Below are 57,671 nucleotides of genomic sequence, written 5' to 3' on the forward strand. Positions count from 1 at the left end.
GACCAGACCCTCAAGAAGCAGTACATCTCGATCACCGACCGTCGCAACAAGATCGCCCATGACGCGGACCTGCTGGACGGCGACCTCAAGCGGCGCCGCCCGATCTCCGACGCCGACGTGACGGACGCGATCGACTGGATCGAGCGGATCGCACTCGCCATCGCCAAGGTTCTCGGCTGACCTCTGGGATGGGTGAGGGCTCTGTGGACTACTGTCCGTGCCCTCGGCGTCTCAAGAGCCGGGCGGCGTCCCGTACAGGGGAAGGCCCGAAGTGGGCAGGTCGCCGCCGAGGTCGTCGGGCAGCGGGACCGGTTCGCCGTACTTTCCGTGGACGACGCCCTTGTACTCGCCTTCTCCCGGACGGGTGAACAGGGACCACGTGCCCGTGCGCGGGTCGATCTGCAACAGGCGGGCGACACGTGCCGCCGCGTACCACGCGGTCTTCTCGTTGATCCCTCTCAGCCGCTCGCTGGGCGAGATGACCTCTACCGCGAGGGCGATCGTGTCCGGCTCCAGGAGCCAGCCGTCGTCCTCCTTGAAGGCGCGGGGACCGATGGTCAGGTCCGGGGTCGCGTAGTCGTCCGGATCGTCGGGCATCGGGACGGACACGTTCTCGTACGACTCGTACGCGGCGGCAAGGCTCGGACGGATGGCGTCGCGCAGGTCGATGACGGTCCCGGCGTGCTTGCCGCTCGGGCTCGGGGACATCATGAGAATGCCCCCGATGATCTCCACGCGCATGCCGGTGGCCTGCTCGATCTGCTCGGCGGCGTCGCGCAGGTGTCCGCGGCGGACGGGGATGGGGTGGTGGGCCGGGTCCGACACGGTGTCGCCTCCTTGCCTGCGGGGAGTGGGTGCGGGGCCCGGGTGTACACGGGGCTCGGCACTCGCACGGCGCGTTTCACCTTACGGCAGCCCTCGTACGGCCAGCGGTTCCGCAGCGGGCAAGCGGAGGGGTGGGCCTTCGTCCAGGGCGAGGACGACCGTCAGGCCGCCGGTGGCGTGGCGAGCCGTCCGCACGCTGCGGACGGCGCGCCAGGCACCCCAGACGCGGATCTGTTGGCCGGGGCTGACCGTGACCGCCGCGATCTCCCTCGTTGACGGGGTGGGGAGGAGGTCGGGGGCTTTCAGCTCCGACCAGACCGTCTTGCCGATGCCGCCCGCGCGTGCGGTGACGCCCCAGCGGTGGCTGAGCGCGTCCACGAGCCGTAGCCCCCGGCCGCGTTCGTCGTCCGCCCCGGGCTCCCTGAGTTCCGGCCGGCCGGATCCGGCGTCGCTCACCTCCAGGCGCAGCAGCCCGTCCGTCGAGGAGTGTGCGATCCGTACGCCGACCTGGCGGTCACTGGGTGCGGGTGCTCGGAGGGCGTTGGTCACGAGTTCGGAGAGGACGAGTTCGGCGGTGTGGAGGAGGTCGTCCCCCGCGCCCCAGTCCCCGAGTAGGGCGTGCAGTGCCGCGCGGGCCCTTGCCGCGCTGCGGGGTCGGCGTGAGAGACGGAACACAACTTCGCTGAGTGAGGTCACAGCAGTCCCCTGAGGGTTGATGGCTGTTGATCAAGTCGCCTTGCATTCAGCGGGGTACGACCCCGTCCGCTGAGCGTGCCTCGCCGGGTGCGATCCGTGCAATATTGAATGCCGCAGAATCGCGAGATTCACTCAATCGGGAAGATTTGCGGTTCCAAGCGCGGCGCTCTGGTAGGGAGTTGCCTATGCCGAACGTGAAACCCTCCACCGTGCTCGGTCGCCAGCTCGGCGACGAACTCCGGCGCCTGCGTGAGGCGGCGGGTCTCACTACCGCCGCTGCGGCGAAGGCCCTCGACTGCACCGGTGGCAAGATCAGCCGGATCGAGAACGGTCATGTGCCGGTCCGGACACCAGATCTCGTAGCGCTCATGGACGCCTACGGGGTGACCGATGCCGAGACCCGGGATCGGCTGGGCGCCCTGGCCCAGAGGGCCAATCGTCGCCGCCGTGAGGGCTGGTGGCATCAGTACGGATCGGTTCTCGCTGACGCCTACCGTGACTACATCGAGATGGAAGACATCTGCGACAGCATCAGGACCTTTCAAGCCCAGCTGGTGCCGGGGCTTCTCCAGACCGCGGCATACGGGCGAGCGGTCACCGTCGCCTCACGTGCTTGGCACAGTGCCGAGGAGGTCGAACAGTTCGTTGAGGTGCGCCTTGCTCGACAGGAGAGGCTGGCCGGCGAGCGGCAGTTGGAGCTCTGGGCCATCCTTGCCGAAGGAGTGCTCCGCCAACAGGTGGGCGGACCGACAGTGATGCGTGATCAGCTGGAACACCTGGCGGAGATGGGGGAACGGCCCAACATCACCGTCCAGGTTCTGCCGTTCTCGCGTGGGGCGCACTCAGGTATGTTCGGCCCGTACCTGCTGATGAGCTTTCCACGGGTTGCGGCGCAAAACCTGGTGCTGACGGAGACCCCGACGGGCAACATCTGGATGGAACAGGAATCCGAAGTCGCCCGGTATCGCGAGCTCTTCGATGACGCTCGTACCTCCGCGTTGCCGCCCACGGAATCGCTCGGGTTGATCCGTCGCATCGCCAAGGAGCACAGACCATGATCCAGGCCCCCTCCCCCATGCCCGACCTCACGGCAGCGTCGTGGCGCGTCAGTAGCTACAGCGGTGGCCAAGGTGAGTGCGTCGAGGTCGCCGACAACGTCCCCGGCATCGTCCCCGTCCGCGACAGCAAGCGGCCCAACGGGCCTGTGATCGGGTTCGGGGCCGGCGCCTGGCAGGCGTTCGTCACGCAGGTGCGCTGACCGGGCGGCCCGGGGACAGGAGCCGGGCGGTCACGTCGTGGGCGCGGGGCTGGCTCCGCGCGGCCCCGGCCCGGCGTTCACGGCGGTCAGCGCCGCTTGCGTTTCCCGCCGGCGCGGTTGGCGGGCTTCTTCCTGCCGGGGGGGCGGGTCGTGCCGCTGGTGTGGAAGGCCCGCCAGGCTCGACGGGCCTGTTCGGCGGTGGCGCGGTCGGGGTGGTGTGAGAGCTGCTGCGCCAGGAAGGCGGCTGTGTACGGGTCCGCCGCCGTGAAGGCGGTGAGCAGGGCCGGGCCGCCGCCCGGCCAGGCTGCCGCGGCCTTGTCGAAGGCGGCGTGGACCTCGGCATACAGTTCAGGCTCCTCCTCGTTCCGAGCCGCCGTCACGCGGTGATCGAGGGATGCGGCGCTCCGTACGGCTTCGAGCGCGTCGAGCAGGTACACCGCGCGGGCCGACAGCGGAACGGCTGAGGGGTCGGGCGCCTGGCCGCGTGCGTGCAGGGTGTGCTCGGCCCAGCCGCCCAGGGCCGGGTCGGCCAGCAGGGCGTACAGGGCCTCGTCGGGTACGGCCGTCGCGTCGAGAGTGGCGAGCAGCGCTCGCCGCCTGGCGGGCTCGTCCTCGGGGCAGGCGGCGGAGATCGCCGCGAACAGAGGGGTCCATCCGTCGGTGCGCTGCGCGGCCAGCCAGTCGCCGACGGCCGGCCGGGCGGCCCGCTTCGGCCACCACTGGGCTGCCGCGACGAGCCGTTCCGCGTCCCAGGCGAGCATCTGCTCCCGAGTGGGGAAGACATCGGCGGCTTCGCCTTCGAGGCCCACGAGGAGGGTGTCCCGCAGCAGGGCGGAGCCGAGAGGGGTGAGGCTGACGGCGTCTCCGGTGCGCTCGGTGATACCCAGGGCGGCCAGGTGGTCCATCAGGCGCACAAGGCGGGCAGCGGACGGGATCAGATCCGTACGGTCGGACGCGGTGAGTGCCGGGAGTCCCAGGACCGCGGACAGGACCTGGGGGTCGGGCAGTTCGTAGTCTCCGGTGGCCGCGACGGACATGTCGGGGTCGCTCTCATGGCCCGGCGGCACGAACCACATGTCGTTCAGGGCAGCCACGCGAGCCACGGACTGCGCCATCCCCGCTTGCTCGCACAGGAGGTAGAGGGTGATCAGGTGCTCACCGTCGTACTCCCCTGCGGTCTCCTCCTCGGCCAACTGCGCCAGTAGGGCGCCGAGCAGGTTCAGGGCCAGTCCGGTCAGCTCGGCGGGGCCACCCTCACGCCAGGCCTCGGCCGATGGCCCCACGCTCAGCGCGCCGCTCTGCTCCCGCACCAGGAAGCCGCTCGCCAGCGCCAGTTCGCGCGTTCGCTCGTCCGCGCCCTGCGGATCGGCGGCGGCTTGCGCCAGGAGCTGGGGCAACGGGGCGGAACGCAGCAGCGCGGCCTGTTCCTCCGGGGAGGCCGGCAACGGGGCCGGGGGCAGCGGCGTAAAGGCGTCGCCAAACATCTCCAGGTGCTGGCCGGCCATGGCTTCGACGAGGGCGAGGAGAGGGGCGGGAGCGCTGCCGCCGCTCGGTGCCAGGTGCGCGAAGGGGCCGCGTAGCAGCCTGTCGAGCCCGGCTGCGGTCCAGCGATCGGCGAGCACACCCGCCTGCTCGTCGTACCAGTCGTCCCTCTCGTCGTCCGGCTTGCCTACCGGGGCATCGGCGACCAGCAGGCCCTCGCCGGGGCGGGGTCGCACCTGCTGGGCCAGCGCCACGGCCTCCAGCCGTGCGGCGAGCAGCGGACGGGCCTGCCGGGAGCGTTCCGCGCACAGCGCCTCCACGTATGCCGCTTCGGCGAGCGGTCCGTTCGGAGAGGAGGAGGCGGAGGAGGCGAAGCCGAGCGCGGCGTGCCGCTCGGCATACGGGCGCGCGGCGAACGCCTCCAGCCAGTCGCGCACAGCCCGGGGATCGGTGGCGTCCACGCCCGCGGCGCGCAGCAGGTTTCCGTACAGCCGCGGCCAGGTGAGGCGGCGGGGGCTCGTCATCGCCTGGGTGAAGCCATCGGCCAGCTCGTGCACCCGGGTCACGAGGTTGGCCTGCCGCTTGGCATTGAGGCGGCCGGCCTCGTGTGTGTGGTCGATCAGCGCGACCAGAGCGGCCACGAAGCCCGGCAGCTCTTCCTCGGTGGCGCTGACGTACAGCGGAAGCAGGATGTGCAGCAGTTCCTCGGCCAGCTCCTCGGTGGGCTCGGGCAGGCCGGTCCGGCGGCGTGCTTCGCCCAGCGCGAGCAGACCAAGGACGGCCTCGGCCGCCCGCGCGTCCAGCGGGGCGCCTCGCTCTTCGGCCCGGGCGAGGAACGAGTCCAGATCAAGGAGAAGTGGCGTGGCGGTGGTCATCCCGGCAGCCTAGCGACGCGGCCCAGCCGCCCGTTCCCATAGTTGGGATCCGGGACGGCGAACGGGACGCGACGTGCGAAAGCACATGTACGCCATCGATGGCATGCACACCGCCACCGCCGCTCAGCTCGCCCGGCCCTGTCACCGTGCTCACCTCCACGCCGATGGCCCTGACGGCGCTGTGCGGCGGTCGGGCCACCGTCATCGAGGTCTGACCCACGCGTCCTAGCCGGCCGCGGTGAGGGTGGCGGCCAGTAGGCGGGCGCTCGCGGGGGCGCCGCGACCCGGTTCACCGTAGGCAGCGTGAGCGTGGTCCAGGGTCGACATGAGGCTCGGGGCGCGGTCGGTGGGGGCGCGATCGAGGAGGGTGGTGCCCGTTTCGGCTTCCTGGGTGGGGGCGTAGCCGGCCGTGCGGAGGGCTGACAGCGTCTCCTCCGGCGGGGCCGTGGAGATCAGGACGGTGGGGGCGATCCGGCGCAGCCGGAGTTTGGTCAGGCCGCGGGACTGGGCCACCTCGGCGATCAGGGCGGTGTCGTCCGAGCGGATGCAGCAGGCGGAGCGGACGACCTTGAGTTGTCCGTGGGTGCGAGCGGTGTCCTTGATCGTGTAGGCCAATGGTTGGGGCAGGGGGGTGCCGCGCTCGCTCGCGGTGGTGAGGCGGTCGAGGAGTTCGTCCGCGCTCCAGCCGGCGTCCAGGGCCCGGCGGATGGAGGTTGCCGTGATGCGCCAGACCACCGCGTGGCCCTCGGACTCGATGTCGCCGACCGCGGAGAGCAGGTCGGCGAGGGCGGGCGCGGGCGCCCCGGTGACGGTGGCGGTCAGGTCGCTCTGGAACCGGGCCGTGTCGCTGGGCTCGGGCAGCGCCGCGTACAGCTCCTCGCGGAGGGTGGCCACCGCCTTCGCCAGGGCGGGGCGGAGGGAGAGGTCCTCGCCCAGGCCCTCCGAGCCGCGGGCGGTCGGGTCCGTGCCCGCGCCGGGTACTGCCGGGTAGTGATGGGCGGCTCCCGCCTCCAGCAGTCGACACAGGGCCCGCCCGACGGGGGTGAGCGCGCCGTGGGCCACCACGCCGAGCAGGGCCGCCTCTGTCAGGGTGGCCGCCATGCGGTCGAGGACTCCGTCCAGGCCGGTCAGCTCCCCCGTGGTGTCCGCGACCAGGTGAGCGCGCAGGGCGGGCTGGAACCATGCGGCCAGGGACAGCAGTTCGGTGTATCCGCGCGCGTTCGCGGTCAGCCCGTGTCCGTCGGGGAGAACGGCGAGCGCTCGCAGGACCCCGGTGCGGAGGGTCACGGCGTCCTCGTCCTGTGGGCTGATGAGCGCGACCGGGGTCTCATCGGGGTCCGGCCAGTGGGTGAGAATTGCGGGGACCACAGCCCAGGCTGCCAGCAGCGGCAGCAGTTTGGCCGCGGGCGGAGCGGCGGCCCAGGCGTCGTAGCGGTCGCTCGGCAACAGCTGGGCCGAGGGCTTGGGGGCCTTGGGGTTCCGGCGGCCGCGGGAAGTGGGGGCCGGTTCGTCGTCCTGAGGTGCGGCCAGTCCGGCGTTCACCGCGAGGTCCAGCCACAGCCGGGTGTCTGCCTCATCGGCCCCGGCCGCCTTGGCCAGCCGCCGGGTGTCCCGTACGGCGATCCCGCCCACCTTGCGGATCGCGACCGGCTGGGCGGCCAGCGCCCGCAGGACCAGTTCGGCCCGCCAGGCGGCCGCCGCGGCGGCCGTGCCGCCCTCACCCTCCCAGCCGGACGGCAGCGGCGCGGTGGCGGTGAACGGCTCCGGCTCCAGCCGGGGGCTGGGCGCCGCGCCCTCATCGCGGAGCGCACGGGCGACCTCGTACGGAAGTTCCACCAGGTCGAGGCCGGAGGGGATCAGGAGTCCGCGCCCGGCCAGCCAGTCGGTGCCCTCGTCGCCGCTGCCGCCCTCCCGGAAGACGTACTTGGCGTCCGGGCCCGCGTACTGCGACCCGTACCGGCCGACGAAGCAGTGGGTCCGCAGCAGCGGCGGGCCGGGTACCAGGTGGTCCAGCAGCTCCAGCGCCCGGACCGGGGCGTCCGCCACCAGTGCCCGCACCCGGGCGGGATCGGCGAGCAGAGCGGTGATCAGCCCCTGGGCCTGGTCGCGCGTACGGGCAGCCCCCTCGCCGAAGAGGTTTGCGGCGATCCGCTTGACCTCGGGGGCGTTGTAGGCGCTGGTCAGCAGCCGGTCGGCCGTACGCCCGTATCCGTCGAACCCGGCGGCGCGGACGTGCAGCAGTGGTGGGAGCGCCAGTTGGCCCTTGGGTGCGGGGAGCAGCAGCGCGCGCTCCCGCAGTCGGGTGAGTGCGTGTTCCGCCTGCTGCCGCTTCTCCCCCGGCTCGAACCAGGACAGTACGTCCCGCTCGGGCACCAATCGGTCCGCGGGTTCCACCGGGGGAACGGGCTTGCGCTGTTGCCAGGGATACCGGGGTCCATCCTCGGCGTCGCCACCGGCGGCGGGGCCGTGCCGCTCCAGGGCAAGGGCGGCGATGGAAGCGAGCAATTCCAGTTCTCCGGCGGTGCCCGCCATCAGGCCTTGGCCCACCGACTCGTCGGTGAGCAGGTGTTCGGCGAGCTCGCGGAAGGTGGTGATCCGCCGGTACCCGGCGGCGAGCGGCAGATCCCGCTCCTCCAGCAACGCGGTCAGCCGCTGAGGATCCAGGGTCCCCAGCCATTTCACAAGGGCGGTACGCGCATTCACCCGGCCAGGCTAGCGCCGTCCGGTCACCCCGCGGGGGTGAACCGGCCCCATCACCTCGCCGCCGCGCAGACGGGCTTCGATGTCCGGAAGATTCTGAGCATGCGGTCGATGTCTCCCGCCACTGGGCGCCCGGGGCAGGTACATCACCATGACCGCCCTGACGGATTCCCTGGCTACCGCCAGGCACGGACAAGGTCCTCCGGACCCCAATGCGCCGCAAGAGGCAGATCGTCCTCAACACCACAGCGGGATACTGCCACCAGCGCCGTGTCCGGCTCGGCACCGGGCACGGCGAGCATGTCCCGTACCAGGGCGTCGTACTCACGTCGGCCGAACGGCTGCGACTCCAGCCACTTCACCGAGCCGATGAAGTGAACCTGCCCTGCCACGGGTTCGCGGTCGGCTCCGATCAGGTCGATCTCGGGGTTGTTCTGCCGGTTCCACCAGCCGCCGACCGCCTCCGTCTGCGGCCACATCTCATCGGGCAGTAGCCGCAGCAGCGACTCGCGGACGACCGGCTCGACGGCCCGGCCCCGCCAGGTCGTCCACGACCGCTCGATGCGTTCCAGCGCCAGATCACCGCGACCGCGCTCGATGAGCGGGATCCCGCGTTGCAGGAAAGCCAGCCAGAACCGCAGGTACGGATCAGCGATGCGATAGCGCTTGTTCTTGCTGTCCGCCTTGACCGAGAGCGGCAGGTCAGCGGCCAGGACTCGCTTGGCCAGCAGCGTGTTCAGCAGCGGAGACAGCGTGCCCGAAGGCAGCGCGCCGGCACCACCGGCCTGCGCGGCGATGGTGGAGAAGGTCCGCTCGCCGCTGCCGACCGCTTCCAGGATCGCGCGCGAGTGGGACGCCTCGGGGAACTCCCCCAGCAGCGACAGCTCGCCCGCCACCAACAGCGGGGCAAGCGGGTTGGACACAGCCTCGCGCAGAAAGTCTCGGCGTCCCATCCCCGGCCGCCAGGACTGAACGATCTCCGGGAACCCACCGGTGATCAGCAGCGCGTCCACCGCTTCCGCCGCGTCAAGGCCGGTCATCGCCTGCACATCGGCCAGATGCAGCGGCTGCACGGTCATCTTGGCCGCCCGGCCGAAGAACGGGCGGCCATATGACTGCAGCGCCTCCATCACCGACATGTCACTGCCGACCAGGATCAACAGGACGGGCTTGGCGGACAGGTGCCGGTCCCAGACCGTCTGCAACGCCCCCTCGAACTCACCGTCCTGTGCGACCAGCCACGGAACCTCGTCGACCACCGCGATGCTCGGCGCGTCGTCCGGAATCGCGATTGCGAGGGAACGCAGCGCCTGGTTCCAGTCGGCGGCTTGCAGCCCGGCCACCAGCTCAGCTCCGGGAAGAGGGGAATGCGCCAGCGTCGCGGTGAAGTCCGCCCGCTCCGCCACCGCATTGCGTCCCCGGGTCGCCTGGAAGACCACATACGGAAGCCCGGAACGGTCGCAGAACTCCTGGACCAGGCGAGACTTGCCCACCCGGCGCCGGCCCGTCACGGTTACAGCCTGACCACGCGTGGCCCCCGTACCGCTGACCACCAGCCCCAGCTGCCGAGTCAACTGATCCAGGTCGGCAGACCTGCCCTTGAACTCCATCGGCGGCCATCCCTAGCATTGATCAAACGTAGATTCGATATTACGTAGATTGAGCCTTACTTAAATCCTAGTTCGCTTCCGGCGCTCTCGCCGGCAATCCCGCCGAGACGGAGGGGAAGGGATCGGCTCGCCGGCGCATCAGTCACCGAGGCCCACACCCCTCAGATTCTGTGACATTCGGCGCATTTCTGAATCGTGGGACATGTGGGGGCAGCAAGCCTGACAAATCATCAGCTAGGTGCCTGACCTGGGCAAACACCTGGGTACAATCCGGCCTCCGGAGCCGTGTGCGCAGGTTCGAATCCTGCCGGGGCACTTCGCAGGAAGTGCCCAAAGACCCTGCCATCAGCGAGTTCGCTGAGACGGGGTCTTCGCGTATGCGCGGCCAACTGCCGCCCTGCGGAATGGTCATGGACAGGATCTCGGTCCGTCGCCGCAGGTCTGGCCGGGAAGCACCGAAGGGCCCCCGGCAGGCCCAGGGGCCTCGCAGTGACCCACCGACAGGTCGGACAGCAGGTGGTCCGCGAAGGCGGGCAGGCCGGCGAACGGATGGCGTCCTGCGGCGCTCGGCAGCTCCCGCGCCTCAGCAGGGCGGTCAGTCCCTACTCGTCGAGGGTGCCGAGCCATTGCGCCAGAGCGGTGCGTGCCTTCACACGGCCAGCCTAGGGCGGATTCCGATCTCCTGGGGGTGAATCCGGAGCGGTCCCCGGGGGCCCGGTGGGGCCCGGGGACCGGGCGGCCAGGAGGGCGACGACCAGGCTGTCCGGGGTCTGGGAGAAGTCCCGGTACCACTGGCCCACCGAGGAGAAGGCGGGCGGGGTGGAGAGGCAGACCAGTTCGTCGGCGGAGGCGGAGAGTCGCGCGGCCGCGTCCGGTGGGGCCACCGGGGTGGCCATGACGACGTGGGTCGCGCCCTGCGCGCGGACGACCTCGCAGGCGGCGGCCGCCGTGGCGCCGGTGGCGACGCCGTCGTCGACCACGATCGCCGTCCGGCCCGCGACGGGCAGGCGGGGGCGGCCCGCGCGGAAGCGGTGGGCCTGGTCGACGAGGGAGGCTGTCTCCGTTCGTTCGACCGCCGCCATGTCCTGCGGGCGGAGGCCGCCACGGCGGACGACGTCCTCGTTGATCACGCGTACGCCGCCTTCGCCGAGGGCGCCGAACGCCAGTTCGCGGTGGCCCGGGACGCCCAGCTTGCGTACGACGACCACGTCGAGCGGGGCGTCGAGCTCCCGGGCCACGTGGAAGGCCACCGGGACTCCGCCCCGGGGCAGACCGAGCACCACCGGGTGCCGGGCTCCGTAGGGGCGCAGGGCCTCGGCCAGGCGGCGGCCGGCGTCGTCGCGGTCGTTGAACAACACCCTTCGAACCAACGCCCCCCGGCGACGTGGCGCAACTCGTGGCGCAACTCGTACGAAGGAGGTGGCGTCGGGTCTGTGGGTTTTGGGGGGTGGGTAGGCGTAGGCGGTGTGCGTAGGTTGACGTAAAGGCCACGCGGCGCCGCTGACCAGGTGCTTTGTGGCGGGCTCTGACGACGAGGATGGGGCGGACGCGATGCGTGAGCTGGTTGAGACGGCGCGGCAGTGGGTGGCGGAGGGACGGGACGGGTACCTGGCGCGGCCCGTCACCGAGCAGGGGTTCGGGCCGCGGGACCCGGCCGGGGCGGTGCTCGTGGACACCCGGGGCGACTGCGTCGGGGCCCTGTACCGGGGGGTGTTCGACGCCGAACTCGTCGCGGAGGCCCGCGCGATGGCGGCCGGGGACACCGCGCGGGTGTGCGAGGTCTCGGTCGGCGCCGGGGAGGCGGTGGAGGCGAAGCTGACCTGTGGCGGCCGGGCGGAGGTGCTGCTCCAGCCGTTGGCGGCGATCCCGGCCGAGTGGTGGGAGCTGCTCGGCGGGGGGCAGGGGGTGGCGCTGGTGACCCGGCTGAACGAGGCCGCGGACCGGGCGGTGAGCGAGGTCGTACGGAACGTCGACCCCCCGGCCGACGACGCCGCGCGGCGGGCCGGTGAGCTGCTGCGCACGCGGCGGCCGGGACGGGACGCCTTGTACGGGGGCTCGGGACTGGTGCTGGTGGAGGCGTACCCGTCCGCGCCGCAGGTGGTGATCGGCGGGGCCGGCGAGCTCGCGGAGATCATCGCGCGGCAGGCGGCGCTGCTGGAGTGGGGTGCGGTGACGGTCGAGTCGGCCGCCGAGGCGGAGAAGGTGCTGGGCGCCCACCGGGACGCCGCCTGCCTGGTGCTCCTGAGCCACGATCCGGACTTCGACGTGCCGACCCTGCGCACGGCGCTCGCGCTCGGCATTCCGTACGTCGGCGCGCTCGGCTCCCGCCGGACCGCCGCCCGGCGTCGCGAGGGCCTGCTGGCCGGCGGGGTGACGGAGGCCGAGCTGGCCCGGGTGCACGGGCCGATCGGTCTCGACCTCGGGGCGCGGACCCCGCCGGAGACGGCCCTGGCCATCTGCGCGGAGATCCTCGGGGTGCTCGGGGGCCGGGAGAGCGGCGGGCTGCGGGACTCGGAGGGGCCCCTGCGGGGGTAGCGGGTCGGAGAGCCCCGGCGGGCGCCGGGGCTCTCCGACCACCTCGTCCCGTTGAACCCCGGTCGGGTTCGGGTCTCGGTCCCGCGTCCTCGGCCCCGTGCGTGCTCGGCCCCGTACGTCCTCGGCCCGGACGCGCGTCCGTGCGCCCGTGCGTCCCTGGCGTCGTCGCGTCCCCGCGTTGGACGAATAGATCGGGTGATTACGTACCGAATGCGGGAAAATGGTACGTATGAACACCATCGCGTTGGAAGACGCGCACCATGCCGTCTGGTTCGTCTTCGTCGGCCTGATCATCGTCGCGTTCCTCCTCGGCGCCTTCAAGCTGGGCCAGCTGGTGCGCGCCAAGGAGCCGCCGCCGCCGACTCCGGAGAGCCAACCGCACCTGCCCGACGGCGGCGCGGTGTACGAGGTGCGCGAGGAGCGGGACCCCGTGGAGTTCCCCGAGAGCGGCCTGCGCCCGCACGAGATGCAGGGCTTCGGCAACTTCGGCTCCACCACCTCCACCCACCCGGACGATGTCCGCGCGGCCCGGGAATCCGGCTACCAGCACTCGCACCCGCACGCCGGCCAGCGCCCGTCCTCCGAGGTCACCGAGCCCCCGCCGCCCGCCCCGCCGACCCCGCCGGAGCCGCCGGTCGCCCCGCCGCAAGGGGGGACGGACCACACCTGACCGGGCCACACCCCGCGCCGGGGACGACCGCCGTACGGGCCCCTGACCGCGCCACCCCAAGGGCGGCGCTTCAGGGGTCCGTCCGGCGGCGCGTCAGAGGTCCGTCCGCAGTCGCAGCACCTCCGGCGGCGGGTGGCGCAGCGCGGTGTGGCGGACCTCCGCCGCCAGGGGCGGGTCGAGCGGACGGTACGTCACCTCCCCCAGCCCGATGGCCGTGACCGTCGGCGCCGGCGACGCCCCGGCCGTCGGCTCCGCCGGGGCGTCGCCCGCACGGCCGGCCAGGGTCTCGGACAGCTCCCGGCGCAGGGGGGCCGACAGGGGGCTCGACACCAGCGGGGCCTCGTCGTCGCCCGGCACGAGCAGGACCAGCGCCGCCGGCCGGCGCGGCGTCCCTGTGTAGCCGATCACCGCCGCGTCCCGGACGTCGGTGTGCCGGAGCTTCTGCCAGGCGCGCCGGCCGGCCGGGTAGGGCTGGTCCAGCCGTTTGACGACCAGCCCCTCGATACCGCTCGCGGGCAGGGTCTCGTACCAGGTCGCGGCCAGATCCGGATCAGTCGTCATCGGGACCGGCTGGAGGGGTGGCCCGAGCGGGAGCAGCAGGTCCACCAGGAGCGCCCGCCGGCGCTCGTACGTCCGGCCGCGCACATCGACTCCGGCCAGCTCCAGCACGTCGAACGCCGCGTACGAGGCGGGCAGGCTCTGCGCGAGCACCGGCGCGCGGCTCGCCGTCGCCGCCGCCCGCCGCTGCACGAGGGCGAAGTCCGTACGGCCGTCGTGCCAGACCACCACCTCCCCGTCGAGTACCGTCCCGGCGGGCAACCGCTCCGCGGCCAGGGCCAGATCGGGGAACGCGCTGGTCACGATCCGGCCGGAGCGGGCCTGCAGCACGACCCCGTCCGCCGTGCGCAGGACCACGAGCCGGTGGCCGTCGAACTTCGGCTCGTACGCCAGGCCCGCCGCCCGCGGCAGGGTCCGTACGGTGGCGGCGAGCGCGACCCTGACCCGGCTCACGGCAGCGCCCCGGCCTGTCCGGGGTCGGTGAGCGGGGCGAACAGGTCGCCGTCGCGGGCCAGCCTGGGCGCGATGTCGTCGGCGAGGAACACCAGGTCGGACGGGTGCGCACAGGCCTCCACCTCCGCCCAGGAGATGGGCGCGGAGACGGTCTGGCGGGCGCGGGCGCGCAGCGTGTAGGGCGCGGCGGTGGTCTTGGCGGCGGCGTTCTGGCTGTGGTCGACGAAGACCTTGCCGGGCCGCAGCGCCTTGGCCATCCGGTGTACGACGAGCTCGGGGAGGTCCCGTTCGGCCTCCTGGGCGAGCCGCTTGGCGTACGCGGACACCCGCGCGGACGGGGTCGGCTCCAGGGGCGCGGACAGGTGGAGGCCCTTGGCGCCGGAGGTCTTGGGGTAGGCGTGCAGGCCGTCGGCGGCGAGCCGGTCGCGCAGCCAGAGGGCGGCGGCGCAGCACTCCACGACGGTGGCGGGCGGCCCGGGGTCGAGGTCGAGGATCAGTCGGTCCGCGATGGCCGGGCTGCCCGCCGTCCACTGGTGGACGTGGAACTCCACGACGAGGTTCGCGGCCCACATGAGGGTGGGCATGTCCGCGATGACCACCTGTTCGGCGGAAGGGTCCTCCGAGCGCGGGACGGGACTGGTCAGTACCCAATCGGGGGTACCGGGCGGCGGGTTCTTGGTGAAGAAGAGCTGCCCGTCGGGGCCGTCGGGGTAGCGCAGGAACGACACCGGCCGGTTGTGGACGTGGGCCAGCAGGGGCTGCGCGACGGTGGCGTAGTAGTGCAGCACCTCGCCCTTGGTGAAGCCGGTCTCCGGATAGAGGACCTTGTCCAGGTTGCTGAGCGCGATGCGCCGGCCCTCCACCATGGTGATCGGCGTCATACGATGAGATTGCCACGAAACGGGAGGAACTGTGCGATCCATCTGGAATGGGGCGATTTCCTTCGGGTTGGTCAGCATCCCGATCAAGCTCGTGAACGCCACCGAGAGCCACTCGATCTCCTTCCGTCAGATCCATGTGACCGACGGCGGGCGCGTGCGGTACCGCAAGGTGTGCGAGCTGGACGGTGAGGAGGTGTCGGCCGCCGAGATCGGCAAGGGGTACGAGGAGGCGGACGGCTCGATCATCCCGATCACGGACGAGGATCTGGCGCGGCTGCCGATCGCGACCGCGAAGACGATCGAGATCGTGTCGTTCGTACCCGCCGACGAGATCGATCCCCTCCAGATGGACGCGGCCTACTACCTGGCGGCGAACGGGGCGACGGCCGCCAAGCCGTACACGCTGCTGCGGGAGGCGCTCAAGCGAAGCCGGAAGGTGGCCATCGCGAAGTTCGCGCTGCGGGGGCGGGAGCGGCTGGGGATGCTGCGGGTGGTCGATGACGTGATCGCGATGCACGGACTGCTGTGGCCGGACGAGATCCGCCGCCCCGAGGGGGTGGCTCCGGAGACGTCGGTGACGGTGCGGGACGCCGAACTCGACCTGGCGGACGCGCTGATGGCGACCCTGGGCGAGGTGGACATCGCATCGCTGCACGACGACTACCGCGAGGCCCTGGAGGAGATGATCGCGGCGAAGGCGGGCGGCGCGTACGAGCCCGCGGAGGCGGCGACGGAACCGGCCGGTCAGGTGATCGACCTGATGGCGGCGCTTGAGCGGAGCGTGCAGGCGGCGAAGGCCTCGCGGGGGGAGGGTGGCGGAGAGGGGGCCGAGGCGGACGTGACGCCGATCCGGCGGAAGTCGGCCGCCGCGCCGAAGGCGGTGGGCGGGAAGAAGTCCACGGCGGCGTCGGGGTCGGGCGCGGCGAAGAAGACGGCGGCGGGGCGGAAGTCCACGTCGGCGGCCTCGACCAAGAAGACGGGGTCGGCCGGGGCCAAGTCGGGCGGCACCAAGTCCACTTCGGCGGCGGCGAAGAAGACGGCGTCGTCGGGCAAGAAGGCCACACCACCGCGCAAGCGGCGCTCGGCGTAGCCCCTGGCCGGGTGCTTTGCGGGGCCCTCGCGGGGGTTGCCCGGCGCACCGGGCGGGGCCGGGGTTCGCCTCGCACGCCGGCGGGGCCGGGTTCGGCGGGCGCGCCGACGCGCGAGGCGAACCGGCTTGGCCGGGTGCCTCAGGGGCCGGCCGGGCCGGGTTCGGCGCGTGCGCCGGCGGGGCCTGTGCCCTGGCCGGGGGGTCTGCCAGAACCCGCGAAGGTTGCCCGCCCTCCCCGCCGAGCGGGATCGGCGTTCGCCTCGAACGCCGGCGGGGCTGGACTTGGCGGGCGCGCCATTGCGCGGAGCGACCCGGCTGGGCCGGACGCCTCGGGGCGGCCGGGTGGGGTTCGGCCGGCGCGCTGTTGCGCAGCAACGCGATGTCGACAGGGTCGGGGGGCCCGCTCGGGGTCCGGAATTGAGCAGTCGTGGTGGAGCCGTCGGGGCGTTACGGGAGCCAGGTGGAGGTGTCGCGGGAGAGGGAGAAGAGGGCATCCGTGTCCGGGGGTTTGAGGATGGGGGTGGCCGTCGTGAAGTAGGGGGTCAGGGCGGGTTGGAGGACGCGGACGTCGCGCAGGGTCGGGGCCACCTCGACGGTGGCGGCGTCGACCACCGCCACCACCGGGGTGACCGGCACTCGCAGGGCTCGCGCGGCGTGGGCCGCCGCAAGGCGGATATGGCGCACGTCGGGGCGCGGATCGGCCCGACCCACCGTGACCAGCAGGTCCCCGGCCCGGACCCGTTGGCGCCGGCCCGCCACCGTCGCCACGCAGAACACCCCGGCCGGGCCGATCAGCAGGTGGTCGATCACGCCGCCGCCCGGCAGGGGCACGGCGTGCAGGACCCGCCAGTCCATCGCTTCGAGGGCCCCCATCTCCGCCCCCACCGCCTCCCGGGCCCCGAGCTCCCGGCGCAGCCGGTGGCGGGTCCGGGTGCCCGGCGAGCCGTACGCCAGCTCCCCGAGCAGCGGCTCCCCCGGCCGGTTCGGGGCCAGGTCCCGGTCCGGCGGAAGGGCCAAGCGGAGCCGTTCGGCGGGCGTGGGCACCGGCGGCGGGCCGACGGCCGGCTCACCGCTCAGGTAGGGGCGCAGGGCGGCGAGCACCGCCTCGCGGTGGGCTTCGTCCAACAGGCTGATCCGGTTGATCCGCCGGTCGTACCAGGCCACCGCCCGGCCGTCCGGCAGGTTAACGAACAGCCTGCCCATCCCGGGCCGCCCGCTCGGCAGCACCTTGAGTCCGCGCATCGTCCTCACCCCCGGCGTCCATGGGAGCAGGCGGTACGCCGCCCGGCAATCCCCCGCACGCGGCGTGCCACGCGACGACCCCGACGGGACGCCGACGGTTCCCCATCGGCTCGCGGTCGTATCGCCGTTACGAGGCCCTCGCCCCACTTCCGTGACCACCGCCAGCCGGCGCCCCGGCGCCGCCGGAGTCGGCTTCGCGATGCGGCGGCGGGGGCGTACGAACGCCTGACACCGAGCGCGCCAGGCCACCTCCGCCCACGCGGGCGTCGCCCATGTGTGCGGGCGAAACCGGATCGGGTCGGCCTAAGGTTGGCGGGAAACACCCGTTGCCCCGGCGCCACGTAGAGGAGGCCCACCGCTGTGCGCACGCTCCCCTCCCGCACGGGCACCGGGCTGCTCCTGCTGGCCTGCCTGCTGCCGTTGCTCTCGGCGTGCGGCGACCCCGGCGGCCTGGCCTCCGCCGGTCCGACCCCGACCGCGAGCGGACCCGTACGACTGTGGCCGTGGCGCAAGGGGGCCGCCGTACCGCCCGCACCGCCTGGGGGCGTGCCGCCGGTGTACGTGCAGGGCCTGCCGCTCGTGCACGACCAGAACGTGCACGAGGTGGACGCGGTCGCACTGGTGCAGGCGGAGCTGCGCGCCCACCGGGGCGCCGTCGTCGGCGCGGACGGGGTGCCGAAGGAGACCGCCGACGCGATCCGGACCTGCGGGACGGAGTCCTCGGAGAAGTGCCCGGTGCTCGACCCCTACTACCGGGACCTCACCGGGAACGGGAAGGACGAGGTCGTCGTCGGGATCGAGCTGCCCGACAACATGATGTCGGTACGTGCCTACACGGCCGACCCCGACGGGCGGCTCAACCGGATCATGGCGACCACCGAGACCGTCATCGGCGTCGAGCTGGCCGGTCAGAACGTGGTCCTGCGCATACCGAGCGGGCATCCCGGATACGAGCTGTTCAGCACCTGGGCGTGGGACGAGAAGCAGCGGAGCATGCTGCCGACGCGCGAGCAGATCGTACGGGTGCCGGCGCGCCCGGGGGCGTCATGAGGGCCCGGCTCCCCGCCTGGACCGCCAGGCTCACCTGGAAGTCGGCCTGCTTCATCGTGGTCATGTGCTGTGCGTTGGCGGCGGCGCTGGGCGCGCTGGTGCACGTCGAGGTCACCCGACAGACGGTGACGAACGCGCGGGACCGGGCCTTGGAGAAGCTGGGCGACGCCACGCGGGCGTACGAGGCGGGCGAGGCCCTGCCGCCGCGTTCGGCGCTCGATCCGGCGGGACTGCCGGATCCGCTGCGGCGGTTGGCGGTGCGCGGACAGCGGGGCACCGTCGTGGCAGAGTTCCGGGGGCGGCAGGTCATGTGGGCGGCGGGCCCCGCGGACGGCCGCGCCCTCGCCACTGCCGTGGACTACAGCCAGGCGGCGCGCACCATCAGCGGGCTGGACCACGCGATCATCGGCTCCTCGATGCTGGCGATCGGCGGCACGCTGCTCTTGGGCGCGTTCGCGGTGAGGCGGGTGACGCGGCGGCTGCACCAGACGGCCACGGTCGCGCGGCGGATCTCCCAGGGGGACCTCGACGCACGGGTGGGCGACCCGCGCACGAAGGACGCCTCGCGGCACCAGGACGAGGTGGCGACGGTGGCGGGCGCGCTCGACACGATGGCGGCCACCCTCCAGGGGAAGCTGGAGCGCGAACAGCGGTTCACGGCGGATGTCGCGCACGAGCTGCGGACGCCGCTCACCGGGTTGCAGGCGGCGTCGGAACTCCTGCCGGAGGGGCGGGCGACGGAGCTGGTGCGGGAGCGGGTACGGACGATGCGGGGGCTGACGGAGGACCTGCTGGAGATCTCGCGGCTGGACTCGGGGCGCGAGGTGGTGGAGACGGACCTGCACCAGCTGGCGCGGCTGGCCCGGCGGGCGGTACGGGCGTCGGGGACGCCGACCGAGGTGGTCGTGGTGCGGGACACGCTGGTGGAGACCGACCGGCGGCGGCTGGAGCGGGTCCTGGGGAACCTGGTGGCGAACGCCCACCGGCACGGGCGGGAGCCGGTCGTCCTGACGGTGGACGGGCCGGTGGTGACGGTACGGGACCACGGTGACGGGTTCCCGGAGTACCTGGTGACGCAGGGCCCGCAGCGGTTCCGCAGTGCGGGGGCCGGGGGCGGTGGCGGCAAGGGACACGGGCTGGGCCTGACCATCGCGGTCGGCCAGGCCGCGGTGATCGGGGCGCGGCTGGAATTCCGCCAGGCGGACGGGGGCGGGGCGGAAGCTGTGCTGCGCTTGCCGTGACACTGCCCTGGCCGGGTCGTTCCCCGAACCCCGCGGAGGCTGCCCGGACCGCCGGACGGGGTCGGTGTTCGCCTCAAACGCCGGCGGGGCTGAGTTTCGGCGGAAGCCCCGCTGCACGAAGCGACCCCGGCTCCGCCGGGCACCTCACACGCCGGGGGGCCGACCTGAGACCGGGTCCTTGCGCCGGCCCCGCCCAGGGTTCCCCGGACGCCTGGTGCCGGCGGGGCTGTAGGGCTGCGGGGTCGGGCGGTGGACTGTCCCCTGGCGGGGTTGGACGTGTTGGACGGGGGTGGGGGCGGGGTGGGGGGTTGGACGGGGCCTAAACGTGATTTGTGGCGCGTAGGGGTCACGCTTCCCCGACCCGGGGTCGGCGCCATAAATCATGCCCGCCCCGGACGACCCCCCACCCCGTCCACGCCCCCGGCACCCCGCCAAGACACAGCCACCCCGAGCCCCGCCGGCGCTTGAGGCGAACACCCACCCCGCCCGGCGAACCGGGCAACCCCCGCGCCGGACCGCGCAACGACCCGGCCAGGGCGCCGGCCACGGCACCGGCACCGGCACCGGCACCGGCCAGGGCTACCGCCACGGCCAGCGGGCGCGGGGGCGGGTCGTGTCCGGGCGGTAGGTGTACTTCCAGCCCTTGCGGAGGCCCAGGCGTTTCGACTGGCCCGCCGGGACCCGCTCGTACAAGAGGACCGTCGGGGCCGCGCCGTCCGGGTTCGGGACCGGGATCTCGTACCACTTCGGGGGGTGGCCGGTCGGGCCCAACAGGATCGGCAGGGACCGGCCGTCCATGGGACCGCCCTCGAAGGGGGTCGATTCGCTTCTCACCCCTCCAGTGTCACAGCAGGTGGGCCGCCTCGGAGACCACGGGGATCACCCGCCGGGCCAGGACCCCGACCGGGCCGTCCGCCGTTTCCAGCGCCAGGGCAGCCCGCGCCGCCGCGGCCGTCTGCGGGTCGGTGGCCGCGGTGGCGGTGAGGAGGGCGATGAACTGGTCCACCAGCCAGTCGCGGAGCGAGCCCACCTCCGGCCGCTTGCCCTCGTCGATCCAGTTCAGGGAGGCCCCCTCCACGGCCGTGATCCAGGTCCGCACCATCATCCGCAGCCGCGGCCCGGGGTCCTGGACGGCCAAGTGGACGAGGATCTGTTCGGCCGCCGCGCGGCGGATGCCGTCCACGGTCGCCGTCGTACGGGAGGTCTCCACGACGCTGCCGCCCTGGAGCAGCGCCGCGAAACCGGTGTCGTGTTCGTCGACGAAGGCCAGGTAGCGGTCCAAGGCCCGGGACAGCCGCTGGGTGAGGGGACCTGCCTGGGGTTGCGCGAAGCACTGTTCCAGCAGTTCCGCCGCCGAGCGCAGGGCGGCTTCGTAGAGCTGTTGCTTGCCGCCCGGGAAGTAGCGGTAGACCAGCGGGCGCGAGACCCCGGCGGCCTCGGCGACGTCGTCGAGGGAAACCTCCTCCGGCGCCCGGTGCGCGAACAGCGACAGGGCCGCGTCGAGGAGTTGGGACCGCCGCTCCTCGACGCTCAGCCTGCGGTAGGCCCTTACGGTCGTCATGCCCGCAGGGTAACCCCGGGGGGTGGCGGTCAGGCGAGGAGTCCCGAGCTCCGCCACAGCCTGCGGCCGACGCCGCGCAGTACGCCGATGTCGTCGAGGAAGTCCGTCAGCCGCTTCGCACCGGTCTGCATGACCTCGCGCCGGTGGCCGCTCGCCTTGACCTGGGCGACGGCTTCGCGCCGGTCCAGGCCGATGTTCTCGTAGACCTGCGGGTTGACGAAGGCCAGCGAGAAGACGCGGGCGGCCTCGCCGCAGCTGATCCGGGTGAGTTCCTGCTCCCAGCGCGGGGCCGTCAGCATCTGGCGGCGTAGTTCCTCGCGGGCGTAGCGGACGTGCCGGGCCTCTTCGATGACGTGGATGCGGGTGACCCCGCGCACCAGGGGCTGGACGCGCTCGTCGGGGAAGGTCAGGCGCTGCATCCAGTCGAGGATCTCCTCGCCGAGGAGGGTGCAGGCGAAGGAACCGGGGGTGGTGGAGACCGTCTTGAGGACGCGGGCCAGGTTGTGGTGGGTGCGCGAGACCGGGTAGGCGGGGGTGTCCGCCTTGCGGATCATGCGGGCGAACATCATGGAGTGCCGGCATTCGTCGGCTATCTCGGTGAGCGCGTAGCGGACGTGGTTGCTGACCAGCGACTTGTCGTAGATGTGTCGGACGAGCAGCTGCATCAGGATGATCTCGAACCAGATGCCGAGGGAGCCGAGCGCGGCAGCCTCGTGACGGGAGAGGTCGATGCGCTGTTCCTCGCCCATCTTCTTCCAGAGCGGTGTGTCGTAGAGCGAGAGCAGTTCGGGCGGCCAGTAGTACTTGCCTTCGATCGGCGGGGCGTCCCAGTCGAGTTCCCTGTCGGGGTCGAAGGAGTGCTTGGCCGATGATTCGAGCAATCGTTCGGCTGTCTCCTCACGGTCCTTCAGGAGGCCGAGCGCGTCCCTCGGCGCTGCTCGATCGGTCACGGTCGTCATGGCTTCGGACACCTCGCTCGTCGAGTTACCGGCGGTCACTGCTTATGAGACTGCTTGTCAGCAAGACCGTCAATCCCCCCGGCGCGACTTGTTGACCCCGCGTCTACCAACGTGTGACGCTGCGGGCGGTGGCCAACTGTGCCGTCTTGTACGCGAGTACGTGAGACGTGAGACGTGAGACGAGGGAGCGTCAGTGTCGACGCACGAGCTCTACACCAAGGACCCCGGCGAGGGCGTCTGGCAGGTTCCGGCCTCGGGCGCCGCCCGCTTCAGCTGGGAATACGACGGAGGCCGGGAGCGGCTGCTCGCCCTGTACCAGAAGGGCAAGGACAAGCAGTGGGACGGCGCCAAGCGCATCGCGTGGGACCTGGAGGTGGACCCGTACGATCCGCTCGGCACCCCCGACGAGGCGCTCACGCTCCACGGCACCCGGTACTGGGCCAAACTCACCGACAAGGACAAGGGAGAACTGCGCCGCCACTACGCGGCGTGGAATTTCAGCCAGTTCCTGCACGGGGAGCAGGGGGCGATGGTGTGCGCGGCGCGCATCGTGGAATCCGTACCGGACCTGGACGCGAAGTTCTACTCGGCGACCCAGACGATGGACGAGGCCCGGCACGCGGAGATCTTCGGGCGTTTCCTGCACGAGAAGGTCGGGATGCTCTACCCGATCAACGACAGCCTCCAGGGGCTGCTCGGCGACACCCTGCGCGACTCCCGCTGGGACATGCCGTACCTGGGCATGCAGGTGCTGATCGAGGGGCTGGCACTGGCGGCCTTCGGGATGATCCGCGACACGACCGACAAGCCGCTGCCCAAGCAGATCCTGGCGTACGTGATGCAGGACGAGGCCCGGCACGTGGCCTTCGGGCGAATGGCACTGCGGGACTACTACAAGCAGCTGACGGACGCCGAGTTGCGCGAGCGCGAGGAGTTCGTGATCGAGGGCTGCCACCTGATGCGGGACCGGCTGCGCGGGGTGGAGGTCCTGGAGAACTTCGGCGTCCCGAGGAAGGAGGCGGAGGAGTTCAGCGAGCAGTCGGAGTTCCTGCACCTGTTCCGCAGGCTGCTGTTCAGCCGGATCGTGCCCTGCGTCAAGGACATCGGGCTGTGGGGTGACCGGCTCCAGCGGGCGTACCTGGAGATGGGCGTCTTCGAGATGGGCGACTCCAACCTCGACCTGCTGATGAGCGAGGACGAGGAGATCGCCGAGGCGCTGGACCGCGAGCGGTTCGCGGAGGAGGAACGGGAACGGGTGGCGGAGGTCCGGTCCGCCATCGAGGAGGGCGCGGGGGGCGGTTGATGCCGGGACGGTGGGCGGGCTACGGGGTGCGCGGCTTCGCCTCAAGCGCCGCCGCCATCACGGCGCGGGCGATCGGGGCCGCCGAGCTGTTGCCGCTGATGTCTCCCCGGTCCGCCGACGCGTCCTCGACCACCACCGCGACCGCGACCGCCGGCAGCGGGGAACCCGCCGACCTGGCCCAGGCGACGAACCAGGCGTAGGGCGTGCCCGCGTTGCCCACGCCGTGCTGCGCGGTGCCGGTCTTGCCGCCGACCACCGCGCCCGGAACGGCGGCGTTGCGTCCCGTGCCGTTCTCCACCACCTTGACCATGAGCTCCTGCACGCGCAGCGCCGTAGAAGGGCTCATGGCCCGGCCCAGCGTGTGCTGTTCGCCGCGCCGCACCTGGCTCCCGTCGTCCTGAGTGGTGCGCTCGACCAGGTACGGGCGTTTGAGCTCCCCGCCGTTGGCGACCGCCGCCGCCACCATCGCCATCTGGAGCGGGGTCGCCTTGGTGTTGAACTGCCCGATCGAGGACAGCGCCAGTTGGTCGGGGCTCATGTCGGTGTCGAAGGTCGACGGAGACACCCAGGCGGGCACGCGCAGCCCGTCGTCGTTGAAGCCGAAGCGCCGCGCCGCGTCGACCATGCGGGCCAGGCCGACCTGTACGCCGATCTTCGCCATGACCGTGTTGCACGACCACTGCACCGCCTCCGCCATCGAGGCGTCCTCGCAGCCGGTGGCCTCGTTCGGCAGCAGGGTGTCGGTCCCCGGCAGCGGGTACGGGTCGGGGGTCCGGGTCGGGGCGTCCACGTCCTTGACCACCCCGGCGTCGAGCGCTGCCGCCGCCGTCACGATCTTGAAGGTGGAGCCGGGCGGGTACGTCTCGCGCAGCGCCCGGTTGAGCATGGGCTTGGCGGGGTCCGCGTTCAGCCGCGTCCACGCCTCCTTGACGCGCGCGCCGGTCCCGGAGAGCGCCGCCGGGTCGTAGGAGGGGCTGCTGACCAGGGCCAGGATCCTGCCGGTGGCCGGCTCCAGGGCCACGACCGCGCCCCTCTTCCCGGCCAGCCCCGTGTACGCGGCGCGCTGCGTCCCGGACCGGATCGTCGTGACCGCGTTCCCGCCGGGCGGGTGGCCGCGCGCGAGGTCGTACCAGAGCGGGAAGGCGGACAGGCCGGGGTCGGTGCCCGCGAGCACGGCGTCCTCGGCGCGCTCCACGAAGCTGGTCCCGTACGTCTGCGAGGAGAAGCCGGTGACGGGCGCGTAGAGCGGGCCGTCGGTGTAGGTCCGCTCGTAGCGCAGCAGTTGGCCGCTGTCGCGGGAGCCGGTGACGGACCGGCCGTCGACCAGGACGTCCCCGCGCGGCTTCGCGTACCGCTCGACGGCGGTGCGCTTGTTGGCCGGGTTCGCGCCGTAGGCGGAGGCCTCCCAGACCTGCACCCGGCCGATGTTGACCAGCAGGGCGAGGAGCAGGGCCGCGCAGAAGTACGCGCACCAGCGGATGTAGCGGATCACGCGGGGACCGCCTCTCCTGCCGGCAGGGGCCTGCGGGCGCTGTCCCCGAGCCGGATCAGCAGGGCGACGATGATCCAGTTCGTGACCACGGAGGAACCGCCCTGCGCCAGGAACGGCATGGCCATGCCGGTGAGCGGGATCAGCCCGGTGACACCGCCGGCGATGACGAACACCTGGAGGGCGAGGATCGAGGCGAGCCCGGTGGCCAGGAGACGCCCGAAGGGGTCGCGCAGCGCGAGTCCGGCACGGAAGCCCCGGTCCACGAGGAGCCCGTAGAGCAGCAGGATCGCGCTCAGGCCGACGAGCCCCAGTTCCTCGCCGGCGGTGGCCAGGATGAAGTCGGACTTGGCGGCGAAGCCGATGAGGAAGGACTGGCCGTGGCCGAGGCCGGCGCCGAGGAGGCCGCCCGCGCCGAAGGCGAAGAGGGACTGGGCGAGCTGGCCGGGGCCGTCGCCCCGCGCGATGGAGGCGAAAGGATTCAGCCAGTCCTCCACGCGGCCGTGCACGTGTGGCTCGAACGTCCCCACGGCGTACGCGCCGAGGGCCGCGAGCAGCAACCCGATCGCGATCCACCCGATCCGCCCGGTGGCGGTGAACAACATGATCACGAACAGACCGAAGAAGAGCAGGGACGTGCCGAGGTCCCGCTCCAGGACCAGTACGCCGACGCTGAGCAGCCAGATGGTGAGGATCGGGCCGAGGACGCGGCCGGGGAGCAGGCGCAGTTTCCACAGCAGCCGGCGCCCGGTCAGCGCGAGGGCGGTGCGGTTCGCGGCGAGGTAGGCGGCGAAGAAGACGGCGAGCAGGATCTTGGCGAACTCCCCCGGCTGGAAGGAGTACCCGGCGCACCGGATCCAGATGTGAGCGCCGTTGACGGCCGGGAAGAAGACGGGGACGAGCATCAGGGCGAGCGCCGCGGTGACGGAGAGGTACGCGTACCGCTGGAGGACCCGGTGGTCCCGCAGCGCTCCGACGACCAGCACGAACAGCGCCAGCCCGAGGCCCGACCAGCGCAGTTGGTCGCCTGCGGCCGGGTGGCCGGGGGTCGTGAGGTCGAGCCGCTCGATCAGGACGAGGCCCAGGCCGTTGAGCAGGACGGCGATGGGCAGGACGAGCGGGTCGGCGTACGCGGCGCGGAGCCGGACCGCGAGGTGCGCGAGCAGGGCGGCCGCGGCGAACCCGACGGTGTGCCGGGTGACGGCGTCGGGGAAGTGGCCGGTGGCGGCGAAGCCGACGTAGAGGTGACCGAGTACGGAGATCAGGACCGACCCGACGAGCAGCGTGAGCTCGATGCCGCGGCCCTTGGGGGTCCGGGCGTCGGGAGGCGGGGGCGGAGCGGGCTCCGCCACCTGCGCCGTCAGAGCGGTCATAGGGGGAACGTAGCAAGCACGGGAACGCTATGTCCGCTTATGTCACAGTGCGCCGAAGAGTCGCCACAAACGGTCGGAACCGGAGACGATGACGAGCCACGCCGAAGGCCGGAGCACCCCGCCCCCCTCCGAACAGGTGACGCGACCTCACCCCGCCGCAGCCGTGGGGTGATTCGTCACACCGGGCATGGCAGCATCGGCCACCCCGGAGGTTATTACATGACAAACCGACCACGTCTTGTCCGCACCGTCTGCGTCGCCACCGCCGTCCTCCTCACGGCCGCCGGCCCGCCCGCCACCGCCCGCGCCGAACCCCTCCCCGCGACGGACCCCGCCGGAGCACCCCGGCCGGCCACCGCACCGCTGTCCGGCGCGGGGCCCGCCACCGCTCGGATCGCCGGGCCCGCCACCGCACCCGTCCCCGCCGCCGCGCCGGCCGCCGGCGAGTCCGTCGGGGTGTTGCTCACCCGCCTCCAGGACCTGTACCAGAAGGCGGAGCAGGCATCCGAGGCCTACAACGCCACCGAAGTCGCCCTCAAGGCCCGCCAGGACGAGGAGCGCCGGCTCAGCACCGAACTCGGCCGAGCCCGCACCGCCCTCGCCACCGAGCGGGCCCGCGCCGGCCGGCTGGCCCGCGAGCAGTACCAGGGCTCCCGCGGCGGCCTCTCCCCCTACCTGCGGATGCTCCTCTCCGGAGACCTCCGCCACGCCTCCGACCAGCGCCGGCTCACCGCCCTCCAGGGCGCCCGCACCGCCGGGGTCCTCACCCGCCTCCAACACGGCGAGCAGCGCGCCGGGACCCTCGCCGGCGCCGCCCGCAAGGCCCTGGGCGCCCAGCGGGACCTGACCGCCGAGCGCAAGCGGCACAAGGAGGAGGTCACCGGCCGGCTCAAGGAGGTAGAGCGGCTCCTGGCCTCCCTGACCGCCGAGCAACTGGCCCAGCTCGGCGCCCGCGAGACGGCGGTCACCGCCGAAGCGCAACGGGCCCTGATCGGCTCGGGCCGCCTCGGCCGGGCGGGCTCCCCCGCCGCCTCCGTGTCTGCCTCCACCCCCACCGCCGCCGGCGGCGCGGCCCTCGCCTACGCGGTGGCCCAGATCGGCAAGCCGTACGTCTGGGGCGCCGAGGGCCCGGCCTCCTTCGACTGCTCCGGGCTCACCTCCCGGGCCTGGGAGCACGCCGGGCGTTCCATCCCCCGCACCAGCCAGGAGCAGTGGGAGCAGCTGCCGAAGGTCCCGCTGGACCGGCTGCGTCCCGGGGACCTGGTGGTGTACTTCCCCACCGCCACCCACGTCGCCCTCTACATCGGCGACGGCAAGGTCATCCAGGCACCCCGCCCGGGAGCCACCGTCAAGGTGTCCCCGATCGCCGCGAACCCGGTCCTGGGCGCTGTACGCCCCGACCCCACCGGGACCCCGCTCGCGTCGTTCGCCCTCCCGCCGCTGCCCGACTCGGCCGCGGCGGGGGACGACACCGGCTACTCGGGGGGCGGGCCCGACGGCGATACCGAGGCGGAGACCTCCGCCAGGTAGTCGGCCGTGTCCTCGGGGTCGTAGAAGTACCCGTCGAAGTCGGCCGGGTTGTCGAAGCCGTTGGCGAATCGATCCGCCACCGGCGGCAGCTGCCCGGCCGCCCCGATCAGGTTCAGCACGTGCTCCGGCGGAACGCCCAGCATCGCGTTGGTCCACTGGGTCACCGGCTTGCCGGTCGTGAACCAGTACTTGTCGAAGGTCGCCTTCATCCAGGCCTCGTCGAACGGCTTGTCGCCGTGCATGAGGATCGACGAGAGGTACGAGGCCGCGCACTTCGCGGCGGAGTTCGAGCCCTGCCCGGTGATCGGGTCGTTCGCCACGACCACGTCCGCGACGCCCAGCACCATGCCGCCGCCCGGCAGCCGGCCGATCGGCTTGCGGACGACCGGCGCGTACCGCCCGGCGAGGGTGGCGCCCGCGTCCGTCAGGTCCACCTTGGTGGCCCGCGCGTACTCCCAGGGCGTGAACTTCTCCATCAGCTCCAGCGTCAGCGCCAGGTGCTCCGACGGATCCTTGACGCCCTTGAAGGCGTCCACCGGACCGCCCGGGAGGCCCTCCCAGAAGAGGATGTCCGCGCGGCCCGAGGTGGTCAGCGTCGGCATGACGAACAGCTCGCCGACGCCCGGCACCAGGTTGCAGCGCACCGCCTCGGTGTCCGGGTGCTCGGGGCGCGGCCCGAGCCCGTGCACGTACGAGACCGCCAGCGCGCGCTGCGGCGCGTCGTACGGGGAGCGGGCCGCGTCGCGCGCGAACATCGACACCAGTTCGCCCTTGCCCGCGGCGACGAGCACCAGGTCGTACGTCCGGGAGAAGAAGTCCAGGTCGGCGACGGACGCGCCGTGGATGACCAACTGGCCGCCCCGCTGTACGAACGCGTCGATCCAGCCCGCCATCTTCACGCGCTGGTCCACGGACTGCGCGAAGCCCTTCAGCCGGCCGAGCCAGTCGACGGCGCGCCCGCCGTCCGGGGCGGCGACCGAGACGCCGACGCCCTCGATCCGCGGGGCCTGCCGCTCCCAGAAGGCCAGCTGGAGGTCCCGCTCGTGCTGGAGCGCCGTGTCGAACATGCATTGGGTGGACATGACCCGCCCGGTGCGGATCTCGTCCGCCGTGCGGTTGGACATGAGGGTGACCTCGTACCCCTTCGACTGGAGTCCGAGGGCGAGCTGGAGACCGGACTGGCCGGCCCCGACGACGAGTATCTTGCGCATCTCACGTTCTCGATTCGGGGGCTGGGTTTCTGCGGGGCTGTGCTTCGCGCTATTCGGGGGTGGCGTCCAGGGCGTGCGACACCAGGGCGAGCAGCGACTCGACGACCGTGTCCCGGCGCCGGGCGTCCATGATCACGACAGGGACGCCCGGCGGGATGCCGAGCGCCTCGCGCACGTCCCCCTCCGCGTACTCCCGCGATCCCTCGAAGTGGTTGACGGCGACGGCGTACGGCAGCCCGCAGCTCTCGAAGTAGTCGAGGGCCGGGAAGCAGTCGCGCAGCCGGCGCGTGTCGGCCAGTACCAGGCCGCCGATCGCACCGCGCACCAGGTCGTCCCACATGAACCAGAACCGCTCCTGGCCCGGGGTCCCGTACACGTACAGGACCAGGTCGTCCGCGAGCGTGACCCGACCGAAGTCCATGGCGACGGTGGTGGTGTGTTTGTCCGGGGTCGCGGACAGGTCGTCGGTGGGCAGGCTCGCCGCGGTCATCACCGCCTCGGTGCGCAGCGGGGTGATCTCGGAGACGGACGACACGAAAGTGGTCTTGCCGACGCCGAAGCCCCCCGCGACCAGCACCTTGACGGCGACGGGCGCTCGCGAACGGTCGTACTGCCACGGCTGGACGGGCTCGTCCTCGACCACGGCCGGATCAGAGACGGCGAAGGCCACTGAGCACCCTTTCCAGGAGCGCGCGGTCGGGCCGGCCGCTGCCGTGGCCCGTGCCGTAGACGCGCAGGCGCCCCTGGTCGGCGAGGTCGCTGACCAGGACGCGGACCACGCCGAGCGGCAATTTCAACAGGGCGGCTATCTCGGCGATCGTGCGCATGCGGCGGCACACCTCGACGATGGCCGGCATCTCCGGCATCCGGTCGGCCGGACCGGCCGGACCGGTGTCGAGGGCGGCGACGAAGGTCTCCACCAGCAGGATCTGCGCGAAGCGGGTCCGGCCGCCCGTGAGGGAGTACGGCCGGACACGGGCGGGGCGGCGGTCGGCGCCGCGTATGGGCAGCCGGTCGGAGGCCGGACTCCTCACGGGGTGTTCTCCATCGACTGGCGCAGCTCGCTGCGGACTTCGGGGGTCAGGACGTGCCCGGCCCGGCCCACGAACAGGGCCATGTGGTAGGCGATGACGCTCATGTCGCAGTCGGGGGTGGCGTGCACGCCCAGCAGCGAGCCGTCGCTGATGACCATGACGAAGACGGAGCCGTGCTCCATCGCCACCATGGTCTGCTTCACGGAACCGAACTCCATGAGGTCGGCGGCGCCGCTGGTGAGGCTGCCGAGCCCGGAGACGATGGTGGCGAGGTCGGCGGAGGCACCCCGGGGGCCCTTGGGCCGGTCCCCTTCCACCGGGGCCGTCGGCTCCGAGGAGAGCAGCAGCAGCCCGTCCGAGGAGACGACGGCGACGGAGTTGACGCCGGGCACCTCCTCGACCAGGTCGGTCAGCAACCACTGAAGGTTGCGGGCCTGGGTGCTCAGTCCGTACGTACTGGGCGCGGTCATGTGCGTGCCTCCTGTGCGGTGTCCCCCCGGTCGGTCTGCCCTCGCGGCCGGCCCCGGTCCGGGTTCTGGCCGCCCTGTTCCCGTCCGTGCCCCTGCCCGTGGTCCTGGGCGAGTTCGGCGGCGGCGACGCGTCGACCGTCCTGGGAGCCCTGGTAGAAGCCTCCGAGCCGGCGGCGCAGCTCCTCGGCGTCCACCCGGCGCGGCTCGGACCGTACGTCGGCGGCCCGGGCGGTCGCCGCGGCGGTGGCCGCGGGGCGCGGGGTCCGCTTCGGCAGGCCCTTGTCGGTGACAGCTTCCTCGGGGTGGCCGTGGTTGCCCTGGCGCGGGAGCCAGTTGTCCTCGGCGGCGGCCCGGCCGTGGGGGTCGGGCTCCACCGGGGCGGCGTCGGACCGCGCGGGGGCGGACGCCGTTTCCTGTCGTACGTCGGTCCCGGGCGGGCTCTCGCGCGACGGCTCGGCGTCTCCCCGGGCGGGGTCGGGCACCGCGAAGGCCGTGGGGTCCGGCGCGGGCACGTCCCGCAGGAGGAGTTCCTCCTCGGGACCCGTCCCGGTCGGCGCCCCGGCGGCGGGGGCCGCAGCCGTGAACACCTGCTCGGCGGGGGGCAACCGCTCGCCGGGGCGGGCCTGCCCCGCGTCGATACCGTGCTCGACGGACGCTGCGGCCTCGACGGGCCCGGGGAACTCCTCGGTCTCCGCGATGTCGGCGTCGTCTGCGTTGTCGGGGTCGTCGGCGATGTCGGGGTTGTCCGCGATCCCCGCGGAGCCGGAGGCTTCGACCGCCTCGACGGACGCCGTGGCGTCCACCGCCGGAGCCACGGCCGCGTCCACCGCCGGAGACACCGGCTCGGCGGCGGCGTCCTCGACCGGCCTGGCCGCCGGGGGCACCCGTGGGGGCAGCGTGTTCTCGTTCGCCTCCGCGATCACCCCGGGCAGCCGGAACTCCGGCAGCCCGGGCGTGGCCAGCGTGTGCACGGGCGAGGTCGGCGACGCGGTCGGCAGGAGCGCGGCGGGCACGACCACCAGGGCCTCCGTCCCGGCGTACCGGCCGGCCCGCAGCTCCGCCGTCACCCCGTGGCGCGCCGCGAGGCGGCCGGCCACGTACAGGCCGAGTCCCAGCCCGTGTTCCGTCTCGGGCTCCTCGTCGTACGCCTCCGGGGTGGCCAGGCGGGCGTTCAGGGACTCCAGCCGGTCGGCGGTGACCCCGATGCCCTCGTCCACCACGGACAGCACCACTTCACCGGAGTCCAGCAGCCGCCCCGACACCTTGACCTTGGCGTCCGGCGGCGAGAACGTCGTCGCGTTCTCCAGGAGTTCCGCGAGCACGTGCGAGATGTCGTCGGCGGCGTGCCCGGCGATCTGCGTGTACGAGGGCAGCGCCGCCAGGTCGACCCGCTCGTAGCGTTCGATCTCACTGACCGCCGCCCGCATGACGTCGACCAGCGGCACCGGCAGGACCTGCCCGTGGCCGTGTTCCTGTCCGGCCAGCACCAGCAGGTTCTCGTTGTGGCGGCGCATCACCGTCGCCAGGTGGTCCAGCTTGAACAGGGTCGCGAGCCGTTCCGGGTCCTGCTCCTTGGACTCCAGCTCCTCGATGACGGCCAGTTGCCGCTCGACGAGGCCCAGGGTCCGCAGTGAGAGGGAGACGGAGGTCGTCGACATGATGCGGCGGTGCTCTTCCAGCCCGGTCCGCAGCTCCTCCAGCTCCGCTTCCAGCCCTGCGCGGACTTCCTTGAGCTCCGTCTCCAGCGCGGCCCGACCCGAGGACAGCGCCTCGTTGCGACCGATGAGGCGGCGCCGGTCGGCGTCGAGCCCGGCGATCTTCGTGTGCAAGGCGACGGTCTGGTCCCGCACCGCGTTGAGGTGGCCCACCACCAGGGCGAACTCGTCGTTGCGGCCGGTGAACCGGACCGGCTCCACCGAGCCCTCCGGCGTCGCCAGCCGCTCCGCGCCCCGGCGCAGCACCGACAGCGGGCGCGTCAGCGAGCGGGCGACGGCCGTGGAGACACCCACGACCAGCAGGAACAGCACACCGAGGAAGGTGACGAGCAGTTCCAACCGCTGGACGTCGTCGTCGCGCAGGGTGGCGAGGGCGGTGGACCGCCGGCCCGCCAGGGTGGACTCCACCGAACGCATCCGGTCGATCCGGGCGGTGAGGGCCGAGCCGACGGAGCCGGAGTCGGCCTTGCGGTCGGCCGTGGACAGCGTCGGCCGCTCGGTGAGGCGCTTGAGGTAGTCGTCGGCCGACTTGACCTCGGGGCCGGTGACGGTGTCGGTCAGCGTCTGCCGTACGTCGGGCCGCGCGGCCCGCGCGAAGTCGTCGAGGGCGGCCTGTTCCCGTACCCGCGCGCGCTGGGCGGCGGCGGTGAGTTCGTCGGAGGCGGCGGAGCCGGAGGACTGCTCGCCTCGGGGGGTGGGGACGGCCAGCGCGGCGAGCAGCAGTCCACGGGTCGCGGAGGCCTGTTCGACGGCTTGGCCGAGGGGGGCGAGCGGGCGGGTGGTCACCAGGGCGGCCTCCGCGCGTGGCGGGGTCAGTTCGGCCAGCCGGTCGCCGGGCGCGAGGAGTTCCGCGATGACGGCGGTGTACGCCTGCTGCGCGGCGAGGGGGCTGCCCTTGCCGTCGACCGCCTCGGCGCGCACCGTCCGGATTCGGCCGAGGACGCCCGCGAGTTGGCCGTCCGCGTCGGCCTGGACCTCGGAGACCTGTCGGTCGGTGCCCGCGGCGCGTTCCTGCACGCCGGTCTTGGCACCCGCGGGTCGGCCCTTGGCCGCGTACTCGACGACGGCGTCCCGCTCGTCGCCGAGGAGGTGTGCCAGGGTCAGGCTCCCCTGTGCCTGCTCGGCGAGGGTCACCAGCCGCTGGGAGTCGTTGAGTTCTCTGGTTGCGGAGACGACGGCGGGAGCGCCTGCCGCGAGGACGGTGAGGCCGGCGACGGCCACGCCGACCACCAGCCTGCTGCGCACGCGGACGCGACGTCCTGCGGGGGCGGGTCCGTCTGCGCTGGCGGTGCCGTTCTTCCGAGACCGCTTCTTCTGCACCGGTGCTCGCAATCCTGTACGTGTGCTCGTGCTCGTCTACTCGTGTGGCCGAGGTAACGGCCGGTCAACAAGTAAACGCCCCCTGCCCCCTCGTGCCGCCTCAGACCTTCGCAGTGCGATGGGGACAGAGCCGCACATCGCCCACCCCGCCACTCGAAGGAGTGAACATCACGGAGGAGTGGGCGGCCAACTCGGGCGGCGCGTGCCAGAGGCCGTCCGTGGACGGGCGGTTGAAAGTTCGAGGCGCGCTTTGGCAAGATGCCCCGCCCCTCCCGCCCCGGGGTCTCGGGGCGGGCCGTCCCACCCCTCCCGATTTGGTACGGACCTTCCTCGTCGCGGGGCCCGTTCGCGGCAGGCGCGCGGGGCAGAATGTCCGCATGCGCATCGACTTGGCCTCGATGGCCGGCAGCCCGGAACGCCCCAACGAGGACTGGGTCTCGGCCGCGATACCCGCCTCGGGCGGCGGAGTTGTGGTGGTTCTCGACGGGGTCACCCCGCCGCGCGGTGACGACGGCTGCGTGCACGGGGTGCCGTGGTTCGCGGCCCGGCTCGGCGGCCGATTGGCCGAACTCTCGGGCTCGCGAAGGGACATGCCGCTGGAGCGGATCCTGGCGGAAGCCATCCGGGCGACCGCCGGAGCCCACGGCGGCCGGTGTGACCTTTCTCACGTGCGAACCCCGCAGGCGACGGTGGTGATGACCCGCTGGGACGAGACGCAGGTGGAGCACTTGGTGCTGTCGGACTCAGTCCTGCTCCTCCAGGCGCCCGGGGGTGAGGTCACCGCCGTACGGGACGACCGGCTGGACCGGGTCCCGCCCGAGGCGCTGCGCTCGGTGGCCGCGGCGGACGCGCTGCGCAACGCCGAGGGCGGTTTCTTCACGGCTGCCGCGGACCCGGCGGTGGCGGCCCGGGCGGTGACCGGGCGTACCCCGCGCGAAGAGGTGCGGGCGGTGGCAGCGCTCACGGACGGGGCCAGCCGGTGGACGGACACCTTCCGGGAAGGCGACTGGCGCGACTGCATGACGGTGCTGCGCAAAGAGGGTGCCGAGGGTCTGATCGGCCGGCTCCGCGCGATCGAGTCCGACCGGACGCGGCCGTCGGCCCGCCACAAGCGCCACGACGACGCGTCGGCGGTGTACGCGGAGCTGTGAACGGGGGGTCGGGGCGGGGGCGGGGGCGGGGGTGCCTATTCGGCGCCCTGGTTCAGCTGGTGGAGCAGCCGGGCCAGTTCGGCGACCTCGCCCCGGTCCCAGTCGGCGAGCGTGCGCATGTACTGCTCGCGCCGGGCGCCCCGGACCCGCAGGAAACGTGCCCGGCCCTCCTCGGTGAGTCCGACGAGGAAGGCCCGGCCGTCGGCGGGGTCCGGCTCCCGGGCCACCAGTCCGAGCACCTCCAGCGCGCGCAACTGGCGGCTCATGGTGGCCTTGCCGACGCCGAAGTAGGCGGCGAGCTCCGTGGCCCGCTGCCGCCCCGCGGCCTCCAGCCGGACGAGCAGCCCGTACGCGGCCGGCTCCAGCTCGGGGTGGAGAGCACGGGCCATCTCGCCGGAGGAGGCGCGGGCGCGCCGGAGGAAGACGGACAGCTCCCGCTCCAGGGCAAGGAACTCCTGGTCTTCTCTCCCGTGCACGTCCGGCTCCCGTCGGTCGGTGGTGGTCTCACGCTGCGTACACCCATTATTTCGCAGCGAACACCCCGATGCCCCCGCCCCACCCTCATTTCGCCACCGCGCCCCCAACCCTTCCGCCGGCGGCACAGGTCCCGGACAGAGCCCCGGGGAATCCGGGGCCACGATGTCCCGGCAGAGCCCGAATGCAGACGTCCAGCCGGCGCCCGGCTGGACCGGGGCGGCCCCGGCGACCGGGGCCCGGCGGAGCCCGGTGCCCGGCAGACCCCGGCGGTCCGCCCGAGCCCGGGCGGAGCCGGGACCCGGGGCGGGAGCTCGTACCGGGGCCGGATGCCCCGGGCAGAGCCTCAGGGGTCACGGATAGCCCTCCCCCCGGCCGAGCGGGAGCAGGGCGGAGCCGGACGTCTGGCAGATCCCAAGGGACCCGGAGGAGCCGGAAGCAAGGGCGGGACCCAGATGCCCAGCAGGTCCCGGGGCCCGGCGAAGCCCGGACGGAGCCCGATGCCCGGCGGGCTCCCGCCCAGGTTTTCCCCCCTCCCCGGGGCGGGGCGGGGAGGAGCCTGCGCCCGGGAACTTCCACAGGGCCCGGCGGGGTCCGGGGAGTCCCGGAGAGCCCGGCAACGCCCGGGGGCCGAGGAGTCCGGCAGCGCCTGGGCCTGGGGAGTCCCGGGGAGCCCGGCCGTGTCCGGGAGCCTGGAAGTGCCGGGGCCGGCCGAGCGGGGGCTGGGCGGAGCCGGGTTCCGCCGGGTCCCCCCGGCACCCGCACCCCGTCGGGCCCCCGGCACCCGCACCCCGCCCGGGGCCGGGCCGTTCCGGGCAGAGCCCCGGCACCCGCACCCCGCCGGGATCGCCGACCCGACCGCACCCGCGCCCGCCAACCGGGCGTGGGGGTCAGGCCGCCACGGCGGCCACCTCCGCCTGGGCCAGGGCCAGTTCCAGGACCTGGCGGACGTCCGTCACCGGGTGCACCTCCAGCCCCTCCAGCACCTCGGCGGGGACATCGTCCAGATCGGCTTCGTTCCGCTTCGGGATGATCACCGTGGTCAGCCCCGCCCGGTGCGCGGCCAGCAGCTTCTGCTTGACCCCGCCGATCGGCAGGACCCGCCCGGTCAGCGAGACCTCTCCCGTCATCGCCACGTCCGTCCGCACCTGCCGCCCCGACAGCAGCGAGGCCAGCGCGGTCGTCATCGTGATGCCCGCGCTCGGGCCGTCCTTCGGCACCGCGCCCGCCGGGAAGTGGATGTGCACCCCCCGGTCCTTGAGGTCGGCGACCGGGAGCTCCAGCTCCGCGCCGTGCGAGCGCAGGAAGCTGAGCGCGATCTGCGCCGACTCCTTCATCACGTCACCCAGCTGCCCCGTCAGCGTCAGCCCGGCCGCCCCGGTCTCCGGGTCGGCCAGCGAGGCCTCCACGAACAGCACGTCCCCGCCCGCTCCGGTCACGGCGAGGCCGGTGGCCACGCCCGGCACGGCGGTGCGCCGCTCGGCCGGGTCCTGCGCGGACTCCGGGACGTGGTGCGGCCGCCCGATGAGCGCCCGCAGGTCGTCGGCTCCGATGACGAAGGGCAGGTCCCGCTCGCCCAACTCGTGCTGCGAGGCGACCTTGCGCAGCAGCCGCGCCAGCGACCGCTCCAGCGTGCGAACGCCCGCCTCCCGGGTGTACTCCCCGGCCAGCTTGCGCAGCGCGTCCTCCTCCAGGACCACCTCGTCGGCGGCGAGGCCGGCACGCTCCAGCTGGCGCGGCAGCAGGTGGTCACGGGCGATGACGATCTTCTCGTCCTCGGTGTAGCCGTCGAGCCGGACGAGTTCCATACGGTCCGCGAGCGCCTCGGGGATGGCTTCGAGCACGTTGGCGGTGGCCAGGAACACCACGTCGCTGAGGTCGAGCTCCACCTCCAGGTAGTGGTCCCGGAAGGTGTGGTTCTGCGCGGGGTCCAGCACCTCCAGCAGCGCCGCCGCCGGGTCCCCGCGGAAGTCGGACCCCACCTTGTCGATCTCGTCCAGGAGCACGACCGGGTTCATGGACCCGGCTTCCTTGATGGCCCGCACGATGCGGCCGGGCAGCGCGCCGACGTACGTCCGCCGGTGGCCGCGGATCTCGGCCTCGTCCCGTACGCCGCCCAGCGCGACCCGGACGAACTTGCGGCCCATGGCGTGCGCGACCGATTCCCCGAGGCTGGTCTTTCCGACACCGGGCGGGCCGACCAGGGCCAGGACGGCCCCGCCTCGACGGCCGCCGATGACGCCCATGCCGCGTTCGGAGCGCCGCTTGCGCACGGCGAGGTACTCGGTGATCCGGTCCTTCACGTCGCTCAGCCCGGCGTGCTCGGCGTCGAGCACCGCGCGGGCGCCGCGGATGTCGTATTCGTCCTCGGTGCGCTCGTTCCAGGGCAGTTCCAGCACGGTGTCGAGCCAGGTGCGGATCCAGGAGCCCTCGGGCGACTGGTCGCTGGAGCGCTCCAGCTTCTCGACTTCCTTGAGCGCGGCCTCGCGCACCTTCTCGGGCAGGTCGGCGGCCTCGACCCGGGCCCGGTAGTCGTCGGACTCCTCGCCTTCCTTCTCGCCGTTCAGCTCGCGCAGTTCCTTGCGGACGGCCTCCAGCTGGCGGCGCAGCAGGAATTCGCGCTGCTGCTTGTCGACACCGTCCTGGACGTCCTTGGCGATGGACTCGGCGACGTCCTGTTCGGCGAGGTGGTCGCTGAGCGCCTTGATCGCGAGCTTGAGGCGGGCGATCGGGTCGGTCGTCTCCAGCAGCTCCACCTTCTGGGCCACCGTCAGGAACGGCGAGTACCCGGAGTTGTCGGCGAGGGCCGAGACCCCTTCGATCTGCTGGACCCGGTCCACGACCTGCCAGGCCCCGCGCTTCTTGAGCCAGCTGGTGGCGAGGGCCTTGTACTCCTTGACGAGTTCGGCGACGGCCCCGGGCAGCGGGTCCGGCACCTGCTCGTCGACGGTTTCGCCCTCCACCCACAGCGCGGCTCCGGGCCCGGTGGTGCCGGCGCCGATACGGACGCGACCGCGTCCGCGGATCAGCGCCCCGGGGTCACCGTCGGAGAGCCGTCCCACCTGCTCGACGGTCCCGAGCACCCCGATCCCCGCGTACTTCCCGTCGACCCGCGGTACGAGCAGCACCCGGGGCTTCCCGCTGCCCGCGGCGGCCTGGGCGGCCTCCACGGCTCCGCGCACCTCGGCGTCGGACAGGTCCAGCGGTACCACCATTCCGGGCAGCACGACCTCGTCATCGAGCGGCAGCACGGGCAGAGTGAGCGTTACGGACGTCGAAGCCATGATCTTCCCTCCGGCAGTGAAGTTGAGCTATGCCGACTCAATGTCCCGGAGCCCGTCGATGTTCCCCAACCTGAGTTCGCCCGGGGCGAACACGGCGCCGCGCGGTCAGCCGGCCGAGATGTGGAGGTCGCCCGAGCCGGTCTTCACCGCGAGGCTCGCCGGGGCGGCCGGGTCGGCGGGGAGGGTGATGTCACGAGTGCCGGAGCTGGTGCTCGCCCCGATCCGATAGGCGCCCCGGGGCACCCGGAGCGTCACGTCACCCGAGCCGGTCTCGGCGGTCACCGAGGTCGGCGGCGCGGTGAAGACCAGGCGGGCGTCGCCCGAGCCGGAGTGGATCTCCGCCCGCGTGCCGGACAGTTCCGCGGCCCGGATGTCGCCGGAGGAGGTACGGATCTCCATCGGGCCCGCGATGCGCCCGGCTCCCACGTCGCCGGAGGAGGTACGGATCTTCAGCGTGCCCGCGACGCGTTCGGCGGTGACGGCGCCCGAGGAGGAGGAGAGGTCGGCTGCGGCGACGCCGGTGACCTTGAGCCGGCCGCTGTCGGTCGCCAGCCTCACGGTCGCCGAGGCCGGCACCTCCAGCCGGTAGTCGACGTAGCAGGAGTCGGCGCAGCCGGGGGTGAAGGTGAGCACGCCCCCCGTGACCCGTTGGGCCGGCCGGGGCGGGGTGTCACCGCGGTAGTGGACCGTGCGGTGGACGGTGACACCCGGGCCGCTGCCCGGGGTCACCTCGACGGAGCCGTGCCGTCCGTCCGCCACCTCCACCGCGTGGACGGCTTCGGCCACGGTGGCGTCGTCGGTCGCCGTCTTCTGCCCGCTCTCGGCGAGCCGGCCGAGGGAACAGCCGGTGAGGAGCAGTCCCGCCGCGACGGCGAGGGCGGGTATGGCGAGGGCCGGCCGGACGGGGAACGCGCGCGATGGGGAAGTCATGCCGGAAGTCTGCCGAGCCGTTCCCCCCGCCACCATGGGGCCGCTACCCGACCCGACCCTGGGGCTGACCCCCGGTCACCACCGGGCGTGGCCGGGACGGCCCCGGTAGTCCCCATTCGCTCCACGAGCCGTCGTACACGGCCGTGTGCCGGTAGCCGGCCAGGTCGGCGCCCAGCGCGAGGACGCAGGCCGTCACCCCGGAACCGCAGCTGAAGTACAGCCGCTCCCGGTCCCCCGCCGCCGCCCGGAACGCCTCGCGCAGCTCCCCCGACGCGAGCATCGACCCGCCGGGCGCCTGGAGTTCCGTAAAGGGGAGGTTGACCCCGCCCGGCATGTGACCGCCGCGCAGTCCCGGCCTCGGCTCCGGGGCGGTGCCCGCGAACCGATCCCGGCAGCGCGCGTCGAGCACCGCGGCGGTCGGATCGGTCAGGGCCTCGGCCACGGTGTCGGCGTCCACCAGCAGGCCCGGCCGCGGCCGGGCCGTGAAGGTGCCGCGCGGTCCCCCGTACGCCGGGCCGGCGCTCTCCAGCGGCAGTCCGGCGGCGCTCCACGCGGGCAGCCCGCCGTCCAGGACCGCGACCCGGTCGAAGCCCATCGCGCGCAGCATCCACCAGGCGCGGGCGCTGGAGTAGATCCCGGCGCCGTCGTACACGACCACCGTGTCGCCGTCGCCGAGCCCGAGTTCGCGCATCGCCTCCTCGAACCGCACGGCGGTGGGCATGGTGTGCGGGACGGGCGAGTCGTGGTCGGACAGCGCCCCGTCGAGGTCGAAGGGGCGGGCCCCCGCAATGCGCCGGTCCGCGCCGCGCAGCGCGCCGACGGAGGCGTCGAAGAGCACCAGGTCCGGTTCGAGGAGGCGGACGGCGAGCTGCTCGGCCCCTATCAGGGGTCCGAAGGGAGGTTCGGGGGCGGTCATACGGTTCCTCCGGCATCCGGATCTCCGGCAAGGTCGACCCGCCCATCCAACCACCGTGCCCGGGCGTCTCGTTCAGAGGCAGTCGGCTCCTGTCCGGGCGTACACCGCGACCCGCGCCCCGCGCACCTTCGTGACGGAGCACAGCCGGAACCCGTCCGCCAGCGCCTCCCGCTTCGCGGCCTCGGCCGGGTACGGGTCCAGCGGCTGGTCCGGCGGATCGAGCAGCGCCACCACCCGTGTCGCCCCGGCCAGCCGGGCCCGTATCCCCGCGGGGGCGGACTCGGTCCCCCACAGGCTGTGGGAGGCCTCCGGGGTCTGGGCCAGGGCCAGGTCGCGCAGGGGTGCGTACGTCCCGGGCGAGGACAGCAGCCACTCGCGCCGCCGTGACGGCAGGAACAGCACGGCGTCCCCCGGCCGGGCCCGTTCCCGTACGGCGGTGGCCACCGCCAAGGCGTCGTCCTTGCGGCTGTCGGGGGTCCGCAGCCAGGCCGACCACCACCCCCACGGCGCGAGCAACGCCGCGGCCAGCACCCATGGCCACACCGTGCGCGCCCGCGCCCCGTCGACCCGCGCGAGCCGCATCCCGATCAGCAGTGCGAACCCGGCCAGCGCGTAGAGCACGTACCGGTCGACGTACCAGGGGTGGACCAGGGAGACCGCCATCAGCAGCCCCGGCGGCAGCAGCGCGAGCGGCACGGCGACGCGCAGGGCCCGCCGCTCGTCACGGACGCCCCAGGCCAGCAGCACCACCGCCACCGCGAGCACCCCGTAGGCGGTCCAGTCCTGCCAGCTCGGCCGCCCGAGCCAGCCGAGCTGCTGCCGCGCCTGCCGGGCGCTGACGACGGCCAACGGCAGCAAGGCGGCGACGACGGCCGCCGCGCTCCACCGCCAACCGCGCGAGCGCCGGGCGGCGCAGCCGTGCGCGAGCAGGGCGAGGACCGCGAACTCGTGGAGCCAGCAGCCGAGCAGCAGCACCGCGGCGTAGGCCACCCACCGCTCGGCCAGCATCAGGTAGGTCGCCCAGACCACGGCGCAGGCGACGAGGGCGTACGAACGTCCCTCCTGGGCGTACATCTGCACGGGCGGCAGCAGGGCGTAGGCGCTGCCGGCGATCAGCGCGGCCCGTGGTCCGGCCAGCCGGTCGGCCACCGCCGCCACTCCGGCGGCGGCCAGGGCGGTGGCGGCGACGGAGGGCAGGCGCAGCGCCCACAGGCCGCCGTCCCACAGGCCGTAGACGCCGTGCATCAGCAGGTAGTACAGCCCGTGGACGGCGTCGACGTGCCCGAGGAGGTCCGCGAGGCCGGCGAGCGGGCGGTGCGCCACCTGGACGGTGACGGACTCGTCGCGCCACAGGCTGCCGCCGCCGGGGCCGCGTTCCAGGCCCCAGAGACCGAGGACGACGGCGAGGAGCGGCGGCAGCCCGCGCCACAGGGCTGTGCGGCTGATGTCGGCCTCCGGGTGCTTCCGTGCGAGTGGTACGGACTCCATACTCGGGGTTCGGGTCGGCCCCCGTTCCAGCGGAGGTGGGTTGTGCGAGCGTTCCGGGCGATGGCGGCGGCAGTGCTGGGCGCGGTGGTCCTGAGCGGGTGCGGCCTGGCCCGGCCGGACCACTCGCTGGTGACGTTCACGGCGGAGGCGTCGGCCGGCGGGGCGCTGCCCTCGCCGCAGGACACGTCGGTGCCCGCGCCCGAACCCGGTGCGCCCTCCCCGCCTCCCGCCGGCGCCGGCGCCACCGCCACCGCCACCGCCACCGCCACCGCCACCGCCACCGCCGAGAGAATCGTCACGGTCACCCGCAGCGGCGGCTTCGCCGGCCGGACGCACACCCTGACCGTCGCGTCCGACGGCGCCTGGACCCGGCAGGGCGCGCGCGCCGAGCCGGAGGGCGCCGGGCGGCTGTCGGGGGCGCAGCTCGGCAGGCTGCGCACGGCGGTCGAGGCGGCGGACTTCGCACACCTGCCCCGGACCGGCAAGAGCGGCGGGACGGTCTTCGACGGGTTCACGTACACCTTCGTCCGCGGCACGACCAAGGTGGTCACCAACGACGGTTCCGTACCAGCGGCGTTGACGAAGGTGCTGGACGCGCTGCCCCCCTTCGAGGGCTGAGCGGGTCCGAACGCCCGCGGCGGTCCGTCGGAACCCCACATGGCCGCGGGCCGGAGCCTCCTCTACGCTGCACCCCATCACGCGGGATCTTCAGGGGCGGGACATGGAACAGACACACACCACCCACAGCGGCGCCGCGGCCACTCCAGGTGCCCAGCGGCGCGTGCTCGTGGTCGAGGACGACCGCACCATCGCCGACGCCATCGCGGCCCGGCTGCGCGCCGAGGGATTCCAGGTGCAGACGGCGTACGACGGCCCGGCCGCCGTCGCCGCGGCCGAGAGCTGGCTGCCCGAGCTGCTGGTGCTGGACGTCATGCTGCCCGGCTTCGACGGGCTGGAGGTCTGCCGTCGCGTCCAGGCGCAGCGGCCGGTGCCGGTGCTGATGCTCACCGCCCGGGACGACGAGACCGACATGCTGGTGGGGCTCGGGGTCGGCGCTGACGACTACATGACGAAGCCGTTCTCGATGCGGGAGCTGGCGGCGCGGGTCCACGTCCTGCTGCGGCGGGTGGAGCGGGCCACGCAGGCCGCGACCGCCCCGCGCGGGGCGACGCTGCGCCTCGGGGACCTGGAGATCGACCACGCGCAGCGGCGGGTGCGGGTGCAGGCCGAGGACGTGCACCTGACGCCCACCGAGTTCGACCTGCTGGTGTGCCTGGCCGGGACGCCGCGCGCGGTGCTCTCGCGGGAGCAGCTGCTGGCCGAGGTGTGGGACTGGGCGGACGCCTCGGGCACCCGTACGGTCGACAGCCACATCAAGGCGCTGCGCCGGAAGATCGGCGCCGAGCGGATTCGCACCGTCCACGGCGTCGGGTACGCCCTGGAGACCCCGGCCCAGTCGTGAGCGGCGCCCGCCCCGGTCGGGTGCGCGGCGCCGGCCGCGTCGGCGGAGCCGGGGACCGTGTCGAGGGAGCCGGTGACCGCGCGGGTGGGCTGCGCCCGTTCTCGCCGTTCTCGATCAAGACGAAGCTGGGCGTGCTCGTCGTGGTGTCGGTGTTCATCACCACGGGGCTGCTGATGGTGGCCCTGCGCACCGCCACCGAGCTGCGGTTCATCACCGTGTTCTCGGTGATCGCCTCGATGCTGATCACGCAGTTCGTGGCCCACGGCCTCACGGCGCCGCTGGACGACATGACGCGGGTGGCCCGGGCGATCTCCCGCGGGGACTACACACGCCGGGTGCGCGGGGCGGGGCGCCGCGACGAGCTGGGCGACCTGGCCTCGACGATCAACTTGATGGCGGACGACCTGGAGGCCGTGGACCGCCACCGCAAGGAGCTCGTCGCCAATGTCTCGCACGAGCTGCGCACGCCGATCGCGGCGCTGCGCGCGGTGCTGGAGAACGTGGTGGACGGGGTCTCGCAGGCCGATCCGGAGACCATGCGGACGGCGCTCAAGCAGACCGAGCGGCTCGGTCGTCTCGTGGAGACCCTGCTGGACCTGTCGCGGGTCGACAACGGGGTGGTGCCGCTGCGGGCACGCCGCTTCGAGGTGTGGCCGTACCTGTCGGGCGTGCTCAAGGAGTCGGGGCTGGCGGCGGCGGGCCGGCCGGGGCTGGCCACCGGCTCGGGCGGCCACACCCGCAACGACGTCCACCTCCACCTCGACGTGCACCCCTCGGGCCTGTCCGCGTACGCGGACGCGGAGCGGCTGCACCAGGTGGTGGCGAATCTGATCGACAACGCGGTCAAACACAGCCCCCCGCACGGCCGGGTCACGGTCCGTGCCCGGGCCGGTGACGCGCCCGGGAGCCTCGTGGTCGAGGTCCGGGACGAAGGCCCCGGAATCCCGGAAGAGGAACGCCACAGGGTCTTCGAGCGTTTCAACCGGGGCAGCGCCGGCGGCGGCGACGGCGGTACGGGCCTGGGCCTGGCGATCGCCCGCTGGGCCGTGGGCCTGCACGGAGGGGACATCCGCGTGGCCGAATCGTCACGGGGCTGCCGCATCCTCGTCACGCTTCCGGGAAGCTCGCAGGCGTCGCGTTGACGTAGGGTTCGAGTGGGAAAAGACATGATCTCGGCCACACCCGGCGGGGGTCGTAAGGGGTGCGTAGCCAAGGGGGCCGCAACCTGGGTGCCCCCTACCCGAACCACGCTTGTTTCCCGCCATTCCCGGCGATGAAACCCGCCGTTCGATGTGACCTGCGCGACGTAACTCCCGCCCGGCCTGCATCACCCCGTCCGGGAGGCGTAGCCTTTATTCCCGCTGTCCATACCTTGTGAAGCGGAAGAGGGCGGTTGCCGCCGTGTCGCCACAGTCCCCCAGTAACCCGAGCACCACGACCGAAGCAGCAGAGGGCGGGAAGACCCCTGCCTCAGGCTTCGGTGCCAACGAGTGGCTCGTCGACGAGATCTATCAGCAGTACCTCCAGGACCCCAACTCGGTCGACCGGGCCTGGTGGGACTTCTTCGCCGACTACAAGCCGGGGGGCGCTCCCGCTCCCGTGAAGGCCGATGGTCCCGAGAAGTCCACGACGACGGACGGCGCCTCCGCACAGGCCGCCGCCACCGTCACCGCCGAGGTCCCGCGGGCCGACGTCGCAGCCGCCACGGGGGCGGCGAGCGCCGCACCCCCGGCCGCGGGCGCCGGTTCCGCCGGAGCCCCTGCCGCCGCCAAGCCCGTGTCAGCTCCTGCCCCTGCTCCTGCCACCCCCTCTGGTGCCCCTGCTGTGACTGTCACCTCCCAGGCCCCGGCCGCCGCACCGGCCGCGCCTTCCCCTCAGGCCGCTCCGGTTGCCCCGCAGAAGTCCGCGCCCACCACCGAGGCCCCCGCCGGGCCCGAGCTGGTGACGCTCCGCGGTCCCGCCGCCGCCGTAGCCAAGAACATGAACGCCTCGCTGGACGTCCCGACGGCCACGTCCGTCCGCGCCGTCCCGGTGAAGCTGCTGTTCGACAACCGCATCGTCATCAACAACCACCTCAAGCGCGCCCGGGGCGGGAAGATCTCCTTCACGCACCTCATCGGCTACGCCATGGTGCAGGCCATCAAGGCCATGCCGTCCATGAACTACTCCTTCGCGGAGAAGGACGGCAAGCCGACCCTGGTCAAGCCGGAGCACGTGAACTTCGGCCTCGCGATCGACCTGGTGAAGGCCAACGGCGACCGACAGCTCGTCGTGGCCGGCATCAAGAAGGCCGAGACGCTCAACTTCTTCGAGTTCTGGCAGGCGTACGAGGACATCGTCCGCCGCGCCCGCGTCGGCAAGCTGACGATGGACGACTTCACCGGCGTCACCGTCTCGCTGACCAACCCCGGCGGCCTGGGCACCGTCCACTCCGTGCCGCGCCTGATGCCCGGTCAGTCGGTCATCATGGGCGTCGGCTCGATGGACTACCCCGCCGAGTTCCAGGGCACCTCGCAGGACACCCTGAACAAGCTGGGCATCTCCAAGGTCATGACCCTGACCTCGACCTACGACCACCGGGTCATCCAGGGCGCGGCCTCCGGCGAGTTCCTGCGCATCGTCGCCAACCTGCTGCTCGGCGAAGACGGCTTCTACGACGACGTCTTCGAGGCGCTGCGCATCCCGTACGAGCCGGTCCGCTGGAACCGGGACATCGACGCCTCGCACGACGACGACGTCACCAAGGCCGCCCGCGTCTTCGAGCTGATCCACTCCTACCGGGTCCGCGGCCACGTCATGGCCGACACCGACCCGCTGGAGTACAAGCAGCGCAAGCACCCCGACCTCGACATCACCGAGCACGGTCTCACCCTGTGGGACCTGGAGCGCGAGTTCGCGGTCGGCGGCTTCTCCGGCAAGTCCATGATGAAGCTGCGCGACATCCTCGGTGTGCTGCGCGACTCGTACTGCCGCACCACCGGCGTCGAGTTCATGCACATCCAGGACCCGAAGCAGCGCAAGTGGATCCAGGACCGCATCGAGCGCCCGCACTCCAAGCCGGAGCGCGAGGAGCAACTGCGCATCCTGCGCCGCCTGAACGCGGCGGAGGCCTTCGAGACGTTCCTCCAGACGAAGTACGTCGGCCAGAAGCGCTTCTCCCTGGAGGGCGGCGAGTCCGTCATCCCGCTGCTGGACGCCGTCATCGACTCGGCCGCCGAGGCCCGCCTCGAAGAGGTCGTCATCGGCATGGCCCACCGAGGCCGTCTGAACGTCCTCGCGAACATCGTCGGCAAGTCCTACGCGCAGATCTTCCGCGAGTTCGAGGGCAACCTCGACCCGAAGTCCATGCACGGTTCCGGCGACGTCAAGTACCACCTGGGCGCCGAGGGCACCTTCACCGGCCTGGACGGGGAGCAGATCAAGGTCTCGCTCGTCGCCAACCCCTCGCACCTGGAGGCGGTCGACCCGGTCCTGGAGGGTGTCGCCCGCGCCAAGCAGGACGTCATCAACAAGGGCGGCACGGACTTCACGGTCCTGCCCCTGGCCCTGCACGGCGACGCGGCCTTCGCCGGCCAGGGTGTCGTCGCCGAGACGCTCAACATGTCGCAGCTGCGCGGCTACCGCACCGGCGGCACCGTCCACGTCGTCATCAACAACCAGGTCGGCTTCACCGCCGCCCCGGAGTCCTCGCGTTCGTCCATGTACGCGACCGACGTGGCCCGCATGATCGAGGCGCCGATCTTCCACGTGAACGGTGACGACCCGGAGGCCGTGGTCCGCGTCGCGCGGCTCGCCTTCGAGTTCCGTCAGGCGTTCAACAAGGACGTGGTCATCGACCTCATCTGCTACCGCCGTCGCGGCCACAACGAGTCCGACAACCCGGCGTTCACCCAGCCGCTGATGTACGACCTGATCGACAAGAAGCGCTCGGTGCGCAAGCTCTACACCGAGTCCCTCATCGGTCGTGGCGACATCACGCTGGAAGAGGCCGAGCAGGCGCTCCAGGACTTCCAGGGCCAGCTGGAGAAGGTCTTCGCGGAGGTCCGCGAGGCCGCCACGCAGCCGGCGATCGGCACCCCGGCCCCGGTAGCCCACGCGCAGTTCCCGGTTCCGGTGAACACCGCGGTCTCCCAGGAGGTCGTCAAGCGCATCGCCGAGGCGCAGGTCAACATCCCGGAGAACGTCACCGTCCACCCGCGTCTGCTGCCGCAGCTCCAGCGCCGCGCCGCGATGATCGACGAGGGCACGATCGACTGGGGCATGGGCGAGACCCTCGCCTTCGGTTCGCTGCTGATGGAGGGCACCCCGGTCCGGCTGTCGGGCCAGGACTCCCGCCGCGGCACGTTCGGCCAGCGTCACGCGGTCCTCATCGACCGGGAGACGGGCGAGGACTACACCCCGCTGCAGTACCTGTCGGACGACCAGGCCCGCTACAACGTCTACGACTCGCTGCTCTCCGAGTACGCGGCGATGGGCTTCGAGTACGGCTACTCGCTGGCCCGTCCGGACGCGCTGGTCCTCTGGGAGGCCCAGTTCGGTGACTTCGTCAACGGCGCGCAGACCGTCGTCGACGAGTTCATCTCCTCGGCCGAGCAGAAGTGGGGCCAGACCTCCGGCGTCACGCTGCTGCTGCCGCACGGCTACGAGGGCCAGGGCCCGGACCACTCGTCCGCGCGTCCGGAGCGCTTCCTGCAGATGTGCGCGCAGGACAACATGACGGTCGCGATGCCGACCCTGCCGTCGAACTACTTCCACCTGCTGCGCTGGCAGGTCCACAACCCGCACCACAAGCCGCTGATCGTCTTCACGCCGAAGTCGATGCTGCGTCTGAAGGCGGCGGCGTCCAAGGCGGAGGAGTTCACGAGCGGCTCGTTCCGTCCGGTCATCGGCGACGGCACGGTGGACCCGAACGCGGTCCGCAAGGTCGTCTTCTGCGCGGGCAAGGTCTACTACGACCTGGAGGCCGAGCGGGAGAAGCGCGGCATCACGGACACGGCGATCATCCGCATCGAGCGGCTGTACCCGCTGCCGGGTGCGGAGCTCCAGGCCGAGATCGCCAAGTTCCCGAACGCGGCGAAGTACATCTGGGCGCAGGAGGAGCCGGCGAACCAGGGTGCGTGGCCGTTCATCGCGCTGAACCTGATCGACCACCTCGACCTGGCGGTCGGCGCGGACATCCCGGCAGGCGAGCGGCTGCGGCGCGTCTCGCGCCCGCACGGCTCGTCCCCGGCGGTGGGTTCCGCGAAGCGCCACCAGGCGGAGCAGCAGCTCCTGCTGAACGAGGTCTTCGAGGCGTAACCGCCGCGACCGACCCCAAGCCCGAAGGCCCGGCCCCCGGATGGGGACCGGGCCTTCGGCCCATTCCGGCTCCGCCGACCACATCCAGCCTCACCGGCGAGGCTGAGTCTGCCCGGCCAGAGTTACGGCTGGGGTTCGAAGTCCCAGTACGGGCGGGTTTGTTGGCGGGCCGAGACCGTGTGGACGTGCTGGGCTCCCAGGGTGCGCGTCAGTGCCTTCAGGCCCGCGTCCTCGTGCTTCGCGGCCTCCGCGTCCTCCCGTACCGCCCTAAGGTCCGCCGCCAGCGCGATCTGCGCGCTCAGCGTCATCGGGTGGTCCGGCCCCAGCACCTGCTCCGCCCCCCGCAGCGTCTCCCGGCTCAGGTCCACCGCGTCCTCCAGGTGCCCGGTGATGTTCCGGTGTCCGGCGGCGTTCAGCGCGCAGCCCAGCGTCCACGGGTGCAGGTCCCCCAGCGCGCCCCGCATCCCCACCAGTGCCTGCTCCGCCAGGTTCAGCGCCTCCGCCCGCTCGCCCTGCGCCCGCAGCACCAGCCCGAGGTTGCCGACCGTGCCGATGCTGTACGGGTGGGCCAGGCCCAGCTGCGACTGGTAGCCCCGGACGACGTCCTCCGAGATCCGGCGGGCCTCGTCCACGTCGCCGTACTCCCGCAGGTAGGTCGCGTAGTCGGAGGCGACCATCAGCGTCCAGGGGAACTCCGCGCCGAACACCCGGGTCGAGCGCTCCAGCACGCTGCGCAGCCGGGCCCCCGCGCCGGGGATGTCTCCGGAACGGCGCAGGCACAGGCCCAGGTTGTGCTCGGCGCGCAGGGTCTGCGGGTGGTTGGTGCCGAGGACCTGGGCGTTGATCTTGAGGCCCTGTTCCTGGCGGCCCAGGGCCTCCCGGTAGCGACCCATGAGGCGCAGGCCCATCGCGCAGCCGATCCCGGACGAGAGGGTGGCGATGTGCCGCACCCGCAGGACCCGTTCGCGACGCCGCAGGGTGTCGAGGTCGGTGTCGTACGCCTCCTGGTAGCGGCCGAGGAGGCGCAGGGCGACGGCGACGTTGTTCTGTGCGGCGAGGGTGATGGCGTCGTCCTCGCCGAGCAGCTCGCGGTAGCTGGTGAAGGCGTGTTCGAGCAGCTCTCGGGCCTCCTCGAACTTCGCGGTGCTGAGCAGCACCCCGGCGTAGGAGCTGGTGGCGCGCAGGGATTCGAGGTCGCGGGGGCCGCGTTCGGTCACCAGCCGGTCCGCCCGCGCCTTGGAGAGGGCTTCGGCCTGGCGGAAGTGGCCGAGCATCCGCAGGGCGCCGCTGTAGTGGTAGCTGAGCTCGCGGACCTGGTCGTGGTCCTCGCCGAGCACGGACCGCCAGATGCCGTCGGTCTCCTCGGCCAGCCGCAGGCAGGTGCGGTACTCGCCGGCGCGCAGCAGGTAGCTCAGGCAGTTCAGCAGGAAGTTCTGGATGCGCGGGTTGGAGCTGCGCAGGACCCCGGCGGGTTCCAGGTGCGGGATGAGTTCGGCGTAGCGGGGCCAGAGCCGGGAGTCGGACGGCCGGCCGGGGTCGGCCGCGGCGAGGACCTGGCGCACGACGCGGGACAGTTGCTCGGACTCCTCCTCCCCGAGGTCGCCGCGGACGATGTTGTGGACCATCCGGTGCAGTTGGACGGTCTCCAGGCCGCCGCCCTCCTCGACGGCCAGGTCCGAGTACTCCAGCCGTACGACGGAGAACTGGACGAGTTTGTTCAGGGCGGCGTTCCACCGGATCTGGTCGTTGATCAGTCCGGCGAGCTGTTCGGGCACGTCGTCCGCGGGGAACTCGTTCAGCAGCCGCAGCGGTACCCGACCGGGGGCGAAGAAGACGAACAGCCGCAGCAGCGCGAGGGCGTCGGGGTAGTTCTCCCGCACGTTGTTCAGGAGTATGGCCAGCGCGGTGGGGAAGGGCAGCGGGTAGTCGTCGGAGAGGGTGACGGCCTCGTGGGAGTCGAGTCTGCGTTGCAGCAGGTTCAGGTACTCGCCGACGCCGATGGGCGAGTCGGCGAGCCAGCCGGCGGTCTGGTCGAGGGCGAGGGGGTAGTCCTCCAGGGCCTCGGCGAGCTGGTCGGCCTCGGCTCCGGTGAGCCGCCCGGCGCGGCGGCGGATGAAGGTGACGGACTCGGGGCGCGCGTACAGGGGGACTTCGACGAGACTGGTGTGGCGGGCGGCCCATTCGCGGTTGCGGGAGGTGATGATCACGTCGCCCGCGCCGGAGGGCAGCAGGTCGGTGAGGTCGTCGGGGTTGTCGCAGCCGTCGAAGACGAGCAGCCAGCGGTAGTACGGGTTGCCGCGCCGCAGCGCTTCCAGCACGGCTCGGATCTGCTCGCCGTAGCTGCCCGCGCCGGGGGGCAGGCCGAGCGCGGGCGCCAGGTCCGCGAGCCGTTCGCGCAGGGTGGGCCGGTCCTCCGCCGGGACCCACCACACCACGTCGTACTCGGAGGCGAAGCGGTAGGCGTACTCGGTGGCGACCTGCGTCTTGCCCACGCCGGACAGGCCGAGCAGGGTGACGGTGGAGGCGCCGGGCGGTGCCTCGGTGAGGGCGGAGCGCAGCCGGCCGATGACGTCGTTGCGGCCGGTGAAGCGCGGGTTGCGGCGCGGTACCCGGCCCCAGATCTCGGGCGGGTCGTTGGGGAAGCGGGGGCCCCGGCGTCCGCTCTCGATGCCGATCCGGTCGGTGGGCAGCTCCAGCCGGCGCAGCACCCGGTACTCGGCCTCGTAGGCGTCCAGGCCCCACAGGTCGGTCTTCTCCAGGGCGGCCACGGCGCTCGGCAGCGGGGCGTCGGTGAGGCAGACGGCGGCGAACAGGTCGGGGTGGTGTTCGGTGACGGTGCGCAGGGCCGCGTTCCACGACTCCTCGGTGTGGGTGCCCGCGGAGAAGTACCGCTCGCTGAGGATGAGGAGGACCTTGCCGCCGGCCCGGGCCAGGTCGTCGAGGGCTTCGGTGATCCCCGGGCTGGTCTGCGGGTCCCAGCGCTGGAGTGCGACGCGGTGGCCGTGTTCCTCCAGGCGGTGGGCGATCCACACGGCCCAGGGTCGGTTGAATCCCGCGAAGCTGATGACGAAGCGCTGTGGCGGCTGCGCCGCTCCGTCACGGTCCTGCCGAATACCGGTGGTCATGCGGCCGTCTCCCTGAAACCGGGCGGTGGACGGGGTTGAAAAGGTACCGCAACGGACGGCCCGTCAGAGCCCCTCAGCACCCCGCGAAATCGGCGAGTTCGGGGTGCTTCTCGCACCAGGCGCGGCGTTCGCGCTCCAGGGTCCGGCGGGCGGTGGCGTGCTGGTCCCCGGGGGGCGGGAGTTCGTCCATGGCCCGCTCGGCGGCGGCCATCGCGTCGGTGAACTCGACCCCGGTGGCGGTCAGTCGCGGATGGGCGCGGATGGCGGGCAGGACGGCCGCGACCTGGGCGCGCAGCCGGGCGTGCCGGGCCCACGCGCCGCGTGCCCCGTAGAGGGCGGCGCGCTGCCAGTAGCCGGCGAGGGCCAGGTGGGCGTACGCGCCGTGGAGCAGCCCGTCGAGGGGCCGGGGGTCGCCGCGCCAGGGGGCCCAGTGGCGGGGTGTGCGGTCGGCGGTGTGCAGGGTCAGCACGTCGGTGAGGGCGGTCAGCTTCCCGTGCTGGACCTCGTGGACCAAGGTGGCGGCCAGGGCGGGCGGGGCCTGTGCCCGGGCCAGGACCGATCCGGCGGCCGCGGGAAGGGTCGCGCCGCTGGAGCGGGAGCCGCCGGCCAGGGGGACGACCGAGCGCAGCAGCCGGCCGACCTCGTCCGCGCGGGTGGAGTCGTAGCGCCGCAACAGGGTGAGGGCGCCGGACCACTGGGTGTCCCAGCGCTTGTGCCCCTTGGGCGTGAGCCGCCGGGCGGGGCGCACCTGGGCGGGTTCGTCGCGGGCCGGGGCCCGGTAGGGGTCGAGGTCGTCGAGGGCGGTGCGGCCGTCGGGCAGGGCGTGCAGCGGGAGGGGGTCGGGGGCGCCGGCCCAGGACCGTTCGGTGACGGCGAAGGGGCCGGGCCGGTCGGGCCGCAGCAGCCCGAGGGTCGGCAGGACGAGCCGGCCGCCCACGGGGCGCAGGGTGACCTTGAAGGTGATCCCGGCGCGCAGCGCGGCGGCGGCCGCGAGCGCCCCGAGGTGTCCGAGGTCGGCGGGGGGCCCGTCGGGCGCGTGCAGTCGGCGCAGGGTTTCCTCGGCCCACACGCCGGTGGCCGGGTAGTGCAGTACGTCCCGCACCGCGCCGGGGTCGTGCCGTTCGGCTTCCTCCAGCAGCGCCCAGTGCTCGGCGGCCTCGGCCCCCGTGGCCCGGCCGAGGACGGCCCGGAGCAGGAGCAGCCGCTTGGAGCGGCGTACGTCGCGTACGAGCCGGGTGCCTTCCGGGGAGGGTTCGGTGGAGGCGAGGGCGCGCAGGGTGGACAGGCCCACGGTGAACGGGGCGAAGACGGCCGGGGCTTCGCTCATGAGGCGGCCCGCCCGGTGACGGCGGCCGTGTGCAGGGCCCGCGCGATGTGCCGGATGAGGACCTGGAGGTCGGCGCAGTACACGGACGGCCCGCGGAACCCCTCGCCGGCGCGGTAGCGGTGGGGGTAGTGGCCGCCGCCGCACACGTCGACGAGTTCGCAGGCGCGGCAGGCGGCGGCCAGGGCGTCCCGTCCGAGCTGGCGGGCGGCGAAGCCGGGGTGGTCCAGGAGCCGGTCGAAGCCGTCGGTGTCGATGTGGAGGCCGGTCGCGGCGGCGCCCTCGTAGGCGGATTTCAGCGAGTCGGCCTGTTCGATGGCGCCGTCCGTCTCGATGACGGCGGTGGTGGCGGGGGCGAGGCCCAGGGTTTCGGTGGCGGTGGGCAGCCCGAGCAGCAGGGCGATGATCTCCTCGAATATCCGTACGCGGGTGCGGCGTTCCCCGTCGTGCCACCAGCGTTCGAAGACGGCGAGCAGCCAGTCGGCGTACGGGGTCGCCCGCGGGCCGTGGCCGGGCGGCGGGTCACCCCAGTTGGCCAGCGGGAGCAGCAGGCCGATGGTCGGCGGGGCGAAGTCGAGCAGTGACTCGTACACCTCGACGGGGTCCTGCGCGAGGTCGACGACGCAGAGCACGCCCGCGTAGCTCTCCGGGTGGCGAGCGAGGAGCCGCAGCCCGCGCGCGGCGGCCCCGAAACCGGGGCGCCCGGCGTGGTCGGCGCGGCGGGTGTTGTGCGCGGGCAGCCCGCCGTCGAGGCTGACGCCGACCCGGATGCCGGCGGCGGCGAGCGCGTCGAGGCGGCCCGGGGTGAGCAGGGTGGCGTTGGTCTGGACGGTCGCGGTGACCCGGGTGCCGGGGGGTACGGCGGCCCGTACCGCCTCGACGGGCGCGGCGAGCGCGGCGGGGCCGGTGAGCAGCGGCTCGCCGCCGTGCAGGACGAGGTCGACGCGGGTCAGCCGGTGGGCGGCGGCGTGCTCGGCTATCCGCTCGGCGGCGCGGCGGACGGTGCCGGCGGACATCACGGCGGGACGGTCGCGCCAGGACTGGTCGGCCATCTCGTAGACGTAGCAGTAGGTACAGGCGAGGTTGCAGCGGCTGTGGGTCTTGAGGACGAACTGCCTTACGGGTGAGGGCCGGTGGCCGGCGGCGCGCAGGGCGGCCACGTCGAGCCGGGCGTAGGGCCACGGCGCGTGGAGGGCGTGCGGGTCGCCGGCGCCCGCTCCCGCCGGCCGTCGAGCGGGCAGCGCGACGTCGTTCGTGATCGCTTCGGGCAGCACGGCGTCGCTCGTGATCGCTTGCGTCATCGGCCTGCGCCTCCCTCCCCCGCCGCCTCCCCGGAGGTACCCCGGCGGACGGTCCATCCCTGCCCTTCGGACGAGCCGGACTAACGGCGGAAAGTGGTCAACTCCGCCCGCTCACACCACCCCTGAGTCGAAGGCGTTGAGTATCTCGGCGGGGTGCGTGACCCGCTCGACCAGGCCTTCGATCACCTCGGCGAGCACCGGGTGCCCGATCCCGCGCAGCTCGGCCAGATCCAGTCCGGACAGGTCCGGCAACCGCGCGCCACACTCCCGCCCGGCGGTCGAGACCTGCTGATCCTGAGTCACCATGAGTGGCCCGTCCCCCTCTTGCCCGAATGGTCAACTGCCCTTTCCCCTCCCGCGCCCGCCGGAAACGACCGGTGCGGGCCGCGGCGGTACCACCGTCCGTTCACGGGCCCGCCTCCAGTGCGCGAATCCGCTCCACCACCCTGGACGCGCGAGCTTCCGCGGCGCCGGCCCGCAGCCACAGCTCCAGCGCCGCCCGGTAGGCCTCCAGCGCCCCCCGGGGCCGCTCCAGTCGCTCCAGCACCTCGCCGCGCAGCTCCTGCACCCGCGCGGCCAGTTCCACCGCCACCCGCTCCAGGTCGTCGCCGCCCGCGGACAGGGCCGCCCGCCAGGCCCTGCGGTAGGAGTCGGCGGCCCGGTCGAGCCGGTCCACGCCGCGCGTGTGGGCGTGGATCTCCTGCTGCACGTCGCCGTGCTCCCGCCAGGCCCGCGCCTGCTCCAGCGGGCCGCGGCTCTGCCGTGCGGCCAGCTCCAGCAGGTGCTCGGCCTCCCTCAGGTCCACCAGGTCGCCCTCGTAGGAGTGTCGCAGGCGCAGCCCCGCCGCCAGCCGCAGCAGCCGCCGCGCCGCGCGGGGGTCCGACTGGGGGACCGCCGCCCGGCTCTCGCGCAGCACGCGTACGGCGGTGGACGCGTACCGCCGCCCGTCGGCGTCGGCGGCCGACGCCCGATCCAGGAGGACGTCGCCCCACTCGGGCAGCAGTTCCCCGTAGGCGTCCCCGTCGCGGGACAGCAGCCTGCGGGCCCGCTCGTACGCCGCCGCCGCGTCGTCCAGGGCCGCCGGGTCCCCGTCCCGCGCGTACCGGGCCCGGTGCACCCGCGCGAGGCACACCAGCGCCGCGAGCCGCAACCGCGGCTCCCCGGCGGCCTCCTCGACCTCCCGCAGGGCCCGGGTCGACTGCGCGGCCGCCTCCTCCAGCCGCGCGGGCAGGTACCGCAGCGCCGTGGCCCGCTCCACCCGGGCCCGGGCCCGGTCCTCGGGGCCGGCCTCCGGGTCCACCTCCAGGCGCTCCACGGCCAGTTCGGCGAGGGCGGTGCGTTCCGCCGGGTCCGCGGTATGGGGCAGCAGTGCGAGCAGGACCCGTCCGAGGGCCGCGCCGACCCCCGCCTCGTCCTCCCCGGCGGCCTCTCCGGCGGCCTCCAGCGCGACCCGTGCCTCCCGCAGCGGCGCCGGGTCGCCGCGCAGCTCGCCCAACCGGACCAGGGCCCGGGCCCGCCGTACGACGCAGTCGAGCCGCAGCTCCCGGTCCGCGCCGGGCGCCGCCCCGACCGCCGCGAACTCCCGCTCGGCCGCCTCCAGGAGGTCGGGGTCGGGTGTGTCCCCGGCCAGGGCCCGCTCGTACAGCACCCGGCCCAGCGCGGCCCGGGCCCGCGGGGTGCCCGGCGCGGCCACGGTCCGCTCCGCCTCCGCGAGCAGCTCCGGGTCCCGCTGGAGCGCCCACAGGCGCAGCAGCGCCTCCGCGAGCTCGACCTCGGCCTCTTGCGCCGGGTCGGCGGGGCCGGGGGGCGCCGTCACGGCCCGGCGCAGCAGGGTGACGGCCTCGTACAGACCGCTGCGTCCGCCCTCGGCGATCCGGGCCCTGGCCGTCCGCACGGCCCACTCCCTGGCGGGCGCGGCGGGCGGCGGCTCGGTCTGCGGCCCGTCGGGCGGCGGCCCGGGCAGGTAGCGGCGCACGACCTTCGCGGAGACCTGGGCGAAGGCTTGCGGGAGCCGCCCGGCGGGCACCCGTTCCGCGTCGGGCTCCAGGGGCGCGCCGGTCAGCTGCGAGACGGCGAGCGCGGGGAAGTTCCGTACGCCCCGCCCGAAGTGGGCCCGGACGTACGCGGAGCAGTGCTTGAGCACCAGTGCCGCCTCGTCCCGGCCGAGGGGTCCCAGCAGCACGTCCTGCACCCCGGGGACGAACTCGTACCACCCGGCGTCCGGCGCGCGCCGCAGCAATCCGCTGAGCAGCACCTCCGCGAGGTCGGAGGGCTCGGAGTCGGGCAGCATCGTGCGTTGCACGAGCCGCATCACGGGGAGCGTGAGGGGGGTCGCCGCCAAGTACAGGGCGAGCTGCACCGCGTCGGGCGCGGCCGAGGAGCGGAAGCGTCGGACCAGTTCGCGCGGCGGCCGCGCCGCCAGGGGCGAGGGCTGGGGCCCGGCGGGGTGGCGGGCCAGGACCCGCCCGACCTCGGCCGGTACGGGGCCGGCGCCCAGCCCGGCCACGAGGCGGGCCCAAGCGCCGAGCGCGCCGGCGTTCGGCGGGAGCACGGGCACGGTCAGCCCTCCGGTGGGCCGGCCGCTCCTGGGCGGCCGGTCCGGGCGGAAGTCCAGCTTCCGAGGGCCGACCTCCGTGCGGGAGAGCACCCCGCGCTCCGTCGGCAGCCGGCTACGGCTCCACAGGCGCTGCGGCAGCGGCTGCACCACCACGCAGGGGGTGCACTCGGCCCACCGGTACAGCAGCCGCTGCGCCCGACCCTCGCGCCACACGGGCCCCGCGCAGTCGGAGACCACCATCGTCAGCGCCCGGCCGGTGGGGTCGCGCACTTGGTCGCCGGAGCGCAGTCCCGCGGCGGGACGCGGCCCCCGGCCGACGGCGGCGGTGCCGTCCGCCAGTCGGTGCAGGTAGGAGACCTGGACGTCGCGGAAGGCCCCCAGCCGTTCGCAGACGGACCGCAGTTCCTCGAACATGTCCTGCCACACCGCCATCGACGGCGACGCGTCCATGACCAGGCGTACGGTCGCCTCGCGCCGGCTCTCCGGCCGGAACACGGGGATGACCAGCCCGAGGGCCCGGGCGCTGGCCTCGGCGGTCGCGCCCTCGTCGAGCACGGTCCGGGTGGGCGGCCCGGGCGGGCGGTGCCGCTGGAGGGCGCGCAGGGCCCGCTGGATCTCCAGGATGCGGGGCAGCGCCGCCGCGCCGGGCACCCGGACCGGTACCCCGCCGCCGGCCGGGAGGTCCGCGTCGGCGTCCGCCGAACCGCCCGTTCTCGTGGCGTACAGCCGTACCGGGTCCTCCGGTTCGGGTTCCTCCCGTCCGGGTTCCTCGGCGTGCGGGGCCTCCCGCTCCGTACCCTCCCGCCGTCCCGGTCCCGGTCCGGGCTCCCGGACCGGGTCGTCCGCGTCGGCGGGCGCCCCGGTCGGCACCCCGGTCCGCCCGGCGAGCCACAGCGCGTCGGCGAGCTCCTCGGCGGACGGGTCGAGCCCCGCGCCCCGCAGCAGCGCGACGAGGTCCCGTACGGGATCGGCGGGCGGCACGGGCCTCACCTCGGCCGGTCGAGGCGTTGGATGAGCAGGTCGGCGAGGTCCTCCCGGGTGGGCGGGGCGGCGTAGTGGGTCAGGTAGATCGCGTTCAGGAGCTGGTCGGCGGCGACCAGTTCGGACTGCGAGCGGCTGAGGAATTCCCGGATCAGCTCGGCCCCCAGCTGGGCGGCCTCCTCCCCCAGGTGCGCCCGCACCATGGTGGCGAGCCGTTTCTCGCCGGGCTGTCCGAGCTTGAGCTGGATG

At 73.3% G+C, this 57,671-nt stretch carries 44 protein-coding genes, 1 tRNA gene and 1 pseudogene (2 of these 46 running past the window's edge); 16 read left to right on the plus strand and 30 right to left on the minus strand.

From position 1 onward, the window contains the following. Positions 1-180 carry the 3' portion of a hypothetical protein gene (locus tag ACV7NM_RS11010; RefSeq protein WP_266497695.1) on the plus strand. Its footprint begins 471 nt before the window's first position, so 180 of the gene's 651 nt are visible here — the last part of the coding sequence; its start codon lies beyond the left edge, outside the window; its stop codon occupies positions 178-180. Between the two features lie 51 nt (positions 181-231). Here the strand turns inward: ACV7NM_RS11010 and ACV7NM_RS11015 are convergent, their stop codons facing one another. Together ACV7NM_RS11015 and ACV7NM_RS11020 are read right to left on the minus strand one after the other, a co-directional pair. Continuing rightward, the gene (locus tag ACV7NM_RS11015; RefSeq protein ID WP_463410130.1) at positions 232-825 is read right to left on the minus strand and encodes a Uma2 family endonuclease; all 594 of its coding nucleotides are present in this window, start codon (positions 823-825) and stop codon (positions 232-234) included. Positions 826-906: 81 nt separating this feature from the next. Then, the gene (locus ACV7NM_RS11020) at positions 907-1,521 is read right to left on the minus strand and encodes an ATP-binding protein (protein WP_463410131.1); all 615 of its coding nucleotides are present in this window, start codon (positions 1,519-1,521) and stop codon (positions 907-909) included. A gap of 185 nt (positions 1,522-1,706) precedes the next feature. Between ACV7NM_RS11020 and ACV7NM_RS11025 the strand changes: the two genes are divergently transcribed. Both ACV7NM_RS11025 and ACV7NM_RS11030 read left to right on the plus strand, forming a co-directional pair. After that, complete coding sequence (locus tag ACV7NM_RS11025) at positions 1,707-2,579, plus strand: helix-turn-helix domain-containing protein (RefSeq protein WP_463410132.1); 873 nt, start codon at positions 1,707-1,709, stop codon at positions 2,577-2,579. Beyond that, positions 2,576-2,779, plus strand: coding sequence for a DUF397 domain-containing protein (locus tag ACV7NM_RS11030; RefSeq protein WP_463410133.1), 204 nt, complete (start codon positions 2,576-2,578; stop codon positions 2,777-2,779). The genes ACV7NM_RS11025 and ACV7NM_RS11030 overlap by 4 nt, the downstream gene beginning before the upstream one ends. A gap of 86 nt (positions 2,780-2,865) precedes the next feature. On the opposite strand, the gene ACV7NM_RS11035 is transcribed toward ACV7NM_RS11030, so the two are convergent. The 3 genes from ACV7NM_RS11035 to ACV7NM_RS11045 all read right to left on the minus strand — a co-directional run bounded on the left by ACV7NM_RS11035 (position 2,866) and on the right by ACV7NM_RS11045 (position 9,446). Next, the gene (locus tag ACV7NM_RS11035; protein ID WP_463410134.1) at positions 2,866-5,136 is read right to left on the minus strand and encodes a hypothetical protein; all 2,271 of its coding nucleotides are present in this window, start codon (positions 5,134-5,136) and stop codon (positions 2,866-2,868) included. Between the two features lie 225 nt (positions 5,137-5,361). Then, the gene (locus tag ACV7NM_RS11040; protein WP_463410135.1) at positions 5,362-7,839 is read right to left on the minus strand and encodes a helicase-associated domain-containing protein; all 2,478 of its coding nucleotides are present in this window, start codon (positions 7,837-7,839) and stop codon (positions 5,362-5,364) included. A 173-nt stretch (positions 7,840-8,012) separates the two neighbouring features. Continuing rightward, a complete protein-coding gene (locus tag ACV7NM_RS11045; protein WP_463410136.1) occupies positions 8,013-9,446 on the minus strand; it encodes an ATP-binding protein in 1,434 nt (477 codons plus the stop codon). Positions 9,447-9,689: 243 nt separating this feature from the next. On the opposite strand from ACV7NM_RS11045, the gene ACV7NM_RS11050 reads away from it, so the two are divergent. Then, positions 9,690-9,762 (plus strand) — tRNA-Ser (locus ACV7NM_RS11050). Between the two features lie 403 nt (positions 9,763-10,165). Here the strand turns inward: ACV7NM_RS11050 and ACV7NM_RS11055 are convergent. Beyond that, positions 10,166-10,804 (minus strand): annotated as a pseudogene (locus ACV7NM_RS11055) (phosphoribosyltransferase); the annotation flags it as partial. Between the two features lie 193 nt (positions 10,805-10,997). Here ACV7NM_RS11055 and ACV7NM_RS11060 point away from each other — a divergent pair. Together ACV7NM_RS11060 and ACV7NM_RS11065 are read left to right on the plus strand one after the other, a co-directional pair. After that, positions 10,998-11,981, plus strand: a complete 984-nt coding sequence (locus ACV7NM_RS11060) for an XdhC family protein (protein ID WP_463410137.1) — start codon at positions 10,998-11,000, stop codon at positions 11,979-11,981. 229 nt (positions 11,982-12,210) lie between these two features. Next, complete coding sequence (locus ACV7NM_RS11065) at positions 12,211-12,651, plus strand: DUF6479 family protein (RefSeq protein WP_463410138.1); 441 nt, start codon at positions 12,211-12,213, stop codon at positions 12,649-12,651. Positions 12,652-12,744: 93 nt separating this feature from the next. On the opposite strand, the gene ACV7NM_RS11070 is transcribed toward ACV7NM_RS11065, so the two are convergent. Together ACV7NM_RS11070 and ligD are read right to left on the minus strand one after the other, a co-directional pair. Further along, on the minus strand, positions 12,745-13,662 hold the full coding sequence (locus tag ACV7NM_RS11070; protein WP_463410139.1) for an ATP-dependent DNA ligase: 918 nt from the start codon (positions 13,660-13,662) through the stop codon (positions 12,745-12,747). Further along, entirely contained in the window at positions 13,659-14,543 is an 885-nt protein-coding gene (gene ligD / locus ACV7NM_RS11075) for a non-homologous end-joining DNA ligase (RefSeq protein WP_463410140.1), read from the minus strand. The genes ACV7NM_RS11070 and ligD overlap by 4 nt, the downstream gene beginning before the upstream one ends. 31 nt (positions 14,544-14,574) lie before the next feature. Here ligD and ku point away from each other — a divergent pair, with 31 nt between their 5' ends. Continuing rightward, positions 14,575-15,633 (plus strand): non-homologous end joining protein Ku, encoded by a 1,059-nt coding sequence (gene ku, locus ACV7NM_RS11080; RefSeq protein ID WP_463410141.1) that lies wholly within the window; start codon positions 14,575-14,577, stop codon positions 15,631-15,633. 447 nt (positions 15,634-16,080) lie between these two features. On the opposite strand, the gene ACV7NM_RS11085 is transcribed toward ku, so the two are convergent. Then, the gene (locus ACV7NM_RS11085; RefSeq protein ID WP_463410142.1) at positions 16,081-16,875 is read right to left on the minus strand and encodes a nuclease-related domain-containing protein; all 795 of its coding nucleotides are present in this window, start codon (positions 16,873-16,875) and stop codon (positions 16,081-16,083) included. A 360-nt stretch (positions 16,876-17,235) separates the two neighbouring features. Here ACV7NM_RS11085 and ACV7NM_RS11090 point away from each other — a divergent pair, with 360 nt between their 5' ends. Together ACV7NM_RS11090 and ACV7NM_RS11095 are read left to right on the plus strand one after the other, a co-directional pair. Beyond that, positions 17,236-17,925, plus strand: a complete 690-nt coding sequence (locus ACV7NM_RS11090; RefSeq protein ID WP_463410143.1) for a hypothetical protein — start codon at positions 17,236-17,238, stop codon at positions 17,923-17,925. After that, positions 17,922-19,166, plus strand: a complete 1,245-nt coding sequence (locus ACV7NM_RS11095; RefSeq protein WP_463410144.1) for a histidine kinase dimerization/phospho-acceptor domain-containing protein — start codon at positions 17,922-17,924, stop codon at positions 19,164-19,166. Before ACV7NM_RS11090 ends, ACV7NM_RS11095 begins: the two co-directional genes overlap by 4 nt. A gap of 579 nt (positions 19,167-19,745) precedes the next feature. Here the strand turns inward: ACV7NM_RS11095 and ACV7NM_RS11100 are convergent. Genes ACV7NM_RS11100 through ACV7NM_RS11110 form a run of 3 tightly spaced genes read right to left on the minus strand, consistent with a single transcriptional unit; the run spans position 19,746 to position 21,686 of the window. Beyond that, a complete protein-coding gene (locus ACV7NM_RS11100; protein WP_463410145.1) occupies positions 19,746-20,000 on the minus strand; it encodes a hypothetical protein in 255 nt (84 codons plus the stop codon). Between the two features lie 10 nt (positions 20,001-20,010). Continuing rightward, entirely contained in the window at positions 20,011-20,727 is a 717-nt protein-coding gene (locus ACV7NM_RS11105; protein WP_463410146.1) for a TetR/AcrR family transcriptional regulator, read from the minus strand. Positions 20,728-20,756: 29 nt separating this feature from the next. Continuing rightward, positions 20,757-21,686, minus strand: coding sequence for an AurF N-oxygenase family protein (locus tag ACV7NM_RS11110; protein ID WP_463410147.1), 930 nt, complete (start codon positions 21,684-21,686; stop codon positions 20,757-20,759). A 193-nt stretch (positions 21,687-21,879) separates the two neighbouring features. Here ACV7NM_RS11110 and ACV7NM_RS11115 point away from each other — a divergent pair, with 193 nt between their 5' ends. After that, positions 21,880-22,989: a ferritin-like domain-containing protein gene (locus tag ACV7NM_RS11115; RefSeq protein ID WP_463410148.1), complete on the plus strand. Its 1,110-nt coding sequence runs from the start codon at positions 21,880-21,882 to the stop codon at positions 22,987-22,989. 19 nt (positions 22,990-23,008) lie between these two features. On the opposite strand, the gene ACV7NM_RS11120 is transcribed toward ACV7NM_RS11115, so the two are convergent. Both ACV7NM_RS11120 and ACV7NM_RS11125 read right to left on the minus strand, forming a co-directional pair. Next, positions 23,009-24,481, minus strand: a complete 1,473-nt coding sequence (locus tag ACV7NM_RS11120) for a penicillin-binding transpeptidase domain-containing protein (protein ID WP_463410149.1) — start codon at positions 24,479-24,481, stop codon at positions 23,009-23,011. Then, positions 24,478-25,851: an FtsW/RodA/SpoVE family cell cycle protein gene (locus ACV7NM_RS11125; protein WP_463410150.1), complete on the minus strand. Its 1,374-nt coding sequence runs from the start codon at positions 25,849-25,851 to the stop codon at positions 24,478-24,480. The genes ACV7NM_RS11120 and ACV7NM_RS11125 overlap by 4 nt, the downstream gene beginning before the upstream one ends. A 219-nt stretch (positions 25,852-26,070) precedes the next feature. On the opposite strand from ACV7NM_RS11125, the gene ACV7NM_RS11130 reads away from it, so the two are divergent. Then, positions 26,071-27,381 (plus strand): C40 family peptidase, encoded by a 1,311-nt coding sequence (locus tag ACV7NM_RS11130; protein WP_463410151.1) that lies wholly within the window; start codon positions 26,071-26,073, stop codon positions 27,379-27,381. On the opposite strand, the gene ACV7NM_RS11135 is transcribed toward ACV7NM_RS11130, so the two are convergent. From ACV7NM_RS11135 to ACV7NM_RS11155, 5 genes are read right to left on the minus strand one after another with little or no spacing between them, the layout of a single operon-like run. Next, positions 27,327-28,592, minus strand: coding sequence for a styrene monooxygenase/indole monooxygenase family protein (locus ACV7NM_RS11135; protein WP_463410152.1), 1,266 nt, complete (start codon positions 28,590-28,592; stop codon positions 27,327-27,329). The two genes, ACV7NM_RS11130 and ACV7NM_RS11135, sit on opposite strands and share 55 nt — an antisense overlap. A 49-nt stretch (positions 28,593-28,641) precedes the next feature. Beyond that, the gene (locus tag ACV7NM_RS11140) at positions 28,642-29,262 is read right to left on the minus strand and encodes a GTP-binding protein (protein ID WP_463410153.1); all 621 of its coding nucleotides are present in this window, start codon (positions 29,260-29,262) and stop codon (positions 28,642-28,644) included. After that, entirely contained in the window at positions 29,243-29,626 is a 384-nt protein-coding gene (locus ACV7NM_RS11145; protein WP_463410154.1) for a DUF742 domain-containing protein, read from the minus strand. Before ACV7NM_RS11145 ends, ACV7NM_RS11140 begins: the two co-directional genes overlap by 20 nt. After that, complete coding sequence (locus tag ACV7NM_RS11150; RefSeq protein WP_463410155.1) at positions 29,623-30,096, minus strand: roadblock/LC7 domain-containing protein; 474 nt, start codon at positions 30,094-30,096, stop codon at positions 29,623-29,625. The genes ACV7NM_RS11145 and ACV7NM_RS11150 overlap by 4 nt, the downstream gene beginning before the upstream one ends. Then, positions 30,093-33,056: a sensor histidine kinase gene (locus tag ACV7NM_RS11155; RefSeq protein ID WP_463410156.1), complete on the minus strand. Its 2,964-nt coding sequence runs from the start codon at positions 33,054-33,056 to the stop codon at positions 30,093-30,095. Before ACV7NM_RS11155 ends, ACV7NM_RS11150 begins: the two co-directional genes overlap by 4 nt. Positions 33,057-33,508: 452 nt before the next feature. Here ACV7NM_RS11155 and ACV7NM_RS11160 point away from each other — a divergent pair, with 452 nt between their 5' ends. Next, positions 33,509-34,282 (plus strand): hypothetical protein, encoded by a 774-nt coding sequence (locus ACV7NM_RS11160; protein ID WP_463410157.1) that lies wholly within the window; start codon positions 33,509-33,511, stop codon positions 34,280-34,282. A 35-nt stretch (positions 34,283-34,317) separates the two neighbouring features. On the opposite strand, the gene ACV7NM_RS11165 is transcribed toward ACV7NM_RS11160, so the two are convergent. The 5 genes from ACV7NM_RS11165 to ACV7NM_RS11185 form a co-directional block, all read right to left on the minus strand. Further along, the gene (locus ACV7NM_RS11165) at positions 34,318-34,758 is read right to left on the minus strand and encodes a MarR family winged helix-turn-helix transcriptional regulator (protein ID WP_136215079.1); all 441 of its coding nucleotides are present in this window, start codon (positions 34,756-34,758) and stop codon (positions 34,318-34,320) included. An 888-nt stretch (positions 34,759-35,646) separates the two neighbouring features. Next, a complete protein-coding gene (gene lon, locus ACV7NM_RS11170) occupies positions 35,647-38,040 on the minus strand; it encodes an endopeptidase La (RefSeq protein ID WP_463410158.1) in 2,394 nt (797 codons plus the stop codon). 105 nt (positions 38,041-38,145) lie between these two features. Beyond that, positions 38,146-38,970, minus strand: a complete 825-nt coding sequence (locus tag ACV7NM_RS11175; protein ID WP_463410159.1) for a DUF4097 family beta strand repeat-containing protein — start codon at positions 38,968-38,970, stop codon at positions 38,146-38,148. 43 nt (positions 38,971-39,013) lie between these two features. Next, the gene (locus tag ACV7NM_RS11180) at positions 39,014-39,886 is read right to left on the minus strand and encodes a sulfurtransferase (RefSeq protein ID WP_463410160.1); all 873 of its coding nucleotides are present in this window, start codon (positions 39,884-39,886) and stop codon (positions 39,014-39,016) included. A 72-nt stretch (positions 39,887-39,958) separates the two neighbouring features. Further along, on the minus strand, positions 39,959-41,374 hold the full coding sequence (locus ACV7NM_RS11185; RefSeq protein ID WP_463410161.1) for a glycosyltransferase family 39 protein: 1,416 nt from the start codon (positions 41,372-41,374) through the stop codon (positions 39,959-39,961). Between the two features lie 42 nt (positions 41,375-41,416). On the opposite strand from ACV7NM_RS11185, the gene ACV7NM_RS11190 reads away from it, so the two are divergent. The 4 genes from ACV7NM_RS11190 to ACV7NM_RS11205 all read left to right on the plus strand — a co-directional run bounded on the left by ACV7NM_RS11190 (position 41,417) and on the right by ACV7NM_RS11205 (position 48,134). Further along, positions 41,417-41,992, plus strand: coding sequence for a hypothetical protein (locus tag ACV7NM_RS11190; protein ID WP_463410162.1), 576 nt, complete (start codon positions 41,417-41,419; stop codon positions 41,990-41,992). Positions 41,993-42,095: 103 nt separating this feature from the next. After that, the gene (locus ACV7NM_RS11195) at positions 42,096-42,836 is read left to right on the plus strand and encodes a response regulator transcription factor (RefSeq protein WP_389663159.1); all 741 of its coding nucleotides are present in this window, start codon (positions 42,096-42,098) and stop codon (positions 42,834-42,836) included. Between the two features lie 89 nt (positions 42,837-42,925). Further along, entirely contained in the window at positions 42,926-43,978 is a 1,053-nt protein-coding gene (locus ACV7NM_RS11200; protein ID WP_463413896.1) for a HAMP domain-containing sensor histidine kinase, read from the plus strand. Between the two features lie 259 nt (positions 43,979-44,237). After that, positions 44,238-48,134, plus strand: a complete 3,897-nt coding sequence (locus ACV7NM_RS11205; protein ID WP_463410163.1) for a multifunctional oxoglutarate decarboxylase/oxoglutarate dehydrogenase thiamine pyrophosphate-binding subunit/dihydrolipoyllysine-residue succinyltransferase subunit — start codon at positions 44,238-44,240, stop codon at positions 48,132-48,134. 122 nt (positions 48,135-48,256) lie between these two features. Here ACV7NM_RS11205 and fxsT read toward each other — a convergent pair whose 3' ends face one another. The 6 genes from fxsT to ACV7NM_RS11235 form a co-directional block, all read right to left on the minus strand. Next, the gene (gene fxsT, locus ACV7NM_RS11210; RefSeq protein WP_463410164.1) at positions 48,257-51,259 is read right to left on the minus strand and encodes an FxSxx-COOH system tetratricopeptide repeat protein; all 3,003 of its coding nucleotides are present in this window, start codon (positions 51,257-51,259) and stop codon (positions 48,257-48,259) included. A 73-nt stretch (positions 51,260-51,332) separates the two neighbouring features. Next, positions 51,333-52,586: an aKG-HExxH-type peptide beta-hydroxylase gene (locus ACV7NM_RS11215; RefSeq protein WP_463410165.1), complete on the minus strand. Its 1,254-nt coding sequence runs from the start codon at positions 52,584-52,586 to the stop codon at positions 51,333-51,335. Next, entirely contained in the window at positions 52,583-53,884 is a 1,302-nt protein-coding gene (locus ACV7NM_RS11220) for an FxsB family cyclophane-forming radical SAM/SPASM peptide maturase (protein ID WP_463410166.1), read from the minus strand. Before ACV7NM_RS11220 ends, ACV7NM_RS11215 begins: the two co-directional genes overlap by 4 nt. Positions 53,885-53,995: 111 nt before the next feature. Then, positions 53,996-54,190: an FxSxx-COOH cyclophane-containing RiPP peptide gene (gene fxsA / locus ACV7NM_RS11225; RefSeq protein WP_136215069.1), complete on the minus strand. Its 195-nt coding sequence runs from the start codon at positions 54,188-54,190 to the stop codon at positions 53,996-53,998. A gap of 100 nt (positions 54,191-54,290) precedes the next feature. After that, positions 54,291-57,422, minus strand: coding sequence for an SAV_2336 N-terminal domain-related protein (locus tag ACV7NM_RS11230; RefSeq protein ID WP_463410167.1), 3,132 nt, complete (start codon positions 57,420-57,422; stop codon positions 54,291-54,293). Between the two features lie 5 nt (positions 57,423-57,427). Then, positions 57,428-57,671, minus strand: partial view of an AAA family ATPase gene (locus tag ACV7NM_RS11235; protein WP_463410168.1) — the 3' end only. 770 nt of this gene lie beyond the right edge of the window; 244 of the gene's 1,014 nt are visible here — the last part of the coding sequence; the start codon falls outside the window, past its right edge — the gene reads right to left on this strand; the stop codon is at positions 57,428-57,430.

It is taken from the genome of Streptomyces sp. Tek67B01, from assembly GCF_055231995.1.

Coding starts and splice junctions, on each gene's coding strand:
- ACV7NM_RS11025 (WP_463410132.1), top strand. CDS start 1,707: ATGCCGAACGTGAAACCCTCCACCGTGCTCGGTCGCCAGCTCGGCGAC.
- ACV7NM_RS11030 (WP_463410133.1), top strand. CDS start 2,576: ATGATCCAGGCCCCCTCCCCCATGCCCGACCTCACGGCAGCGTCGTGG.
- ACV7NM_RS11035 (WP_463410134.1), bottom strand. CDS start 5,136: ATGACCACCGCCACGCCACTTCTCCTTGATCTGGACTCGTTCCTCGCC.
- ACV7NM_RS11045 (WP_463410136.1), bottom strand. CDS start 9,446: ATGGAGTTCAAGGGCAGGTCTGCCGACCTGGATCAGTTGACTCGGCAG.
- ACV7NM_RS11060 (WP_463410137.1), top strand. CDS start 10,998: ATGCGTGAGCTGGTTGAGACGGCGCGGCAGTGGGTGGCGGAGGGACGG.
- ACV7NM_RS11065 (WP_463410138.1), top strand. CDS start 12,211: ATGAACACCATCGCGTTGGAAGACGCGCACCATGCCGTCTGGTTCGTC.
- ligD (WP_463410140.1), bottom strand. CDS start 14,543: ATGACGCCGATCACCATGGTGGAGGGCCGGCGCATCGCGCTCAGCAAC.
- ACV7NM_RS11085 (WP_463410142.1), bottom strand. CDS start 16,875: ATGCGCGGACTCAAGGTGCTGCCGAGCGGGCGGCCCGGGATGGGCAGG.
- ACV7NM_RS11095 (WP_463410144.1), top strand. CDS start 17,922: ATGAGGGCCCGGCTCCCCGCCTGGACCGCCAGGCTCACCTGGAAGTCG.
- ACV7NM_RS11105 (WP_463410146.1), bottom strand. CDS start 20,727: ATGACGACCGTAAGGGCCTACCGCAGGCTGAGCGTCGAGGAGCGGCGG.
- ACV7NM_RS11110 (WP_463410147.1), bottom strand. CDS start 21,686: ATGACGACCGTGACCGATCGAGCAGCGCCGAGGGACGCGCTCGGCCTC.
- ACV7NM_RS11125 (WP_463410150.1), bottom strand. CDS start 25,851: ATGACCGCTCTGACGGCGCAGGTGGCGGAGCCCGCTCCGCCCCCGCCT.
- ACV7NM_RS11130 (WP_463410151.1), top strand. CDS start 26,071: ATGACAAACCGACCACGTCTTGTCCGCACCGTCTGCGTCGCCACCGCC.
- ACV7NM_RS11135 (WP_463410152.1), bottom strand. CDS start 28,592: ATGCGCAAGATACTCGTCGTCGGGGCCGGCCAGTCCGGTCTCCAGCTC.
- ACV7NM_RS11150 (WP_463410155.1), bottom strand. CDS start 30,096: ATGACCGCGCCCAGTACGTACGGACTGAGCACCCAGGCCCGCAACCTT.
- ACV7NM_RS11160 (WP_463410157.1), top strand. CDS start 33,509: ATGCGCATCGACTTGGCCTCGATGGCCGGCAGCCCGGAACGCCCCAAC.
- lon (WP_463410158.1), bottom strand. CDS start 38,040: ATGGCTTCGACGTCCGTAACGCTCACTCTGCCCGTGCTGCCGCTCGAT.
- ACV7NM_RS11175 (WP_463410159.1), bottom strand. CDS start 38,970: ATGACTTCCCCATCGCGCGCGTTCCCCGTCCGGCCGGCCCTCGCCATA.
- ACV7NM_RS11180 (WP_463410160.1), bottom strand. CDS start 39,886: ATGACCGCCCCCGAACCTCCCTTCGGACCCCTGATAGGGGCCGAGCAG.
- ACV7NM_RS11185 (WP_463410161.1), bottom strand. CDS start 41,374: ATGGAGTCCGTACCACTCGCACGGAAGCACCCGGAGGCCGACATCAGC.
- ACV7NM_RS11195 (WP_389663159.1), top strand. CDS start 42,096: ATGGAACAGACACACACCACCCACAGCGGCGCCGCGGCCACTCCAGGT.
- fxsT (WP_463410164.1), bottom strand. CDS start 51,259: ATGACCACCGGTATTCGGCAGGACCGTGACGGAGCGGCGCAGCCGCCA.
- ACV7NM_RS11215 (WP_463410165.1), bottom strand. CDS start 52,586: ATGAGCGAAGCCCCGGCCGTCTTCGCCCCGTTCACCGTGGGCCTGTCC.
- ACV7NM_RS11220 (WP_463410166.1), bottom strand. CDS start 53,884: ATGACGCAAGCGATCACGAGCGACGCCGTGCTGCCCGAAGCGATCACG.
- fxsA (WP_136215069.1), bottom strand. CDS start 54,190: ATGGTGACTCAGGATCAGCAGGTCTCGACCGCCGGGCGGGAGTGTGGC.